Annotated in this window: 57 protein-coding genes and 1 pseudogene (2 of these 58 running past the window's edge); 30 read left to right on the top strand and 28 right to left on the bottom strand. The window is 73.0% G+C overall.

The genetic code is table 11. The annotated features are described in order from the left end of the window. Nucleotides 1–394, top strand: the 3' portion of a protein-coding gene (locus CRP52_RS17750; RefSeq protein WP_097237314.1) for a PP2C family protein-serine/threonine phosphatase. The gene continues 1,127 nt to the left of window position 1, outside the view; only the last 394 of its 1,521 coding nucleotides appear in the window; its start codon lies beyond the left edge, outside the window; its stop codon occupies nucleotides 392–394. 102 nt (nucleotides 395–496) lie between these two features. On the opposite strand, the gene CRP52_RS17745 is transcribed toward CRP52_RS17750, so the two are convergent. The 8 genes from CRP52_RS17745 to CRP52_RS17710 form a co-directional block, all read right to left on the bottom strand. Next, nucleotides 497–847 (bottom strand): DUF2516 family protein, encoded by a 351-nt coding sequence (locus CRP52_RS17745; RefSeq protein WP_097237313.1) that lies wholly within the window; start codon nucleotides 845–847, stop codon nucleotides 497–499. A gap of 119 nt (nucleotides 848–966) precedes the next feature. After that, complete coding sequence (locus CRP52_RS17740) at nucleotides 967–1,467, bottom strand: hypothetical protein (protein WP_097237312.1); 501 nt, start codon at nucleotides 1,465–1,467, stop codon at nucleotides 967–969. A gap of 2 nt (nucleotides 1,468–1,469) precedes the next feature. Further along, on the bottom strand, nucleotides 1,470–1,877 hold the full coding sequence (locus CRP52_RS17735) for a helix-turn-helix domain-containing protein (protein WP_097237311.1): 408 nt from the start codon (nucleotides 1,875–1,877) through the stop codon (nucleotides 1,470–1,472). A 105-nt stretch (nucleotides 1,878–1,982) separates the two neighbouring features. After that, entirely contained in the window at nucleotides 1,983–2,786 is an 804-nt protein-coding gene (locus tag CRP52_RS17730) for an alpha/beta fold hydrolase (RefSeq protein ID WP_097237310.1), read from the bottom strand. 57 nt (nucleotides 2,787–2,843) lie between these two features. Then, a complete protein-coding gene (locus CRP52_RS17725; protein WP_097237309.1) occupies nucleotides 2,844–4,007 on the bottom strand; it encodes a MerR family transcriptional regulator in 1,164 nt (387 codons plus the stop codon). Between the two features lie 34 nt (nucleotides 4,008–4,041). Then, the gene (locus CRP52_RS17720; protein ID WP_373560502.1) at nucleotides 4,042–5,106 is read right to left on the bottom strand and encodes an RNA polymerase sigma-70 factor; all 1,065 of its coding nucleotides are present in this window, start codon (nucleotides 5,104–5,106) and stop codon (nucleotides 4,042–4,044) included. Nucleotides 5,107–5,139: 33 nt separating this feature from the next. Beyond that, on the bottom strand, nucleotides 5,140–5,340 hold the full coding sequence (locus tag CRP52_RS17715; protein ID WP_097237308.1) for a hypothetical protein: 201 nt from the start codon (nucleotides 5,338–5,340) through the stop codon (nucleotides 5,140–5,142). Then, the gene (locus CRP52_RS17710) at nucleotides 5,337–8,582 is read right to left on the bottom strand and encodes a DEAD/DEAH box helicase (RefSeq protein WP_097237307.1); all 3,246 of its coding nucleotides are present in this window, start codon (nucleotides 8,580–8,582) and stop codon (nucleotides 5,337–5,339) included. The genes CRP52_RS17715 and CRP52_RS17710 overlap by 4 nt, the downstream gene beginning before the upstream one ends. Nucleotides 8,583–8,875: 293 nt before the next feature. Between CRP52_RS17710 and CRP52_RS17705 the strand changes: the two genes are divergently transcribed. Further along, complete coding sequence (locus CRP52_RS17705) at nucleotides 8,876–9,493, top strand: YceI family protein (protein ID WP_097237306.1); 618 nt, start codon at nucleotides 8,876–8,878, stop codon at nucleotides 9,491–9,493. A gap of 95 nt (nucleotides 9,494–9,588) precedes the next feature. Here CRP52_RS17705 and CRP52_RS17700 read toward each other — a convergent pair whose 3' ends face one another. Beyond that, nucleotides 9,589–10,593 (bottom strand): LysR family transcriptional regulator, encoded by a 1,005-nt coding sequence (locus CRP52_RS17700; protein ID WP_097237305.1) that lies wholly within the window; start codon nucleotides 10,591–10,593, stop codon nucleotides 9,589–9,591. A 139-nt stretch (nucleotides 10,594–10,732) separates the two neighbouring features. Between CRP52_RS17700 and CRP52_RS17695 the strand changes: the two genes are divergently transcribed. Both CRP52_RS17695 and CRP52_RS17690 read left to right on the top strand, forming a co-directional pair. Then, nucleotides 10,733–12,052: an MFS transporter gene (locus tag CRP52_RS17695; protein ID WP_097237304.1), complete on the top strand. Its 1,320-nt coding sequence runs from the start codon at nucleotides 10,733–10,735 to the stop codon at nucleotides 12,050–12,052. A 9-nt stretch (nucleotides 12,053–12,061) separates the two neighbouring features. Then, a complete protein-coding gene (locus tag CRP52_RS17690; protein ID WP_097237303.1) occupies nucleotides 12,062–12,541 on the top strand; it encodes a macro domain-containing protein in 480 nt (159 codons plus the stop codon). Between the two features lie 94 nt (nucleotides 12,542–12,635). On the opposite strand, the gene CRP52_RS17685 is transcribed toward CRP52_RS17690, so the two are convergent. Further along, complete coding sequence (locus tag CRP52_RS17685) at nucleotides 12,636–13,175, bottom strand: GNAT family N-acetyltransferase (protein ID WP_097237302.1); 540 nt, start codon at nucleotides 13,173–13,175, stop codon at nucleotides 12,636–12,638. Between the two features lie 32 nt (nucleotides 13,176–13,207). On the opposite strand from CRP52_RS17685, the gene CRP52_RS38320 reads away from it, so the two are divergent. Both CRP52_RS38320 and CRP52_RS17680 read left to right on the top strand, forming a co-directional pair. Further along, entirely contained in the window at nucleotides 13,208–13,357 is a 150-nt protein-coding gene (locus tag CRP52_RS38320; protein ID WP_179852834.1) for a hypothetical protein, read from the top strand. Nucleotides 13,358–13,367: 10 nt separating this feature from the next. Beyond that, nucleotides 13,368–14,222, top strand: coding sequence for a TetR/AcrR family transcriptional regulator (locus CRP52_RS17680; protein ID WP_257032543.1), 855 nt, complete (start codon nucleotides 13,368–13,370; stop codon nucleotides 14,220–14,222). A 130-nt stretch (nucleotides 14,223–14,352) separates the two neighbouring features. Here the strand turns inward: CRP52_RS17680 and CRP52_RS17675 are convergent, their stop codons facing one another. From CRP52_RS17675 to CRP52_RS17640, 8 genes and pseudogenes are all read right to left on the bottom strand, one after another. Further along, a complete protein-coding gene (locus CRP52_RS17675; RefSeq protein WP_097237301.1) occupies nucleotides 14,353–15,639 on the bottom strand; it encodes a GNAT family N-acetyltransferase in 1,287 nt (428 codons plus the stop codon). A gap of 56 nt (nucleotides 15,640–15,695) precedes the next feature. Continuing rightward, on the bottom strand, nucleotides 15,696–16,217 hold the full coding sequence (locus CRP52_RS17670) for a GNAT family N-acetyltransferase (RefSeq protein WP_097237300.1): 522 nt from the start codon (nucleotides 16,215–16,217) through the stop codon (nucleotides 15,696–15,698). 90 nt (nucleotides 16,218–16,307) lie between these two features. Beyond that, nucleotides 16,308–17,621 carry a C40 family peptidase gene (locus CRP52_RS40515; RefSeq protein WP_097237299.1) on the bottom strand — a complete coding sequence of 438 codons (1,314 nt, stop codon included), beginning with the start codon at nucleotides 17,619–17,621 and terminating at the stop codon, nucleotides 16,308–16,310. Nucleotides 17,622–17,863: 242 nt separating this feature from the next. Then, the gene (locus CRP52_RS17660) at nucleotides 17,864–18,946 is read right to left on the bottom strand and encodes a hypothetical protein (protein ID WP_218893101.1); all 1,083 of its coding nucleotides are present in this window, start codon (nucleotides 18,944–18,946) and stop codon (nucleotides 17,864–17,866) included. A gap of 97 nt (nucleotides 18,947–19,043) precedes the next feature. Continuing rightward, the gene (locus tag CRP52_RS17655; RefSeq protein WP_257032542.1) at nucleotides 19,044–20,909 is read right to left on the bottom strand and encodes a threonine/serine ThrE exporter family protein; all 1,866 of its coding nucleotides are present in this window, start codon (nucleotides 20,907–20,909) and stop codon (nucleotides 19,044–19,046) included. Between the two features lie 122 nt (nucleotides 20,910–21,031). Then, nucleotides 21,032–21,731 (bottom strand): annotated as a pseudogene (locus CRP52_RS17650) (DedA family protein); the annotation flags it as partial. Between the two features lie 196 nt (nucleotides 21,732–21,927). Continuing rightward, nucleotides 21,928–24,378, bottom strand: coding sequence for a tetratricopeptide repeat protein (locus CRP52_RS17645; RefSeq protein ID WP_097237296.1), 2,451 nt, complete (start codon nucleotides 24,376–24,378; stop codon nucleotides 21,928–21,930). A gap of 64 nt (nucleotides 24,379–24,442) precedes the next feature. Further along, on the bottom strand, nucleotides 24,443–26,356 hold the full coding sequence (locus tag CRP52_RS17640) for an ATP-binding protein (RefSeq protein WP_097237295.1): 1,914 nt from the start codon (nucleotides 26,354–26,356) through the stop codon (nucleotides 24,443–24,445). Between the two features lie 255 nt (nucleotides 26,357–26,611). On the opposite strand from CRP52_RS17640, the gene CRP52_RS17635 reads away from it, so the two are divergent. Continuing rightward, nucleotides 26,612–26,935 carry a hypothetical protein gene (locus tag CRP52_RS17635; RefSeq protein WP_097237294.1) on the top strand — a complete coding sequence of 108 codons (324 nt, stop codon included), beginning with the start codon at nucleotides 26,612–26,614 and terminating at the stop codon, nucleotides 26,933–26,935. A gap of 125 nt (nucleotides 26,936–27,060) precedes the next feature. Here the strand turns inward: CRP52_RS17635 and CRP52_RS17630 are convergent, their stop codons facing one another. Then, entirely contained in the window at nucleotides 27,061–28,236 is a 1,176-nt protein-coding gene (locus tag CRP52_RS17630) for a TetR/AcrR family transcriptional regulator (RefSeq protein ID WP_097237293.1), read from the bottom strand. A 260-nt stretch (nucleotides 28,237–28,496) separates the two neighbouring features. Between CRP52_RS17630 and CRP52_RS17625 the strand changes: the two genes are divergently transcribed. Beyond that, nucleotides 28,497–29,654 (top strand): acyl-CoA dehydrogenase family protein, encoded by a 1,158-nt coding sequence (locus CRP52_RS17625; protein WP_097240146.1) that lies wholly within the window; start codon nucleotides 28,497–28,499, stop codon nucleotides 29,652–29,654. Between the two features lie 105 nt (nucleotides 29,655–29,759). On the opposite strand, the gene CRP52_RS17620 is transcribed toward CRP52_RS17625, so the two are convergent. Then, nucleotides 29,760–30,023, bottom strand: coding sequence for a hypothetical protein (locus CRP52_RS17620; protein WP_097237292.1), 264 nt, complete (start codon nucleotides 30,021–30,023; stop codon nucleotides 29,760–29,762). 190 nt (nucleotides 30,024–30,213) lie between these two features. On the opposite strand from CRP52_RS17620, the gene CRP52_RS17615 reads away from it, so the two are divergent. Beyond that, a complete protein-coding gene (locus CRP52_RS17615) occupies nucleotides 30,214–30,531 on the top strand; it encodes a cupin (RefSeq protein WP_097237291.1) in 318 nt (105 codons plus the stop codon). Nucleotides 30,532–30,550: 19 nt separating this feature from the next. Here CRP52_RS17615 and CRP52_RS17610 read toward each other — a convergent pair whose 3' ends face one another. After that, nucleotides 30,551–31,135 (bottom strand): TetR/AcrR family transcriptional regulator, encoded by a 585-nt coding sequence (locus CRP52_RS17610; protein ID WP_097237290.1) that lies wholly within the window; start codon nucleotides 31,133–31,135, stop codon nucleotides 30,551–30,553. A gap of 135 nt (nucleotides 31,136–31,270) precedes the next feature. Between CRP52_RS17610 and CRP52_RS17605 the strand changes: the two genes are divergently transcribed. The 5 genes from CRP52_RS17605 to CRP52_RS17585 all read left to right on the top strand — a co-directional run bounded on the left by CRP52_RS17605 (nucleotide 31,271) and on the right by CRP52_RS17585 (nucleotide 35,823). Further along, nucleotides 31,271–32,842, top strand: a complete 1,572-nt coding sequence (locus CRP52_RS17605; protein ID WP_097237289.1) for an MFS transporter — start codon at nucleotides 31,271–31,273, stop codon at nucleotides 32,840–32,842. A 201-nt stretch (nucleotides 32,843–33,043) separates the two neighbouring features. Then, nucleotides 33,044–33,679, top strand: a complete 636-nt coding sequence (locus tag CRP52_RS17600) for a class I SAM-dependent methyltransferase (RefSeq protein WP_097237288.1) — start codon at nucleotides 33,044–33,046, stop codon at nucleotides 33,677–33,679. Between the two features lie 135 nt (nucleotides 33,680–33,814). Continuing rightward, on the top strand, nucleotides 33,815–34,384 hold the full coding sequence (locus CRP52_RS17595) for a methyltransferase family protein (protein WP_097237287.1): 570 nt from the start codon (nucleotides 33,815–33,817) through the stop codon (nucleotides 34,382–34,384). A gap of 228 nt (nucleotides 34,385–34,612) precedes the next feature. Continuing rightward, nucleotides 34,613–34,879, top strand: a complete 267-nt coding sequence (tatA, locus tag CRP52_RS17590; protein ID WP_097237286.1) for a Sec-independent protein translocase subunit TatA — start codon at nucleotides 34,613–34,615, stop codon at nucleotides 34,877–34,879. Between the two features lie 416 nt (nucleotides 34,880–35,295). Next, the gene (locus CRP52_RS17585) at nucleotides 35,296–35,823 is read left to right on the top strand and encodes a potassium channel family protein (protein WP_097237285.1); all 528 of its coding nucleotides are present in this window, start codon (nucleotides 35,296–35,298) and stop codon (nucleotides 35,821–35,823) included. Nucleotides 35,824–35,984: 161 nt separating this feature from the next. Here CRP52_RS17585 and CRP52_RS17580 read toward each other — a convergent pair whose 3' ends face one another. Both CRP52_RS17580 and CRP52_RS17575 read right to left on the bottom strand, forming a co-directional pair. Beyond that, complete coding sequence (locus tag CRP52_RS17580) at nucleotides 35,985–36,230, bottom strand: hypothetical protein (protein WP_097237284.1); 246 nt, start codon at nucleotides 36,228–36,230, stop codon at nucleotides 35,985–35,987. Beyond that, nucleotides 36,230–36,595 carry an ATP-binding protein gene (locus CRP52_RS17575; RefSeq protein ID WP_097237283.1) on the bottom strand — a complete coding sequence of 122 codons (366 nt, stop codon included), beginning with the start codon at nucleotides 36,593–36,595 and terminating at the stop codon, nucleotides 36,230–36,232. The genes CRP52_RS17580 and CRP52_RS17575 overlap by 1 nt, the downstream gene beginning before the upstream one ends. Before the next feature lie 242 nt (nucleotides 36,596–36,837). Between CRP52_RS17575 and CRP52_RS17570 the strand changes: the two genes are divergently transcribed. From CRP52_RS17570 to CRP52_RS17530, 9 genes are all read left to right on the top strand, one after another. Next, nucleotides 36,838–37,701, top strand: a complete 864-nt coding sequence (locus CRP52_RS17570; RefSeq protein WP_097237282.1) for a helix-turn-helix domain-containing protein — start codon at nucleotides 36,838–36,840, stop codon at nucleotides 37,699–37,701. Continuing rightward, nucleotides 37,694–37,885 (top strand): DUF397 domain-containing protein, encoded by a 192-nt coding sequence (locus CRP52_RS17565; protein WP_097237281.1) that lies wholly within the window; start codon nucleotides 37,694–37,696, stop codon nucleotides 37,883–37,885. The genes CRP52_RS17570 and CRP52_RS17565 overlap by 8 nt, the downstream gene beginning before the upstream one ends. Nucleotides 37,886–37,948: 63 nt before the next feature. Beyond that, on the top strand, nucleotides 37,949–38,140 hold the full coding sequence (locus tag CRP52_RS17560) for a DUF397 domain-containing protein (RefSeq protein ID WP_097237280.1): 192 nt from the start codon (nucleotides 37,949–37,951) through the stop codon (nucleotides 38,138–38,140). A gap of 91 nt (nucleotides 38,141–38,231) precedes the next feature. Further along, complete coding sequence (locus tag CRP52_RS17555; RefSeq protein ID WP_179852833.1) at nucleotides 38,232–38,915, top strand: hypothetical protein; 684 nt, start codon at nucleotides 38,232–38,234, stop codon at nucleotides 38,913–38,915. Between the two features lie 198 nt (nucleotides 38,916–39,113). Then, nucleotides 39,114–39,335: a hypothetical protein gene (locus CRP52_RS39625; RefSeq protein ID WP_097237279.1), complete on the top strand. Its 222-nt coding sequence runs from the start codon at nucleotides 39,114–39,116 to the stop codon at nucleotides 39,333–39,335. Beyond that, entirely contained in the window at nucleotides 39,319–39,840 is a 522-nt protein-coding gene (locus tag CRP52_RS17545; RefSeq protein ID WP_097237278.1) for a DUF6879 family protein, read from the top strand. Before CRP52_RS39625 ends, CRP52_RS17545 begins: the two co-directional genes overlap by 17 nt. After that, nucleotides 39,830–40,678 (top strand): helix-turn-helix domain-containing protein, encoded by an 849-nt coding sequence (locus CRP52_RS17540; protein WP_097237277.1) that lies wholly within the window; start codon nucleotides 39,830–39,832, stop codon nucleotides 40,676–40,678. Before CRP52_RS17545 ends, CRP52_RS17540 begins: the two co-directional genes overlap by 11 nt. 70 nt (nucleotides 40,679–40,748) lie before the next feature. Continuing rightward, nucleotides 40,749–41,201, top strand: a complete 453-nt coding sequence (locus tag CRP52_RS17535; RefSeq protein ID WP_097237276.1) for an NUDIX domain-containing protein — start codon at nucleotides 40,749–40,751, stop codon at nucleotides 41,199–41,201. Next, nucleotides 41,126–42,208 (top strand): hypothetical protein, encoded by a 1,083-nt coding sequence (locus CRP52_RS17530; RefSeq protein WP_179852832.1) that lies wholly within the window; start codon nucleotides 41,126–41,128, stop codon nucleotides 42,206–42,208. The genes CRP52_RS17535 and CRP52_RS17530 overlap by 76 nt, the downstream gene beginning before the upstream one ends. Nucleotides 42,209–42,355: 147 nt before the next feature. On the opposite strand, the gene CRP52_RS17525 is transcribed toward CRP52_RS17530, so the two are convergent. The 5 genes from CRP52_RS17525 to CRP52_RS17505 form a co-directional block, all read right to left on the bottom strand. Next, nucleotides 42,356–42,967 (bottom strand): class I SAM-dependent methyltransferase, encoded by a 612-nt coding sequence (locus CRP52_RS17525; RefSeq protein ID WP_097237274.1) that lies wholly within the window; start codon nucleotides 42,965–42,967, stop codon nucleotides 42,356–42,358. A 175-nt stretch (nucleotides 42,968–43,142) separates the two neighbouring features. Further along, entirely contained in the window at nucleotides 43,143–43,637 is a 495-nt protein-coding gene (locus tag CRP52_RS17520) for a hypothetical protein (RefSeq protein ID WP_257032541.1), read from the bottom strand. Nucleotides 43,638–43,773: 136 nt separating this feature from the next. After that, nucleotides 43,774–44,424 (bottom strand): response regulator, encoded by a 651-nt coding sequence (locus tag CRP52_RS17515; protein ID WP_097237273.1) that lies wholly within the window; start codon nucleotides 44,422–44,424, stop codon nucleotides 43,774–43,776. Beyond that, nucleotides 44,412–45,656: a sensor histidine kinase gene (locus CRP52_RS17510; RefSeq protein ID WP_097237272.1), complete on the bottom strand. Its 1,245-nt coding sequence runs from the start codon at nucleotides 45,654–45,656 to the stop codon at nucleotides 44,412–44,414. The genes CRP52_RS17515 and CRP52_RS17510 overlap by 13 nt, the downstream gene beginning before the upstream one ends. Before the next feature lie 132 nt (nucleotides 45,657–45,788). Next, nucleotides 45,789–46,166 carry a VOC family protein gene (locus tag CRP52_RS17505; RefSeq protein WP_097237271.1) on the bottom strand — a complete coding sequence of 126 codons (378 nt, stop codon included), beginning with the start codon at nucleotides 46,164–46,166 and terminating at the stop codon, nucleotides 45,789–45,791. 477 nt (nucleotides 46,167–46,643) lie between these two features. On the opposite strand from CRP52_RS17505, the gene CRP52_RS17500 reads away from it, so the two are divergent. From CRP52_RS17500 to CRP52_RS17470, 7 genes are all read left to right on the top strand, one after another. Then, nucleotides 46,644–46,871 (top strand): hypothetical protein, encoded by a 228-nt coding sequence (locus CRP52_RS17500; RefSeq protein ID WP_179852831.1) that lies wholly within the window; start codon nucleotides 46,644–46,646, stop codon nucleotides 46,869–46,871. Between the two features lie 96 nt (nucleotides 46,872–46,967). After that, the gene (locus CRP52_RS17495; RefSeq protein WP_097237269.1) at nucleotides 46,968–48,698 is read left to right on the top strand and encodes a Rieske 2Fe-2S domain-containing protein; all 1,731 of its coding nucleotides are present in this window, start codon (nucleotides 46,968–46,970) and stop codon (nucleotides 48,696–48,698) included. Between the two features lie 18 nt (nucleotides 48,699–48,716). Next, nucleotides 48,717–49,805: a glycosyltransferase family A protein gene (locus CRP52_RS17490; protein ID WP_097237268.1), complete on the top strand. Its 1,089-nt coding sequence runs from the start codon at nucleotides 48,717–48,719 to the stop codon at nucleotides 49,803–49,805. Next, on the top strand, nucleotides 49,802–50,881 hold the full coding sequence (locus CRP52_RS17485; protein WP_218893100.1) for an NAD-dependent epimerase/dehydratase family protein: 1,080 nt from the start codon (nucleotides 49,802–49,804) through the stop codon (nucleotides 50,879–50,881). Before CRP52_RS17490 ends, CRP52_RS17485 begins: the two co-directional genes overlap by 4 nt. Before the next feature lie 92 nt (nucleotides 50,882–50,973). Then, the gene (locus CRP52_RS17480; protein WP_179852830.1) at nucleotides 50,974–51,996 is read left to right on the top strand and encodes a UbiA prenyltransferase family protein; all 1,023 of its coding nucleotides are present in this window, start codon (nucleotides 50,974–50,976) and stop codon (nucleotides 51,994–51,996) included. Continuing rightward, entirely contained in the window at nucleotides 51,990–53,138 is a 1,149-nt protein-coding gene (locus tag CRP52_RS17475) for an endonuclease/exonuclease/phosphatase family protein (RefSeq protein ID WP_097237266.1), read from the top strand. Before CRP52_RS17480 ends, CRP52_RS17475 begins: the two co-directional genes overlap by 7 nt. Beyond that, a protein-coding gene (locus CRP52_RS17470; RefSeq protein WP_097237265.1) for a glycosyltransferase family 2 protein crosses the window boundary here: on the top strand, nucleotides 53,131–53,946 show its 5' portion. The gene runs 201 nt beyond the window's last position; the window shows 816 of its 1,017 coding nt (coding positions 1–816); it begins with the start codon at nucleotides 53,131–53,133; the stop codon falls past the right edge of the window. Before CRP52_RS17475 ends, CRP52_RS17470 begins: the two co-directional genes overlap by 8 nt.

Below are 53,946 nucleotides of genomic sequence, written 5' to 3'. Positions count from 1 at the left end.
CTACCTCGCCGGACACCCGGCGCCGCTGCTGCTCGGCCGCGACCACCAGCCGGTCTCGCTGCCCTCCGACCTCGCCGGACCCGCACTCGGCCTGCTGCCGTGCCACGACGGCCAGGCCGCCTGGCCCGCCCACGAGGTCGAACTCCGGCCCGGCTGGCGGCTGTTGCTCTACACCGACGGGCTGATCGAGGGTCGGGTCGGGGCCGGCTCCCGGCGCCTGGGCCAGGACGGGCTCGCCGACCTGATCGGCGACCACCAGTCCGCCGGGCTGACCCGGGGGCGGCTGGTCGACAGCGCCATCGCCGAGGTCGAGGAGCTCAACGGCGGGGCGCTGACCGACGACGTCGCGGTGCTGCTGCTGGAGCGCAACCCGGTGCAGCTGATCCTGGGCTGACCGGCGGGCGGGGTGTGTTCGGACCCCGGAGAGCTTGCGGACATGCGGCGGCCCGGGCGGGTGAACTCCCCGCCCGGGCCGCCGCGTTGTCCGCCGCTCCGGCTACCAGGGCCCGTACGGACCGGTGTTGCTCCGGCCGCCGCGGCCGCCGCCCCCGGCCAGCGCCCGGATCGCGGGGCGCACGTCCACCACGTAGACGATCGAGGCGACCAGGCCGGCCAGGGTGCCGATGCCGGTGAAGAAGTTCACCCCGAACAGGAAGTCCCAGCCGAAGGAGATCGCGAGGATCGCGACCCAGAACCCCTTGGTCTTCTTGTCCGCCGCCCGGTAGGCGTCCTCGCGGCGGGTCGCCGCGTCGACCAGGGCGAAGAACTTGTAGGCGAGGATGGCGATCGTCGCCCACCAGACCGGATTCAGGTACTGGAAGGCCAGAATCTGGAGCGTTCCGCCCATCGCGATCTCCTCTGTCTCTCAAACTCCGGCGCTTCGATCCCCGCCCATCCTGGCACGAGGACCGTGCGCGCCGGGGTCAACGTCCCGCGGTCACCGAATGTGCCCCCGCAGGGGCCCGCTCACTCCGAGTCGGCGGAAGCGGCCTTCGGCTTCCGGGCCCGGGCGGGCTTCTTCGGCGCCGGCTCCGCCGCGGTGGGCTCCTCGGGGAGCTCGGCCGGTCCGGCGGCCTCGGCGGGCGCGCCCGGGCGGGCCTTGTCCACCACGACCTTGCCGCGCTCGGCCAGCTCGTCGTAGGTCTCCTTGGCCTTCACCGCCAGCTCGACCGCCCGGCCGACCTGCTGCAGGGCGAAGCCCTGGGCCCGCTCCTGCAGGGCCTTGAGGTCGGTGGGCAGGGCGGTGACCGCCTCGCTGACCTTGGCCGGCGCTTCGGCCAGCAGCGACTGCGCCTCCTGGAGCTTCGCGGTGGCCTTCTCCTGCGCGCCCTTGCGGTCCGCGGCCAGCGCCTCGACCTTGCCCGGCACCTCGCGCAGCTTCTCGTACGCGAGGTCCCCGGCGCCGGCGAGGGCGTACAGCGGGGTGGGGTCGCTGAGGGTCTTCTTGATGTCGTCCGTGATCGGCATGGTTACCGGTCCTCCCGGTGGGGGTTCTGAGTGGCTGAGGCGTCGGTCGTCGCACCCGGGGCCGGGGCGGCGTTCTCCTTGAGGAAGGCGTCGTAGACCGCGAGCAGCGCCTGCTTCTGCCGCTCGTTGATCAGCGGATCGGCCAGGATCGCGGCCCGCAGTTCCAGGCCCTCGCCCCGCCGCTCCTCCAGGATCCCGGCCTGGACGTACAGCGTCTCCGCCGAGATCCGCAGCGCCTTGGCGATCTGCTGCAGGATCTCCGCGCTCGGCTTGCGCAGCCCGCGCTCGATCTGGCTGAGGTACGGGTTGGACACGCCGGCGGCCTCCGCCAGCTGCCGCAGCGAGTACTGGGCGTTGCGACGCTGCTCCCGGATGTACTCGCCCAGCGAGCCGACATTGAGTGAGGCCATGCGGACAGCCTGCAACACCGCGCTTGCAAATGCAAGCAGGGCGCTAGCGGGAGCAAATGCGGCGCGGCTGGGCGAGGGTGGGGCGGGGCGGTGGGGCGGGGGCGGTCAGCGGAGGTGGGCGAGGAGCAGGTCGGTGAGCCGTTCGGGGGTGCGCAGCGGGAGGTAGTGGTCGGCGTCCGGGACGAGGTGGCCGTGGGCGCCGGGGATGTCGGCGGCGAGCCGGTGGGCGATCGCGGCGATCTCCGGATGGTCCCGGTCGCCGTGGACGACCAGGGTGGGGGCGGTGACCTCGCCGAGGCGGGGTTCGGCGGGCCTGGCGGGGGCGCCCGCGAGGAAGTGCTCGCTGACCAGGCGGCGGGCCGCGTTCTCCGCGACCATCGTCGCGATCAGCTCGCCGCCCGGCGCGGTACGGCCCATGGCCGCCCAGACGGACAGCTCCAGCTCGGCCAGGGCCGCCGCGTCGCCCTGCCGGCGGGCCTGCGCGTAGGCGGCGGTCTCCGGGGACGGCGGCCAGTCGTGGCCGCTGACCGAGGCGCCGACCAGCCCGAGGGAGTCGACCCGGCCCGGGTGGGCGAGGGCGAAGTCCAGGGCGGTCTCCCCGCCCATGCTCAGGCCGACCAGCGCGGCGCTCGGCAGGCCGAAGTGGTCCAGCACCGCGCGCAGGTCCTCGACGTCGTCGAACGGCTGCTCCGGGTCGGTGGACCGGCCCAGGCCCCGGGCGTCGTAGCGGATCACGTCGTGGTGGCGGGAGAGCGCCGGGACGACGGCGTCCCACAGCCGGGAGTCCATGCCGGAGCCGTGCAGCAGCACCACCGGACGGCCGGCGCCGGAGCGCTCCGCCCACAGCCGGCCCCCACCGGGGGCGGGGACCTGGACCTGGGACGCGGGGTGACCGGTGTCGGGGCTCATCCGGCGATCCTCTCAGGGCGCCGGCGGGGGGATCCAGGGCAGGCCCGAAGGCGGGCTCTACGGAAGGCGGATGGGCATCAGGACGGAGAAGGTGCCGGCGCGGCCGGGGGTGCGGATGGCCAATGGGGCGATGGGACCGCCGAGTTCGAGCAGGAGCTGGCCGGGCTGGTCGGACCGGTCGGGGCGGCCGGCGTCGAGGGCGTCGAGCAGGAAGTCCCGGTTGACGGCCAGTCGGAAGTCCTCGGGGGCCGGGTCGGCGGCGACGGTCAGTCGGCCGTCCTCGGGGGCCGGGTCGGCGGCGACGGTCAGTCGGCCGTCCTCGGTGAGGGTGAGGACGGTGACCTCGCAGTCGGTGCCGTGCGGGCCGGAGGGCAGGGTGCGGGTGGCGCCGGTCTCGACGGCGGCGCGGAGGTCGGCGGCGGCGAGGGTGATCCGGTGCTGTGGTTCGAGCCTGGTGAGGGCCCGGTGGTCGGGGTAGTCGAAGTCCAGTGCGGCACCTTCGATCCGGTGGTCGCCGATCTCGCAGCGGAACAGGCCGCCGCCGAGGGTGAGCCTGGCCTCGGCCGGACCCGCGCCGAGCAGGGCGCGGACGGCGTCCACCAGGGGGGTGGGGACGATGACGCCGCAGGCCGGCGCGGCGGGGGTCGCCGGCTCGGAGGCGGGCGCCTCGGAGGCGGGGACCTCGGCGAGGGCCATCCGGTAGCGGTCGGTGGCGACCAGGCGCAGCACCGCGCCGTCCGGCTCGAACAGCACTCCGGCGAGGGAGGGCAGCTCCGGGTCGCCGCAGACCGCGAAGCGGACCGCGTCCAGGGCGGCGGCCAGCTCCTCGGTGGGGACGGTGCGGCGCACGTCGGCGGGGGTGGTGGACATCGGTTGCTCCCTCTGGTCGATCAGCGCGTGGATCAGGGAGAGCTCACGACGGGCGTCGGCGAGGCCGTCCTCCAGCCGGTGCAGGTGCGCGTCGAGCACCCGGCGGGCTTCGCCGCTGCCGGGCGCGGCGCCGAGCACGGCGCGGATGCCGGCCAGCGGCAGGCCGACCCGGCGCAGCCGGGCCAGCAGTCGGGCGTCGGCGAGCTGGTCGGGGCGGTACCAGCGGTAGCCGGTCTGCGGGTCGACCCAGGCGGGGGCGAGCACCTCGGCGCCGTCGTAGTAGCGCAGGGTGCCGACGCCGAGGCCGCTGGCGCGGGCCAGCTCGCCGATGCTGTGCAGCTCGCTCTCCATGCCGGTGACTCTGCGGGCTCGACCTGGTCGAGGGTCAAGCCCGGTCGGCACCGCCGCCGGGGCCGGCGGGGTCGGCGGGGGTGCTGGGGTCGGCGGGGGCGGTGAGGTGGGTGAGCTTCTGCGGGTTGCGGATGGCGCGGATCGCGGAGATCAGGAGCGTGCCGTTCGGGCCCTCCACGAAGTCGAGCACCGAGACGGAGTCGACCGCGCCGTCCACGGTGACCAGCACGCCGGGCTCGCCGTTGACCAGGACCGGGTGGGCGGCGGCGCCCTCGCCCCGCCGGCGGAGCACGCCGAGGATGAAGCGGGCCACGTTCACGGCGCCGGTGACCGGGCGCCGTGCGGCGCTGATCACTCCGCCGCCGTCGCTCCAGGTGGTGACGGACGGGGCGAGCAGTTCGAGCATCCGGTTGAGGTCGCCGCCGACGCAGGCCGCCAGGAACTCGTCGGTGGCCCGGCGGCGCAGCTCGGGCGGGGCGTCGTAGCGGGGGCGGCGGGCGCGCACGTGCGCCCTGGCCCGGCTGCCGACCTGGCGGCAGGCGGCCTCGGTGCGGCCCAGGGCCTCGGCGATCTCCTGGTAGGAGAAGCCGAAGGCCTCCTTGAGGACGAACACCGCCCGCTCCAGCGGGGACAGGCTCTCCAGCACCACCAGCAGCGCGAGCGAGACGGTCTCGGCGCGCTCGACGCCCTCGGCCGCGTCCGGCTCGGCGACCAGCGGCTCGGGCAGCCACGGGCCGACGTAGGACTCGCGGCGGACGGCGGCCGAGTCAAGCCGGTTGAGGGCGAGGTTGGTGACCGTACGGGCCAGGAAGCCGCCGGGGCTGGCGACCGGGCCGGCGACCCCGCTCCAGCGCAGCCAGGTGTCCTGGACCAGGTCCTCGGCGTCGGCGACGCTGCCGAGCATCCGGTAGGCGATGCCGAAGACCATCCGCCGGTGCTGCTCGAAGTCGGCCAGCCGGGTCGCGGTCGGCTCGGTGTCGGCCGCCCGGTCGGCGATCGGACGGTCGGCGGCCGGCCGGGTCGCGGTCGGCCGGTCGTCGGCCGGCCGGTCAGTGATCGGCCGGTCGCCGGTGGCCCGGGTGTCGTGGGTGTCGGTCACCCTCGGACGCTACCCCACGGCCGTGGCGCCCCCTCAGCTGCGGAAGGCCTCGTACGCGGGGGCGAGGAGGGTGGCCAGATCGCGGCCGTGGACGGTGATGCCGGAGCGGCCGAGGCGGCGCAGCGAGGGTTCGTCCGGCTCGGGCGGCTCGCCTGCCGGCGGGGCGGGGCGCAGGCTGAAGTCGCCGCGCCAGTAGGCGGCGACGTTGACCATGGGGGTCGGCTGCTCGGTCACGCGTCCTCCTCCGCAACGGCGTCCTCCCGGGTGAGGGCGACCAGTTCGCGCAGCGCCCCCAGCGGGAGGTCGGTGAGCCAGTGCTCGCCCTCCCCCACCACCGTCTCGGCCAAGGAGCGCTTGGCGGCGAGGAGTTCGTCGATGCGCTCCTCGACAGTGCCGACGCAGACCAGTCGGCGGACCTGGACGTCCCTGCGCTGGCCGATCCGGAAGGCGCGGTCGGTGGCCTGCTCCTCGACCGCGGGGTTCCACCAGCGGTCCAGGTGGATCACCTGGTTGGCGGCGGTCAGGTTGAGGCCGGTGCCGCCGGCCCGCAGCGAGAGCAGGAACACTCTTGGGCCGTCCGGGCTTTGGAAGCGTTCGACCAGCTCCTCGCGGCGCGCCCGGGACAGGCCGCCGTGCAGGTAGAGCACGTCCTCGCCGAGCCGGCGCTCCAGGTACGGGCGGAGCATCGTGCCGAACTCGGCGTACTGGGTGAAGACCAGCGTGCGATCCCCCTCGGCCAGCGCCTCCTCCAGCAGCTCGGCCAGCCGGGCGACCTTGCCCGAGCGCTCCCCCAACGCCGAGCCGTCGTGCAGCAGTTGGGCCGGGTGGTTGCAGACCTGCTTGAGCTTGCCGATCGCGGCCAGCACCGTGCCGCGCCGCTCCACCCCCTTGATCCCCTCGACCCGCCGCAGCAGGTCGGCGACCACCGCCTGGTAGAGGCCGGCCTGTTCGGCGGTGAGGTTGCACCAGACGGTCATCTCCTGCTTGGCGGGCAGCTCGGCGGCCACCACCGGGTCGGACTTGAGCCGGCGCAGCACGAACGGCGCGGTGCGGCGCCGGAGTTCGGCGGTGCGCTCGGGGCTGCGGTGCAGTTCGACCGGGATGGCGTAGCGCTCCTTGAAGCGTTCGGCCGGGCCGAGCAGGCCGGGGTTGGCGAAGTCCAGGACGGCGTGCAGTTCGGAGAGCCGGTTCTCCACCGGGGTGCCGGTCAGCGCGATCCGGTGGCGGGTGACGGGCAGGGCGCGGATCGCCCGGGACTGCGCGGTGCCGGTGTTCTTGATGTGCTGGGCCTCGTCGGCGACCACCCGGCGCCAGCGGATCGTGCGCAGGGCGGTGAGGTCGCGCTGGACCAGCCCGTAGGTGGTGATGACCAGGTCCGCTCCCCGTACGGCTTCGGCGAGTCGATCGGCGCCGAGGCGGCCGGAGCCGTGGTGGACGTAGCGCCGCAGGGCGGGGGCGAAGCGCTCGGCCTCGCGCTGCCAGTTGCCGACCAGGGACATCGGGCAGACCAGGAGGGTCGGGCCGGGGGCGCCCTCGGCGGTATCGGCCTGCGCGGTCCTCCCGGCGGCCTCGGCCTGTTCGGCGGCCAGTAGGGCGAGGGTCTGGACGGTCTTGCCGAGGCCCATGTCGTCGGCCAGGACGGCGCCGAGGCCGAGCCCGGACATCGTCCGCAGCCAGGCCAGCCCGCGCTCCTGGTACGGGCGCAGCACGGCCCGGAAGTCCGGGGGCAGCACCGGGGCGGGGGCGGCGTCGGCGCGCCCGGCGAGCAGGTCGCCGAGGGGGCCGTCCGCGCGGACCGAGGTGACGGGCAGCCCGGCGACCGTGGCCTGCGGGTCGAGGGCGAGCCGCAGCAGGTCGGCGGCGGCCAGGACGCCGTCGCGCCGGTCGGCGAGGAAGGCGAGCGCGGCGGCGATCTGCGCCGGGTCGGCCTCCAGCCAGGCACCCCGGACCCGGACCAACCCCTGCTTGGCGGCGGCCAGTTCGGCCAGCTCCTGTTCGGTGAGCGGTGCGCCGTCCGGGCCGAGCGCGGCCTGCCAGCGGAAGGCGACCACGGCGTCCCGGTCCACCTGGCTGGTGGTCGCGAGCGAGCCGGGCGCGGGCGGGGTGGTGGCGCGCAGGGCGAGCCCGAGCCGGGGGCGGCGGCGCCACCAGGCGGGCAGCAGCACGCCGAAGCCGTCCTCGGCGAGGGCGGGTGCGGCGGTGCGCAGGAAGTCCAGCGCGCCCGCCCGGTCGAGCGGCAGGGCGGACGGGCGGGAGCGGTGGCGCAGCCCGTCCAGGTCGGGCCAGCGGTGGGCGGCCCGGGCGAGTTGGGCGACCAGGACGGCGACGGGGTCGGCGGCCGGGCCGACGGCGGGGTCGCCCGTCTTGCGGGCGAGGGCGGCGTACCCGGCGCCGCCCTCGTGCAGCTCGGCGGCGCGGATCAGCAGGGACGGCTCGTCCACGGCCTGGAGCAGGAACTCCAGCTGCCAGGCGTCGTCGGAGGGGCGGCCCTCGGGGTCGTCGGGATCGGGGCCGAGCGGCTCGACCAGGCGGAAGCAGAGCCGCAGCGCGGGGTCGGCGGGCTCGGCGGCGGCGTACCAGGCGGCGACCCGGCGGCGCAGCTCGGCGAACTCGGCGAACTCTGCGGAGCCGTCGGAGCCGTCGGAGCCGTCGGAGCCGGAGTCGGCGGGCGGGAGGCCGTCGAGCGCGCCGTCGGGGGTGGCCAGGGCGTACAGCCACCGCTCGGTGACGGTCTCGCCCGGCTCCGGGAAGGGGGAGCGCCGGTGGGCGAGGGCGGCGCGGGCCTCGGCGTCCACCAGCGCCTCCAGCGCGCTGTCCAGCAGTGCCTCCCCGGTGCCGGCGCCGTGCGGCCACTCCCCGAGCAGGACGGGCGGGCAGCCTGCGGCCAGGGCGGCGGCCTCGCGGCGGCCGGCCGGCGTCGGATCGGGCCGCCAGCGGGCCTGCGGGCGGGCGTCGGCCAGGACCGGCACCGGCAGCACCCGGCCGCGCCCGACGGTCCGCCAGGCGAGGTCGTGCACCCCGGTGAGCCAGCGCAGCGAGGGGCCGTGGACGACCTCGACCCGCCCGGTGCCGGGCAGGTCGGTGCCGGTGACGGCCCACTGCGGGTCGAAGACCTCGCCGAGCAGTTGGGCGGCGGCCCCGGCGTCGAAGAGCAGCGCCGGCACCCGCCAGGGGGCGAGCACGGCGCCGCCGCGCGGCGGGGTGACCGGCAGGTCGGGCGAGGGCGCGGGGGCGGCGCCGACGGTGGGCAGCAGCAGGGTGGCCCAGCGCTCAGGGGCCTGCCCGGCGAGCCAGCCGAGGCCGGGGCCGATGCCGCCGAGCACCGCGGCCAGCTCTGCGGCCGGGCAGGCGTAGGGGTGGGCGCGCGGGGCGGGGCGGTCGGGCTGCGGCCCGGCTGCGCCGGGGTGGGCGCGGGCGTCCTCGGCCCAGAGCGCCAGCTGCCCGTCCGCCCGCCAGAGCGCGTGCAGGACGAACATCGGGGGCCTTCCGGGCGGGTGACGACGGTCCTTCGCAGCCTAGCCGGGAGGTCTGACAGCGGCCGTCGGGCCGAGCGGGCCGGGCTGCGGGGCCCAGCCTGCCCCGGCCGTCGGACCAAGCTGCCCCAGCCGTCGGACCAAGCTGCCCCAGCCGTCGGGCCCGGCCGGCGAGGCAATCGGGCGAATGCGGAAGAAACGCCCGAAGTTCGTGGTTGAAATTTGAACGACAGCGTCGTACGCTGGAGCCCAGAAGTTGAAGCCTAAACAAATGGCTTTGGACCCGAGGAGGAGCCATGGGCCTGTTCAACCGCACCAAGACCACCACCGAGACCGCCACCGCCGTCGCCGTCCAGACCCCGGCCGGCCCGGACCTGTCGCACCTGACCGGCGACTGGACGATCGACGCCATGCACAGCGAGATCGGCTTCTCGGTCCGCCACGCGATGGTGACGAACGTCAAGGGCCGCTTCACCGAGTACGACGGCAAGCTGCACCTGGACGGCACCACGCCGCACAACTCCTCGGCCGAGCTGGTGATCAAGGTCGCGAGCATCGACACCAACCAGGCCCAGCGCGACGAGCACCTGCGCACCGGCGACTTCTTCGCCGCGGACAGCTACCCGGAGATCCGCTTCCGCAGCACTTCCACCGAGCAGCTCGGCGACGACACCTACCGGATGACCGGCGAGCTCACCATCAAGGACACCACCCGCCCGGTCGTCCTGGACCTGGAGTACACCGGCAGCGCCACCGACGCCTACGGCGCCGAGCGGGTCGGCTTCGAGGGCAGCACGGTCGTCGACCGCACCGCCTTCGGCCTGACCTACAACGCGTCGCTGGAGACCGGCGGCGTGCTGATCGGCGAGAAGGTCAAGCTCAGCTTCGACATCTCCGCCGTCAAGGCCGCCTGACCCGGCAGCCCGCCGGGCGGGCCCGGCCCGCCCCCACGAGCACCGCTCCTGCCCATCCCCCCGGGGCAGGGGCGGTTTCGTTCAACCCGCTCCCGCTACGCCGCCGTGCCCGCCGGGCGCACCCCCGTCGGGAGCAGCGCCGCATCGGCCTCCGGCAGCCAACTGCCCGGCGGGCGGCGCAGCCAGCCCTCGGCCGCGCCCAGCACACCCGCCGCGTCGGCCAGCGCGCGCAGCCCCGGGTGCCGTTCGCCGGGCCGGTGCACCAGGCTGACCAGGCTCAGCGGCACCGGCTCCACCAGCGGCAGGTTCACCGTGCCCGGAATCCTCGGCCCGCCGACCGTGGTCAGCATCGGGTCGCCGTGCCGGGCGAGGTAGCGGGCCGTCTCGTCCACGCCCACCGGCGGGACGTACGGGTCCGCCGCCGTCAGGCCGTGCTCGCGCAGCAGCCGGGCACCGAGGTCGGCCCACTCGGTGGTGGCCGGGTTGCCCGCGCAGATGTCGACGGGGTGCCCGACGAGTTCGGCCAGGCGCAGCGCCGGGCGGCCGGCCAGCGGGTGGGTGTCCGCCATCATCACCGACATCTGCTCCAACCGCACCGGCAGCTGGACGAGTTGGCCACGCACAGGCGCGGGCAGCCCGGCGAAGCGGCCGAAGGAGGCGTCCAGCCGGTGGGCCAGCAGTTCGACGGCGGCCGCGGCCAGACCGCCGTGGAAGCGGGCCAGCAGCTCGCCCTCCGGCCAGGCCGCGCGGGCCCGTTCGAGCACCCGGTCGGCGGTGAGGTCCGGGCCGGTGACGTCGCTGTTGAGGTCGAGCAGCAGCGGCCGGGAGGCCGCGCCGGCCGCGGCCTCGGCAAGGATCTCGTCGTGCAGGGCGAGGAGTCGGCGGACCCGGGGCAGCAGCCGCTGCCCGGCCGGGGTGAGGCCGACACTGCGGGTGGTGCGGGTGAACAGCGCCTCGCCGAGCAGCCTCTCCAGGGCCCGGACGTCCCGGCTGAGCGCCTGCTGGGCGATGTGCAGCCGTTCGGCGGCCCGGCCGAAGTGCAGGGTCTCGGCGGTCGCGACGAAGCCGCGGAGCAGGCGGGGGTGCAGGTCACGGGGCATGGGCGGCAGATTAACAACGCGGATCGACAACGCAATTGACAACAGCGTGTTGTGAATGCGGCGGAACAGGTGTTGGACGGTGCCCGGCGGGGCGGCGAGGCTGTGGGACATCCCCCTTCTTCCTGCGTTCAGGAGCCCGATGCCCGCGCCTGCCCTCCTCGCCTCCTACCGTCGGCTGTTCGCGGCCCCCGGCGCCGCCGCCTTCACCCTGGCCGGGCTGCTCGGCCGGCTCGCGATGCCGATGACGGGCGTCTCGCTGGTGGTGCTGCTCTCCGAGCGGCGCGGCTCGTACGGGCTCGCCGGGACGGTCTCGGCGGCCGGGCTGGTCACCGGCGCGATCGGGATGCCGCTGATCGGCCGGCTGGTGGACCGCTACGGGCAGGCCCGGGTGACGGTGCCGGCCGCGCTGTACAACGCCGTCCCGCTCGCCGCACTGCTGCTCTGCGTCCGCTTCGGCGCCCCGGACTGGACGCTGTACCTCTGCAACGCGGCCTGCGCCGCCGCGCCCAACCTCGGCGGCATGGCCCGCTCCCGTTGGGCGCACCTGTACCGGGACGACCCGGCCGCCCGGCACCTGGCCAACTCCTTCGAGCAGGCGCTGGACGAACTCTGCTTCATGACCGGGCCGGTGCTCGCCATGCTGCTCTGCACCACGCTCGCCCCGGAGGCCGGGCTGGTCACCGCCGGCACGCTCGGCACCACCGGCGCCCTGCTGTTCGCCGCGCAGCGGCGCACCGAACCGCCGTTGCCGCCCGTTCCTTCCGCCTCCCCGTCCCCGGCACCGGGGCGGACCTCCGGGCGTCCGCACGGTTCCCCGCTGCGGGTGCCCGGGCTGCGGGTGCTGGTGCTGACCTTCCTCGCGACCGGCATGGTCTTCGGCGCGACCGAGATCACCACCGTGGCGTACGCCGACGCGCTCGGGCACAAGGCGGCGGCAGGTGTGCTGCTGGGCCTGGTCGCGGCCGGATCCTGCGTGGCGGGGCTGCTGTTCGGGCTGCTGACGCCGCGTCGGACACCGGGCGCGCGCTTCCTCGCCGGGGTCTCGGCGATGGCCGCGGTGCTGCTGCTGCCGCTCGCCGCCGGGCTGGGCGGGGCCGGGCTCGTCCTGCTCGGGATGGCCCTGTTCGCGGCCGGCACGGCCACCGCGCCGACCATGGTGATCGGGATGACGCTGGTCCAGGAGCTGCTGCCGCAGCGGCAGTTCAACGAGGGCATGGCGATGGCGGTGTCCGGCATCGTGGTCGGCATCTCGACCGGCGCGGCGCTCGCCGGGACGGTCGCCGAGCACGCCGCCCCCGGCACCGGGTACGCCCTGCCGGCCTCGGCCGCCGCGCTCGCGCTGCTGATCGCGCTGGCCGGACGGCGGCACCTGCGGACGCGGAGGCGATCCACAGCCGGGGAATCCGCGCCGGAGACGGCGGGCGAAAATCCCGAGCGCGTTGTCAGTGCCTCCGTCTAACTTCGAGTCATGGCGGAAATCACCTACGTCCGAGGCGATGCCACCACGCCCCAGGGCAAGGGCGTGAAGGTGATCGCGCACGTCTGCAACGACCTCGGCGGCTGGGGCAAGGGCTTCGTGCTCGCGCTCTCCAGACGCTGGCCCGAGCCCGAAGCCGCATACAAACGCTGGCACCGGGAGCGGGCGAAGAACGACTTCGGCCTCGGCGGCCTGCAGTTGGTGCAGGTCGAGCCGTACGTCTGGGTGGCCAATCTGGTCGGCCAGCGCGGCATCCGGACAGGGCGCTCCACGGGGGTGCCGGTGCGGTACGAGGCGATCGACACCGGGCTGGCCGCGCTGGGCAGCCGCGCGCTGGAACTCGGCGCCTCCGTCCACATGCCGCGGATCGGCTGCGGACTGGCGGGCGGGCGCTGGGAGAAGGTCGAGCCGCTGGTCACCGCCCGGCTGGCGGCGCGCGGTGTGCCGGTGACCGTCTACGACTTCGACTGACCTCCTTCGACCCCACTCCGGCCTGTGACTCCGGTCCGGCCGACGACCCCGGTCCGGCCGGCGACCCCGATCCGGTCCACGACCCCGATCCGGCCTACTGCTCCGTGCGCCCCGGCCAGGCGTACACGTACTCGGGCAGCACGAACCCGCCCGGGAAGACACCCTCCTGCGCGCGGACCCGTACCGCGCCCTCGCGCTCGTAGAAGGCGATCGCGCGGGTGTTGTCGCGCAGTACCTCCAGGAACAGCTCGGCTCCGGGATGCCGCTCTGCGACGTGGGCCCGGGCCGCGGCCAGCAGGTCCCGGCCGATGCCGCCGCCGGTCAGGCCGGGACGTACGTGCAGGTTGTCGACCAGGACCCGGCCGTCCGGCTGCGGGACGAGGTAGACGAACCCGACCGTTTCTCCGGCCCGTTCGGCGATCAGCAGCCGGGGCGTGTTCTCCGGCTCGCCGTAGTCGGCGTCCAGCCGCAGTTTCCACAGCTCGCGCCGCTGGGCGACCATCCCGTCGCCCAGCGCCTCCTCCGGGACGATCCCGCGGTAGGTGGTGCGCCAGCTGTGGGCGTGCAGTTCGGCGATGGACTCGGCGTCCTGCACCTCGCCGGGCCGAATGACGGTCTGCCCTGAACTGATCATGTGACAAGCCTCCCACAGAAATGGAGTTGAACATGTTCAACCGAAGCGCCTACAGTTTCACCAAGTTTTTGAACGTGTTCGAATCACGGGGGACGGCGTTCGTGGCACCGGATGCGGAGGGGGCATCCGGTGCCATGAACACCGACAACACCGACACCGGCTGGAACCTGGTCTCCGGCTAGGCTCGTCCCCGTGGACGACCTGGCAGCGACGAACCGAACGGACGACGAGAACGGTACGGCCGAGGATTCGGCCGCACCCGGCGCCGGGGCCGTACCCGGCACGGAAGGCGGGCCCGGCACCGAGGCCGTGGCCGGCGCCGAAGGCGGGCCCCTGCCCGGCGGCCGGGCTCGGCCGAAGACCGACAAGAGCGAGGCGACCCGGGCGCTGATCCTGGAGACGGCCATGCGGCTGTTCCAGGAGCGGGGCTACGAGAAGACCACCATGCGCGCGATCGCCACCGAGGCTGGCGTCTCGGTGGGCAACGCCTACTACTACTTCTCGGCCAAGGAATTCCTGATCCAGGGGTTCTACGACCGGATGACCTACGACCACGCGGCCGACGCCAGGCGGCGCATGGCGCACACCCGGGACTTCTCCGAGCGGTTGAGGATCGCGCTGGACTCCTGGCTGGACACGGCCGCGCCGTACCACGAGTTCTCCGCGCAGTTCTTCCGCACCGCGGCCGACCCGACCAGCTCGCTCAGCCCGTTCTCCAACGAGTCCCACCCGGCCCGGGCGACGGCCGTCGAGCTGTTCCGCGAGGTCCTGCAGGGCTCGGAGCTGGCGCCGAAGCTGGACGCCGAACTGGTCGAGCTGCTGCCCGACGTGCTCTGGCTGTACCTGATGATCGTGGTGCTCTACTGGGTCTTCGACCGCACCCCGGACACCGAGCGGACCAGGGAGTTCGTCCGGCGCTCGACGCCGCTGACGGCCCGGGTGATCAACCTGTCGCGCTACCGGGTGTTCCGCCCGATCGTGCGCGACGCCAAGGGCCTGATCCAGGACTTCATCCTGCCCACCATAGGCAAGACGGCCGTCAAGTAGCGCCCACCGCAAGCGAATCGAAGACGAGTCGACGGCGAACCGGAAACGAATCGGAGACTCGGAGACGAGGAAGGGCCGGTCCTCCGCCACGGAGGGCCGGCCCTTCCCACATCCTGCCGATCCGGCCGGCTCAGAACATGTCCGGGTTCCAGGGCCGCAGCGGGGTGCGCAGCAGCAGGTCCGCGGCGGCGGCCGCGCCCGGGCGCAGTTCGGTGAGCAGCCCGGCGGCGGCCAGCCGAGGGGCGCTCTCCCCGCCGAGGTAGAGCGAGCCCAACTCCGGGGCCCCGAGGACGAGGTCGGCCTCGTCGGTGGTGCGGGTGCAGGTCCCGGTGCCGTCCGGGGCGACCTCGATCGCCCAACGGCCGGACGCGAAGCCGAGCTTGTCCTCGACCTCCAGCACCACCCGGCCGGGGGCGCCGTACGTCCGGGCGCCGAACGCCGCCTCGACGTCCAGCACGCGCAGCCACATGAAGTCGGCGTTCTCGTCCTGCGGGGTGGCCGCGCGAGGGTTCTGGAGCAGCAGCGGCAGCGGGTCGTCCGAGGAGGCGTTGGCCACGACGATCCTGGCCACCCAGTCGACGGACATCAGGAAGCGCCACAGCTCGACCTTGGTGGGCAGGTCGAGGGCGATGAACTCCTCGACGGTGAGCGTGCAGTCGGGGTAGGCGCCGTCCCACTTGTCGTCGACCCGGTAGGCCACCAGACCGGTGACCGCGCCGTCGGCGTCCCGGTGGACGGCCGCGAACGGCTCCGTGAAGTCGAAGCCGGGCACCCGCACCTCGCCGGTGTTGCGCTGCCACCACAACTCGTCGCGGTCGATCGCGCCCGGCTGGGTACGTCGCCAGCGCTCGTGCAGGGCGGGCCCCAGCTCGCGCGCCTCGGCCATGGTCACGAAGTCGATCCGGCCGCCGGGGACGCCCGGCAGTCCCTCGCGCAGGCCCCGGGTCCGGCGCAGGTCGACGCGCCAGCCGGCGCCCCGGGTGGCCGGGCCGAAGCCGAACCGGCCGTAGATGTTGTACTCGGCGGCGATCAGGATGGCGACCGCCGTACCGCGCCCGGCGGCGGCCATGAGGTCCCGGCGCATCATCGTGCTGAGCAGGCCCCGGCGGCGGTGGGTGGAGCTGACCGTGACGTGGGTGACGGCGTCGGCGGTGATGACGGCCCCGCCGGGGACGGTCAGTTCGGCGTCGTAGCTGCGGAAGGTGGCGATCGGGCGGTCGTCGTCGCGGTCGAAGCCGGCCAGCATCCGGCCCGGCTCCCACTGCCGGCGGCGCACCTCCGCCGCGCTGTCCACGTGCGGGCGCAGGAAGCCGACGGTCAGCGCGCGGTCCCAGGCCGGCACCTCGTCCTCGGAAACCGCCCGCACCCGGAGCCCGTTCACGGTGTCGACGGCCGCGTGGTCTGTGCTGTTGCCCATGGGGCCACCGTACGGCGGGGTCCCCGGAGCAGCACCCGAGCAATTCCGTGCCCGACTCATTCCGCACCCGATCCGGTGTGCTTCCCCGGCAGCACGACCCAGTGGTTGGTGCGCAGGGTGCGGCCGGCGAAGTCCAGGTCCCGCTCGCCGAGCAGCCGGAAGCCGAGCGCCCGACAGATGCCGTTGGAAGGGCCGTTGGTGGCGCCCGGGTTGGCGTGCACCTCGCCCCAGCGGCCGTCCGCGGCGGCGGCGTCCAGCACCCGGCGGACGGCCGTCTTGGCCAGGCCGCGCCCCTGGTACTCGGGCAGCACCATCCAGCCGATCTCGGAGTACGCCGCGCCGTCCTCCTCCTGCGGCCAGAGCATGACCGCGCCAGCGACCTCGCCGTCCTCGGCGCCGTCCGGGACGATCATCTTGGCCCAGCAGCGGTCCGCCGCCACCTCGACCACGTCCTTGCGCAGCCGGGCCTCCACCTGCTCCCGGGACAGCGGGCCGCCCAACTCGGCCATCATCACCGGGTCGCAGCGCATCCGGACGTACGCCTCGACGTCCTCCGACCGAACATCCCTCAGCATCATGGCGCCTCCTCGTGACGACCCGGACAAGAACGACCCTGACAAGCCCGAACGGCCCGAACAGCCACGCTAACGCCGACCACCGACAGTGGCTCAGGGCCGGGCGTAGAAGTCCGGGGTGCCCATGATCCAGAGGCTGGCCTGCTTGATCGGCATGCCCACGCGGGGGGCCTCGATCATCTGGTCGTCGCCGATGTAGAGGCCGACGTGGTGGATGTCCGCGGCGCGGCCGGTGTCCGTCCAGAAGACCAGGTCGCCCGGGCGCAGTTGGCGGTAGCCGATCGGGGTGCTCTGGGCGTACTGGTCGGCGGCGAAGTGGTTGAGCTGCCGGCCGGCCTGGCGCCAGGCCATCATGGTCAGCCCCGAGCAGTCGTAGCCGCCCGGGCCCTCGCCGCCCCAGACGTACGGCAGGCCGATCTTGGACTTGGCGAAGGCCACGGCGGCGGCCGCGTCCTCGGCGGACCACGGACGGGCGGGGGGCGCGGCAGCGGCGGCCTTGGCGGCTTCGGCGGCCTCGGCCTCCCGGGCGGCCTGTTCGGCGGCGGCGCGGGCGGCGGCCTCGGCCTCGCGGGCGGCGATCGCCTCCAGTGCGTCGCGGCGCCGGCGTTCCAGTTCGACGGTGGTGTGCCGGGCGGCGGCCAGTTCGGCGAGCAGGTGTTCGCGGCGCCGGGCGGCGGTGGCCACCTCGCTCTGCTGGGCGGCCAGCCGCTGTTCGGCCCTCGCCCGGGCCGCGCCGACCTCGGCGGCGGCCTTCTCGGCTGCCTCGGTGGCGGTGCGGGCGGCGGCGGAGGCGGTGCGAGCGGTGGCGGCCGTGGAGGTGGCGGCGTCCAGGATCTGCCGGGTGCGTTCGCTGACCTGGCCGACGGCGGTGGCGCGGTCGCGGGCTTCGCGCGGGCCGTGGGCGCCGAGCAGGGCGTTGAGCGCGGACAGTTCGGCGCCCACGCCCTGGCGGTAGGTCTCGGCGGCGAGCCGGGCCGCGTCCTCGGCGGCGGCCGAGCGCTCGCCCTCGGCGGTGGCGGCGCGGCGCGCGGCGGCGTCCTCGTCGGCGCGGGCCCGGGTGAGAGTGAGCTGGGCGCCGTTGTAGGCCTCGACGGCCTGTTCGGCGCCGCGCCCGGCGCGGTCCAGTTCGGTGCGGGCGGCGGTGAGCGCGGTCTCCAGGGCGGCGACCGAGGAGGCCTTGCCCTCGGCCTCGGCGCGGGCGCGGGCGATCTCCTCGGTGCTCGGGTACGGCTCCTCCCCCGCGGCGGGGCCGGTCGTCGGTCCGCCGGCCGCCGACCCGCCGGCGGCAGGTTCGCCCGTGGCAGGTTCACCGGGAGCCGGGGCGGACGGCGCGGCCTGGGCCGCGGGAAGCAGCCCGAACAGGGCGGTGAACGACAACAGGAGGGTCGGCAGGAACCTGCGCGCCACGGGACATCCCATCTGACGGGTCCGGAGGGGACGGCGGCGGACGGCGCGCGGCGCACGGGCGGGCAGCGGCCGGGCGGCTCGGGAATCCGACGATTCGTCCCATCACATGACAGAACGGTCACATGACGCCCATGTTCTCAATTCCGCCGGCCCTCACACCTCGAAAAGCGCTCCGCCGGTCGAGTGACCATCAGATGATCCGACCCTGGCTCAACTCCCGCCGGGCGCACAGGGTGGACGAACTACCGGTGGATCCGGGGGGTGTGCGTCCGCAGCCGGGGGTGCCGCGCGGGGCGGCGCTCCAGCCCGGTCGGGGTCACGGCGTAGGTGCGGCTGCGCCCGGCCCGGACCGTACGGCGGCGCTGCTGCGCCCGGTGGAAGCGGCCCGGACCGGCTGCCACGGCCCCGTACGACGGCCCCTCCCCGGCCGGGGCGTGCGGCGTCGCCCCGGCGGCGGCCACCGAGCGGCGGTCGGCCAGCCGGGCCCGGCGGCGGGCCAGCGCCCGGGCGGCGTGCGCGTCGAGGTGGGCGCTGGCCCGGGCGGCCATCCGCTCGGCCACCCGGTGGGCGGCGGGGTGGTTGGCGGGCACCTTGTCGGGGGCGCCGGCGATCAGGTCGAACAGCCAGGTGCGGGCCCGGTCCGCACGCCGGTGCAGCAGGCGCTCGCGCCGCAGCGCACGCGCCCGGCGGCGGGGGCGCGTGGTGTACCGCCAGCGCGCCCAGGGGCTGCTCGGACGGGCCAACCGGATCGCGCCGATCCAGGACAGGCCGGGGACCATGATCCCGAGCAGGCCGGTCCACACCTTGCCCTTGAGCAGGGTGATCACCGAGGCCAGCGCGTTCACCGAGATCACCGTGATCACGCCCCAGCGGGTCTCCTCCCCGGGCACCACGCCCAGCGGCACGTACCCGATCAGCAGCAGGGCGGTGGACAGGATCCCGAAGATCACCGCGTCCACCGACTTGCGGCCCTGCTCGCTCCAGTACACGTCGTCCAGGTGCAGGATCAGCGCGAACTCGTCCAGCACCAGGCCGCAGCCGATGCCGAAGGCCAGCCCGAACCAGTCCATCCACGGCTGACCGCCGTAGGTGGCGAACACCCCGATGCCGCCGAGCAGCAGGAAGCCCAGGCCGAACACCATGTGGTGGATGTGCAGCCCGCCGGGCGTCACGTTGCCGGGCCACCAGCGCACCTGGGCGCGGATCATCCGGACGCTGAAGCGGATGAAGACGAAGGAGGTGATGAAGCCGACCAGCAGCAGGAACAGCGGTTGCTTGTGCGCGTTGACGATGTGCTCGCGGTAGCTGTCCAGCAGTGTGGTCATGGGTCTTACCTTCGTTCCTGGTCCTGCGTCGGGCCTGCCGCGACATGGCCGGGAGCCCTGGGGTTTCCAGGGGCCTCCCGCACCGCTCAACGCGCGGTCAGAACCCTCGGGTGCGCTTGGCCGCCCGGCGCGGCACCGCCGGGTAGAGCGAGGGGAGCTCGGCGCCGACCGGCAGCTTCAGAAACAGCCGGGCGATCTCCCCACCGAGGTTCACCCCGACCGCCAACGCCATGGCGATCGCCGCCGCCCGGAAGACCGACACCAGGCCGGCGCTGGAGTGCCCCTGGGCGAAGGCGAGCATCCCGAGGTAGAGCGCCGAACCCGGCATCAGCGGGCCGATCGCGGCGGTCACGTACGGCAGCGCCGAGTCGTTGCGGTAGCGGGCCATCAGCTGGCCGAAGAGGCCGACCAGGCCGGCCGCCACGCCGGTGGCCGCGATCGGGTTGACGCCCGCGTTGTGGACCAGCGCGCCGTAGCTGGCCCAGCCGATGCCGCTGTTGACCGTGACCAGGGCGAGCGTGCGGCGGTCGGTCTGCAGCAGCGTCGCGAAGGCCAGGGTCAGCAGCATCGCGGCGACCATCTGGACCGGCGGGTAGCTGATCCCCACCAGGCTCTCGTCCGGCTTCAGCTTCGCCTCGAAGCCGACGCCCAGGTAGAGGATCACCATCACGCCTATCACGATGCCCGCGACCAGGTAGATCACTTCCAGCAGCCGGGCCGCGGCGGTGATGTAGAAGCCGGTCAGGCCGTCCTGCACGGCCGCGACCAGGGCGCGCCCGGGCAACAGGGCGAACAGACCGCCGGTGATCACGACCGAGCCGCGCAGGCCCCAGTCGTTGAAGGAGAGGATGATCCCGGAGGCCGCGGCCGGCATCGCGGCCGCCACGAACTGGTAGAACTCCGGCAGCCGGCGCTTGGCCAGCGCGGAGGCCAGCCGGTCGCCCAGCACGGCCGCCACGAAGGCGCTGCCGAAGACCAGCCAGGCCTTGTCGTCGGCCCGCCCGCCGACCAGGAAGGTCGCCGCGCCGGCCAGCAGACCGGTGGTCAGGGCGAGGAACCAGGCCGGGTACGGGTGCCGGTTGCGGCGGATCAGGGCGAGCCGGCGGTAGGCGTCGTTGACCGACACCCGCTCCGCGGTGATGTCCGCGACCAGCACGTACACCGCGTTCAGCCGGGTGTAGTCGGAGGTGCGCCGGCGCACCACGCGGTCGGCGGTGACCGGCGGCTCGACCAGCGAGGGCTGGTGCGAGATGCCGATCAGGGTGAAGGTGACCTGCGGCTCGCAGCGGTCCAGCCGGTAGGCGTGCGCGATGCCGAGCATCGCCGCCTCGACGTCCTCGGCGGCCTCGCCGCTGGCCAGCAGCAGCTCGCCGATGCGCAGGGTCAGGTCGAGGATGCGGGGCACGTTGCGGGTGGCGCCCGCGGAGGGGTGCAGTTCGCGGGCGGTCCGCTCGAAGGAGGGGCGCTCGGACATCGGGGTGCGCAGCAGCGTGCGCATCCGGTCCGGCCAGGGCGCCTCGCCGGGAGCGCCGGCGGTCAGCTCCGGGATCGGGATGCCGGTCGGCGGGGTGTAGCCGGCTGCCCGCCACTCCTCGGGGGTGAGGGTGTCCTCGGCGACCGAGCGGCGCCGGGCCGGGCGGGCGTCCTCGGGAGCCGCCGCAGCCGCACCCGGCAGGCGCGTCTCGACGGTCAGCTCGGGGTGCGGCTCGACGGGGTGCGGCTCGACGGCCGGCTCGGGGTGCGGCTCGTGCTCGGGTGCCAGCAGGCCCCTGGTCTCCGGGACGGGCGGGGCGAGCGGGACCACGATGGTGGGCTCGACGGGCGGGGCCGGGTGGCCGAGCAGGCCCTCGGTGGGCGGGGCGTCGGCGGGGTGCACCGGCTTCGGGGGTGTCCGCCGCGGCTGCCCCGCCGCCCGGCCTCCCCTCGCCCGCTTGCCCGCACCCGGTCGGCCCCGCTTAGGCACTTCCGCTCCTTGCCGCCCCTGGTGGCCGCCGGCCACCGCTCGATCTCGGGTACACCTTGCCTGATCGAACAGCCGGACGCACATGTACGGGACGTCCAGGTACGCGACGGCGCGCAGCCTGGGTGGCGGGGGCGGTGGCGGGCGGCTACCCGGCGCGGTGGCGGGCGGCTACCCGGCGCGGTGGCCGGCGGCCCGGGCCGAGCCGGACCGGCGGGCCCGCAGCAGCTCCACCGCCACCGGGACCACCGAGACCAGCACGATGCCGACCAGGATGGCCTCGATGTTGTCCCGGACGAACGGGATCTGCCCCAGGAAGTAGCCGAGCACGGTGACCCCGCCGCCCCACAGCACGCCGCCGACCACGTTGAAGACCACGAAGCTGCGGTAGTTCATCCTGCTCACCCCGGCGACGATCGGGGTGAAGGTGCGCACGATCGGCACGAAGCGGGCCAGCACGATCGCCTTGGGCCCGTGCCGTTCGAAGAAGGCCGCGGCCTTCTCGACGTTCTCCTGCTTGAAGACCCGGGAGTCGGGACGGCGGAAGAGACCCGGCCCGACCTTGCGGCCGAAGAGGTAGCCGACCTGGTCCCCCGCCACCGCGGCGGCCACGATCAGCGCGCAGACCAGCCAGAGCGGCTGGTGCAGGTAGGTGCCGCCGGCCACCAGCAGGCCGGTGGTGAACAGCAGCGAGTCGCCGGGCAGGAAGAAGCCGATCAGCAGGCCGGATTCGGCGAAGACGACGGCCAGGATGCCGAACAGGCCGAAGGTGGAGATCAGGGTGGTCGGATCGAGCCAGGACGGCCCGAGGGCGAGGCTGGTCACGGTGCGGGCACTCCCGGGGGTCGAGTCTTGGCAATGAAAGGGTAAAGCATTGCCAAAGACTCGGTCGGGGGCCGGATGGTTCCCGGACGCGCACGGCCCCGGCGGGCCCCGGGAGGGGCGGCCCGCCGGGGCCGGTGGTCGTGCGGAGCCGGTCATGAGCCGGTCAGGAGTTGGCCGCGAGCCGGTCAGCAGCCGGTCAGAGCCCGTAGCGCTCGACGATCTCCTCGTGCCGGGCGAGGTCCGCACCGGCCGCCTCGGCCAGGGCCGGCCAGGCGAGCGGGTGCTGCCAAGCGCCGGTCAGCCGGTGCAGCAGGGCGTCGGCCTCGGCCGCCGAGGCGGTCGGCGGCACCCCGAGGGCCGCGTAGATCCCGGGCAGCGTCTCGTCCTCGTCGGCCGGGTCGGTGACCCGGTACTGCTCCCCGCTGTAGGCCCAGACCGCGAACCCGGCCTTCTGCAGCTCCTCGCGCAGAGTGCCCCAGGCCTCGTCGCCGGGCCAGCAGCCGTCGATCCAGTAGGTGGTGTACCCGGCCGGGTCGAGCAGGGTGAGCATCTCGAACACCGGGCGCCAGCGCACCCGCTCGGCCTCGGGGGCCTCGTCCCCCGGCGGCTGCTCCAGCAGCGCCGGGGCGAAGACCACCACGTCGCCGTGGTTGAGCGTCAGGTCGTCGCCGAGCACCGGCAGGATGCGGGCGGTGGCCGGGCCGGTCCGCAGGGCGGGCAGGTCGGCCGTGGCGCCGTTGGTACGGGCGGCGCGGACGGTGATCAGCTGCCACTCCTCGTCCACCGGGCCCTCGGGCTCGTCGAACTCGATGCCGAGCAGCGCGCCGGCCGAACGGACCGCGGCCCAGTCCCGGTTGGCGCTGGCAGCGGTGATCAGGTGCCAGAGATCGGGCTCCTGGACCCTGCGGTGGTCGTCCTCCGAGAAGTCCGACGAGTCCGAGGAGTCCGACGAGTCCGAGGAGTCCGAGGAGTCCGAGGGATCCGAGGAGTCCACCGACGTGCCATCCGCATCCTCCGCGGAGTCCGCGGCGGGCAGCGCGCGTTCCAGCAGCTCCTGGTAGAGCCGCTGGGCGGTGGCGTGGTCGCCCAGCTCGGTGGCGGCACGGGCGGCGAGGCGGCGGGTGTTGAGCACCTCGTCGTCCAGCGCCAGGATCGCCTGGCACTGCTCCAGCACCTCGGCCCAGCGGCCCTCGGCGGCGGCCCAGCGGGCGCGTATCCAGTGCGCCTCGGCCGGCGCGCCGACGGCCGTCCGGTCGGCGAGGCGGCGCACGCCCTCGGCGTCCCGGGCCTGGATCAGCATCTCGCCGAGCGTGCCGGTCAGCTCGCCGTTCTCCGGGTCGGCGTCCAGCCGCTGCCAGAGCAGGTCGGCGGCGGCCCGGGCGTGGCCGAGGCCGCCCAGCACGGTGGCCAGCAGCACGGCGAGCTCGGTGGCGCCGGCCTGCTCACCCCGGTACCGGTCCAGGGCGACGGAGAGCAGGTCGGCGCCGGTCTCGAAGGGCACCCCGGCCTCGGCCAGGTGTGCCGTCAGCTCGCCCGGCGGGACGGGCAGCTCGGGCTGCGGCAGTGCCTCGGCGGCCGCGCGCAGGGCCGCGACCTCCTGTGACACGCCGTCGGTGCGACGCAGTCGGGTGAGCTTACGCTCCCCCGTCGCGGCGAGCGTGAGCGCCACCGTGCGGGCGCCGCGGGCGAGCGCGAGCCGACCCGCCGCCAGCAGCAGGTCCACGCAGGGGCGGTGTGCGCCGACGCCGTCCAGGTAGCCGACCCAGCCGGCCAGGACGGCGCCCAGCTCGGCGTCGTTCTCCCAGGCACCGGCCGCGACCAGCAGCTCGACCGTCTGCGTCCAGGTGGGCCGCAGGTCGGCGTGGTGCTCGGCCTCGGAGCGGGACGGGAGCAGGGCCAGCGCCTCCTCCGTCCGCCCGAGCGCGGCGAGCGCGCGGGCCCGCAGCAGGGCGCCCCAGCGCTGGTCGCGCTCGTCCAGCTGGTGGCCCTGGGCCTGTTCGGCCCGCTCGGCCGTCTCCAGCAGCTCCAGCACCTCCTCGTGCCGGCCCAGCAGGTGCAGGGTGCCGGCCCGGGCCTGCTGGAAGCGGAGCGAGACCCGCTGGCCCGCCGTCCGCATCCGGTTGGCAGCCGTGTCCAGGTGGTCGAGCGCCTCGGCCGGGCGGCCGTCGTCCTCCAGGGCGTCGGAGTACTCGCGGGAGAGACAGTCGTAGCAGGCGCGGCCCGGGTCGATCCGGTCGAGCGTCTCGCCGACCACCTCCAGCCGCTCGGTCACGTACCCGGGCCCGTCGACCCGGGCGTGACAGATCGCGAAGTCCTGCACCACGCAGACGGACTGCGGGCAGCCGGCCGTCTCCTCGCGGTGCGCGAAGTCCAGCAGGTCGACCACCTCGGACATCACCGACTCGCCCTGCTGGCGCTTGTTCAGCAGGTTCTGCATCCGCCAGTGCCGCAGGTAGACCTCGACCCAGGGCAGGCCGAGCGAGCGCGCGGCGGCGACCGCCTCCGGGTAGAGCGCGTCCAGCTGCTCGTTGTGCCCCTCGGTGGCGTGCTCGGGCAGCTCGATGATGGCGTCGGCCAGCCGGTGGTGGCCGGACTCGACCAGCTGCCGGTGCGCGTCGCGCACCCAGGCCCAGATGTCGGTGGTCATGCTCGGTACTCCCCGTGCGTCGTGCTGATGAGTTGTCTATCGCGGACCACTGACAATCCGTCCGTCACGCCTCGTCCGCGAGGGCGCCGGGGCTGTCCGGGACGTCCGGCAGGCCGGCCGGCACGGCGGCGGTCAGCGCGGAGACCGCGGTGCCGACACCGGACAGCGCGGCGGTGAGGTCGCCCTCGACGGGGCCGGAGGAGGCCGCCGCCATGATCACCTTGAGCGAGCGGAGCAGCCCGGCCGCGGTGGCGCTGCCGGTGTGCCCGGTGCGGTAGGCGGTGAGCAGGTCCTGGACGGCCGGGCAGGCCAGGTTGAGGTAGAGCCGGGCCTTGACCTCGCCGTCGGTGCGGGCGGTGAAGGCGCGGGCCAGCCGCAGTGCGGCGGAGGGGATCCGGGCGTCCGCCTGGTCGTCCTCGATCCGGGCCTTCAGCTCGGCCTCGCGGTCCGGGACCAGCACCAGCGGCAGGCCGGGCGGGTCGAAGCGGGCCGGGACGAGCTGTTCGCCCGGGTCGGCCAGGGCTCCGGCCAGCCAGGCCGACTCCTGCTCCGGCAGCGGGCGCTCCGGGTCGCGGAACAGCTCGCGGTTGCCCTGCTCGCTGCCCAGCTCGACCAGCCGGCAGCCGCGCAGCTGGGCGTAGCGGCGCAGGAAGGGCAGGACGGCGTAGCGGTCGCCGCGGGCGATCGGCACCCGCATCGCCCGGTACAGCATCTCCTCGAAGCCGCCGCCGCTGCCGAGCGCGACGTGCACCGCTCCTCCTCCGGCGGCGCGCAGGGCCCCGGCGGTGAGGTCGCCCTGCGAGGTGGGCACCGGGACGTCGTCGGCGAGCAGGGTGAACAGCCGCTCGTCGCAGAGCGCGGCGCCGAGCAGGTCCTGGCCGTGCCGGGTGAGGATGCGGCGCCAGGCGGCGGGCCGCAGCCGGGCCGTCTCGTACAGGCCGTCCACGATGGCGTCGGTGAGGGCCTTCTGCAGGGCGCGGTAGTGCTCGTCGCGCTGCAGGTCCTCGCGGCTGGCGGTGGGGGTGAGCCGGCTGGACTCGACCACGCCGCCGATGAAGCCGGCCCAGCCGGGCAGCAGGTCGCGGGCGTCCTCGGCGAGCAGCATGCCGCGCAGGTAGACGGCGAGGTCGCGGTTGTCGCTGCTGCCGTAGGTGCCGCCGTCCTGGACCCAGAGCAGGCCGATCGCGTCGGTGACGCCGTCGACCGGCCGGACGGGGAAGGCGGTGAGCGGTTCGAAGCGGCGGCCGAAGGCGGCGGCGAAGCGCATCCGGGCGGCGTGCTGGTCGCCCTCCACGTGCCGGCGCCAGGGCACTTCGACGGAGTTGACCGGCTGCTCGTCCTCGCCGACGTAGACCGGGATGGGCAGCAGGACGCAGTACCGGGCGAGGACGTCGCGCAGGACGGACTCGTCGGCGAGGTGGGCGTGTTCGGCCTTGAGCGCCAGCTCGACCACGGTGCCGGGGCGGGGCCGGGCGGGCACCGGGTCGACCCGGTACTGCTCGCCGCCGCGGCTGCGGTAGCGGTGGCCGAGCTGCGGCTCGCGGTGCGAGGTGGTGGTGACGGTGACCTCGTCGGAGATCGAGAAGGCGGAGAGGAAGCCCAGCCCGAAGGCGCCGATCAGCTCCTGGTTGCCGGTGAGTTCGCGCAGCATGCGGGTGTAGCCGGTGCCGACGGTGGCGAGGTAGGAGTGGATCTCGGGCTCGGTGAGGCCGGCTCCGGTGTCCTCGATGGCGACGGTCCGGCGGGCGGCGTCGGCGCGCACCCGGATCTGCGGGCGGTGGTCGCCGTCCGGGTCCTCCAGGAGCCGGCGGGTGTGCGAGTCGTGCGCGTTCTGGACCAGTTCGCGCAGCGCGACCAGCGGGGTGGAGTAGAGGTGGGTGGCGAGGACGTTCACCAGGCCGCCGAGATCGACCTCGGTCGTCCGAAGGTCCTCGGCGGGGGTGGGATCGGGCTGGACGGGCTGGACACCTTCAGACATGGGTCCTCAGTGTGCCAGTGCGACAATCCGTCGACCATTTCTTTCTTCCCGTGCCCTCAGGGCGGAATGACGATATGACGGAATACGGTCAATTCGGAATTGACCGGACCTCCACCATCGAAGGAACTGCCACCCATTCGGTGGAGTTCGTCCACACCGCTGGTGAATGCTGGACGGGCGACGTCAGGCAACGGCGCTGCGGAGCGGCCACTCCGGATCGCGCCACCATTCGCACTTCCAGTCAGGGAGACCAGCGTGTCCCGTATTCGCGCAGCCGCCGCCGTCACCGCCCTCGGGGCGTTCCTCCTCGTCGGTGTCGGTGCCGCCACCGCGCACGCCGACAACGGCGCCGGCGCGATCGACCACTCCAACGGCAGCGTCGTGAGCAACGTCGGCTCGGGCAACGTCATCGGCAACGTCCACGGCAACGTGGTCAACACCCAGCAGACGGCCACCGGTTCGGGTGCGAGCAACCAGAACAACGGCCTCGCCGTGACCGGCAACGGCGGGAACGTCGGCGCCCTGCAGGGCAACGGCAACTCCGACACCCAGGTGTACTACCCGCACGTCCTGTCCTAGGCCGTTACGTCTGCCAGGCCGTACGGCCGCGCCTGGTGGGGCCGGGCGCCCGCCCCGACGTCCTGTCGTCGGAGGCGGGCACCCGGCCCCACCGTTTCTCCGGCCGGGTTCCTCGGCCCGGTTCCTCAGGAGAGCCCCAGGACGGCCCGGCCGAGGCGCAGTAGGCACTCCCCCAGGTCCGGCCGGGCGCTGTGCGGACGGTTCCGCACCCCGTCGTTGACCAGCGCGAACAGCGCGTGCACCCGGATCCGGGCGGCCGCCGCGTCGCACTCCGGACGCACCTGCCGCAGCAGGCCGACCCAGGTGCGCAGGAAGTCCCGCCGGAAGTCCAGGGCGGCCCGGCGGTCGGGCGGGGCCAGCCGCTCCGTCTCACTGAGCATCGCGCCCAGGTAGTCGCCGTTGCGCAGCGCGAAGCCGACGTACGCACCCAGGCCTGCCGCCAGCGCCGCCCCCGGGCCGTCGGCGGCCGCGATGGCACCGTCCACCTCGTGCCACAGGCGCTCGCGGCTGCGCACCAGCGAGGCGGCGAGCAGCTGCGCCTTGCTGTCGAAGTGCCGGTACACGCTCGGACCGGATATCCCGACGGCGGCGCCGAGTCGGTCGGTGCTGACGTTGTCGAAGCCGCGCTGGTGGAACAGCCGGACGGCCGCCGCCAGCAGTTCCTCCCGGCGTGCCTGCGGCCTGGCCTCCGGCGCGGTGGCGGGCGCGGTGACGGACGCGGGGGCAAGGGCCGGGTGGCCGGCGGCCGGACCGGAGAGCGGGACGGCGAGGACGGCCGCGACCAGCTCGCGCAGCAGCGCCTCGGCCCGGCGGGGCTGCGGCGCGGCCGACTGGTAGGACAGCCCGGCGCAGGCCGAGAGCGCCGACCAGCAGAGCAACTCGGCGTCTGCGGCGGTGAGTTCGTGGCGTTCGGCGCGCAGCGCGGTGGCCATCAGGGTGACGTCCGCACGCAGTTCGCGGCGCAGGGCCGCCCGTCGGGCCGGCGGCAGCAGCCGGGCGTCGCGCTGCACCAGGGTGCCGAGCGGGCGGTGCCCGACCGCGACGGCGGCCAGCGCGGCGCCGATCTCCCCGGTGGTGCGGGCCGTACGCAGTCCTTCGGCGAGCGCGTCCAGCCCCAACCGGACGACGCGGTCGAGCAGTTCGGGCTTGCCGCGGAAGTGCCGGTAGAGCGCCGGAGCGGTGATGCCGACCCCGGCGGCCACCTCGGACATCGACACCTGGTGGTAGCCGCTGCGGTGGAAGAGCTCGGCGGCGACGGCGAGGATCTGGGCACGCCGCCCGGGCGGCCGTCGGACCACCATCGCGCGCCTCCCCGCCGTCTTCCCGGGCCCGGCTCCCGGACACTCGCCGAACGCTCCCGGAAATCCCCGGGCACCCCCGGACGCCTCCGGGCACTCCCGGAAGGCTAGCAAGGATTCACTTACCGCCCCTTCCGACCTTGCTCCGCAAGCCTGCCGACGCTGGACAGCCGAAGCTACCCGGGATTAACTTGTCGGGCCACCACCTGGCCCGTTCCGCCCCGCCGACCGCTCCGGCCGGCACCGTCGAAGGGAGCGCCGCCGTGCGCCGCACCGTGTTCAACGAGGACCACGAGGCCTTCCGGGAGACCATCCGGGACTTCATCGCCAACGAGGTCGTCCCGGTCTACGAGAGCTGGGAGGCCGAAGGCCACCCGCCCCGCGACTTCTACCGGCAGCTCGGCGAACTCGGCATCTACGGCATCGAGGTGCCGGAGGAGTACGGCGGCGCGGGCGAGAGCGGTTTCAAGTACCAGGCGGTGGTCGCCGAGGAGACCGCCCGGGCCGGCGTGAGCTTCGGCTCCTCCGGCGTGCACACCGGGCTGGTGCTGCCGTACCTGCTGGAGTACGCGAACGAGGAGCAGAAGCAGCGCTGGCTGCCCGGCTTCGTCTCCGGCGACATCATGACCGCGATCGCGATGACCGAGCCGGGCGCCGGCTCCGACCTCGCCGGCATCACCACCACCGCGCGGCTCTCCGAGGACGGCACCCACTACGTCCTGAACGGCGCCAAGACCTTCATCACCGGCGGCGTCCTGGCCGACCTCGTCCTGGTGGTCTGCCGCACCGCGCCGTACGACCCGGAGAACCGCCGGGCCGGCCTGTCCATCCTCTGCGTGGACACCACCTCCGAGGGCTACACCGTCGGCCGCAAGCTGCAGAAGATCGGCCTGCGCACCTCGGACACGGCCGAGTTGGCGTTCAGCGACGTCAAGGTGCCGGTGGAGAACCTGCTCGGTGAGGAGGGGCGGGCGTTCGCCTACCTGACCCACAACCTGGTGCAGGAGCGGCTGGCCATCGCCGTCGGCGCCTACGCGGCGGCCGCGGCCGCGGTGCGGTTCGCGGTGCAGTACGTCAAGGAGCGCAAGGTGTTCGGCAAGGCGGTGGCCGAGTTCCAGAACACCAAGTTCACCCTGGCCGACTGCGAGTCCCAGGTGATGGCGCAGCAGTCGATGGTGGACCGCGCGCTGGAGCTGTACCAGAGCGGCGAGCTGACCGTCGCCGACGCGGCCGCGGCGAAGCTGTTCTGCACCGAGTCGGCGTCCGTCGTGATCGACAAGTGCCTCCAGCTGCACGGCGGTTACGGGTACATCCTGGAGTACCCGATCGCCCGGCTCTACACCGACAACCGGGTGTTCCGGATCTACGGCGGCACCAGCGAGGTCATGCGCAGCATCGTTGCCAAGTCGCTCGGGCTGTAGGGCGGCAGGGCTGCCGGGCTGCCGGGCTGCGGTCGAACCGGACTGCAGCCCCCCGGGCTCCCGGGCTCCCGAGCTTGGGCTCCTGGGCTCCCGCGCTCCCGGGGCTCAGTTGGGCGAGCTGTGCTGGGCGCGCCAGGCGTCCCAGCCGGCCGAGGAGGCCACCTTCGCGTCGTGCAGGGCCCGCTGGGCGAGCGCGGTCGGCGGGGTCTCCAGGTTGCGCACCCAGCTGCGGCCGGCCGTGAACAGCGCGGTGCACACCATCGCCGCGCCGGCCGCGCCGAGCAGCGAACCGACGCCGGTGAGCAGCACGCCGCCGGCCAGCAGCGAGCGGTTGACCTGAAGTCCGTTGAACATCTGGTTGGTCGCCATGCCTCCACGATGCGGGCAGTCGGCGGAGCCTGCACCTCGGGCCGCTCGATCGGCCCGGGCCGGGCCGCTCCGGGTGCGGGAGGCCGGGGCGTCCGCGACCCTGGGCACACGACCGCACACGACCCTGCGCGACGCGCACGACACGTACGACGCACACGACCCTGGGCCCCCGGAGCGAGGAGGCGGCGCGATGCCCGATCTCGAACAGCTCGCCGTGGACCAGGCCGCCCTCGCGGCCGAGAGCCCGCACGGGCGCAGCGCCCATCTGGTGCTGCACGACGGCGTCCTGCGGCAGACCGTGATCGCGCTGACCGCCGGGACCGCCCTGGACGAGCACAACCCGCCCGCCGCCGGGAGCGTCCAGGTGCTGCGCGGCCGGGTCTCGCTGACCATCGCCGGCCGGCAGCTGGAGCTGCCCGTCGGCCGCCTTGAGCCCGTCCCGCAGGAGCGGCACGGGCTGCTGGCGCACGTGGACTCGGTGGTGCTGCTGACCGCCGTCACGACCTGACGGCACCCGCCCGGAGAGCTCAGCCGCGATTGAGCACGCTGTCGCTGACCAGCCGCAGCCCGCGCAGGAAGTCCATCCCGCTGGGCGCGAGTTCGGGTGCGGCCAGCCACTGGGCGGCGTAACCGGCCAGCAGGGTCTGGTAGAAGGCGCCGCGGACGAGTTCCTCCTCGGTGTCGGGCACCTCGGTCAGCCCCTGGAACAGCGCGGCGAGGCCGAGCCGGCCCTCCTTCTGCGCCCCCGCGAAGGCCTCCGCCAGTTCGGGAGCGTGCGCGGCCTGGGCGAGCGCCTCGAACTGGGCGGCCCAGAGCCCGCGGTGCTCGACGAAGACGTCCCGCAGGCCGTTCCAGACGGCCGCGAAGCGCACCTCCGGATCCTCCGACACCTGGGTGGCGCCGTACACGACCGCGCCCAGCGCCTCCCCCATCTCGCCGATCGCCTCGATCATCGCCGCGTTGAGCAGCGCGTCCTTCGAGCCGAAGTGGTAGCCGATCGCGGCCAGGCTGACACCGGAGGCGGTGGCGATGTCGCGGGCGGTGGTGCGCCCGTAGCCCTTCTCGTACAGGCAGCGCTTGGCGCCGGCCATCAGGTCTTCGCGGTTTCCCATGCCCCGATCCTACGGAAGTGCTGCACAGATGTCTTGCACGAATGTCTCGCACGGGCGTCTTGCTCAGTCGTCTTGCACGTTCGATTTACACATACGTACTAGACAGACGTCTGACACGCCCGTACCGTCTTCCCCATGACCGCAACCACCGGCCGCGCAGGCCGTCGCGAATGGATCGGCCTGGCCGTCCTCCTGCTCCCGACCCTCGTCCTCGCCATGGACATGGGCGTGCTCTTCTTCGCCGTCCCGTACATCTCCACCACGCTGGCGCCCAGCGGCACCCAGCAGCTGTGGATCATGGACATGTACTCGTTCCTGCTGGCCGGGCTGCTCATCACGATGGGCGCGCTGGGCGACCGGATCGGCCGCCGCCGGTTGCTGATGATCGGCGCCGGCGGCTTCATCGGCGCCTCGCTGCTGGCCGCCTGGTCGCACGACGCGAACCAGCTGATCGCGGCCCGGGCCCTGCTCGGCACCGCCGGGGCCACCGTGATGCCCTCGACCCTCGCGCTGATCCGCACCATGTTCCACGACCCCAAGCAGCGGCAGGCCGCCCTCGGCGCCTGGGGCGGTGTCCTCACCGCCGGGGCCACCCTCGGCCCGGTCGCCGGCGGCCTCCTGCTCGACCACTTCTGGTGGGGCTCGGCCTTCCTGCCCGCCGTCCCGGTGATGGCCCTGGTGCTGCTGACCGCGCCCGCCCTGCTCCCCGAGTACCGCTCCACCGCCCGCACCGGCCGCTTCGACCTGCTCGGCGCCGCGCTCTCACTGGCCGCGATCCTGCCGCTCGTCTACGGGGTCAAGACCCTGGCCGTCGACGGCTGGAGCCCGCAGCCCGCCCTCGCCCTCCTCGCCGGCCTGCTGCTCGCCGCCGCCTTCGTGTGGCGTCAGCGCACCGCCGCCGCCCCGCTGCTCGACCTGAGCCTGTTCCGGATCCGCACCTTCAGCGGCGCGATCAGCGTCAACACCATCGCGATGTTCGCGATGATGGGCTTCTCCCTCTTCACCTCGCAGTACCTGCAGCTGGTCAAGGGCATGAGCCCGCTGACCGCCTCGCTCTGGTCGCTGGTGCCCAGCGTGGGCGTCGGCGCGGCCGTCGGGACCAGCTCGGCGCTGGCCGGCAAGGTCCGCCCGGCGGTGCTGATGGGCGGCGGGTTCCTGATCGGCGCGGCCGGCTTCGCGATGATGACCCAGGTCGGCCCGCACTCCCCGCTGGCGCTCATCCTCACCGCAGCGGGCGTGCTGGCCGCCGGGACCGTCGGCACCATGACGATGACCGCCGAGATGGTCGTCTCCGCCGCCCCCGTCGAGCAGGCCGGCGCCGCCTCCGCCACCTCGGAGACCGCCGTCGAGCTCGGCAGCTCGCTCGGCATCGCCCTGCTCGGCGCGGCCGGCGCCGCGGTCTACCGCCACCAGCTGGACGGTGCCCTCCCGGCCGGCCTCCAGGGCGAGGCCGCCCGGACGGCCCAGGACACGCTCGGCGGTGCGGTCACCGTCGCCGCCCACCTGCCCGGCCGGCTCGGCACCGACCTGCTGGAGACCGCCCGCACCGCCTTCACCGACGGCCTGCACGTCGCCGCCGTGGTCGGCATGGTCTTCGCCCTCGGCGCCGCGCTCCTGGCCTACCGCCTGATGCGCCACCTCCCGGCCGCCGCACCGGCCGAGACCCGGGCCGAGAACGAGGCCGCGCCCGAGGCCGTCACCGTCTGACCCGCCCGGCCGCAACGGACCGGTCCACGCGAGTCATCGAGAGCCCCCGCCCACCCCGGGTGGGGGCTCTGTGCCGTGTTCAGGCCCGATCAGTGGTGACGCGTGCGGATCATGGCAAGCACCTCCGCCGTGCCGACGGAGGCGCGATCGCCGGGGCCGTTCCGCCCTCGCTCCTCGGCCCGCCGTGCCAGGGTGGGCGGCATGACTGCCGATCATGCGCGGGTGCGGGGGAGTTACGACGCGGTGGCTGAGGAGTACCTGGGGCGGATCGGGGGTGAGCTGGCCTTCAAGGTGGTGGACCGGGCGCTGCTGGGCGTCGTCCTGGAGGAGGCGGCCGGCGGGGTGGTGGCGGACCTCGGGTGCGGGCCCGGGCACGTGGCGGGGTGGCTGGCCGGGCGCGGGGCCGAGGTGGTGGGGATCGACCTGTCCCCGCGGATGATCGAGCTGGCCCGGCGGGAGCAGCCGCGGGCCGCGTTCCGCACCGGCGACCTGCTGGCGCTGCCCGCCGCCGACGGGGAGTTCGCGGCCGCCGTCGCCCTGTACTCGGTGATCCACCTGGAGCCGGCCGAGCTGGCGCCCGCGTTCGCCGAGGTGCTGCGGGTGCTGCGGCCCGGTGGGGTGCTGCTGGTCTCCTTCCACCTGGGCACCGAGGTGCGACGGATGGAGGAGTGGTGGGGGCACACCGTCGACGTGGACTTCCACTTCCTGCAGACCGAGGCCGTCGCCGCCCTGCTGGCCGGGGCCGGGTTCACCGTCGAGGTGCGGCTGGAACGGGAGGGCCTGCCCGAGGAGGCCCCCACCCGGCGCGGCTACCTGCTGGCGCGGCGCCCGGCGTGAGCGTCCGCTTGGGCTGAGCGGCCGCGCCGCCGTCCACCCGGGGGTGGACGGCGGCGCATCCACCCCCGGGCGCATGCACCGGCGGGCCGCCCGGAGGACCGTGGAAACGTCCCTCCGACCGCCGGGAGCCGCCGCATGTCCCTGCCCACCCTCCTCTCCCTCCTCGGCGTCCTGTGCTGGGCCGCCTACGAGCTGCTGCTGCGCCGCCGCGAGGACGCCGCCGCCGGCAGCTGGCGCGCGGACCGCCGCGACCGCGGCTCGACCCGGCTGCTGCTCGGCTGCTACCTGGCCTCGGTGCTGGTCGTGGTGCTGGCCGACCGCGCCTCGATCGGCGAACTGCCCGACCGGGCACGCTGGTTCGGGGTCGCACTGGTGGCCGCCGGGCTGGCGCTGCGGGCCTGGGGCATGCGCACCCTGGGCGCGTACTACACCCGGACCCTGCGCACCGTGGACGCCCAGCGCGTCGTCCGCAGCGGCCCGTACCGGCTGATCCGCCACCCCGGCTACGCCGGCAGCCTGCTGGTCTGGATCGGCTACGCGCTCGGCACCGGCAGCTGGGCGGCCGCCCTGGTGGTCGCGGCGCTGCTGCTCGCCGCGTACGGCTGGCGGATCGCCGCCGAGGAGCGGCTGCTGCTGGACTCGCTGGGGAGCGAGTACGCGCAGTACCGCCTGGTGTCGAAGCGGCTGGTGCCGTTCGTCTACTGATCGGACCGGGGCGGGCCGCCGGTGGACCGCGCGGCTCGCCCGCCGACCGCCTGCCGCCCGACCTGGCCCGCCACCGCCTTCGGGCGTGCGCTCCACTCCGTGGCGGCACCTGGTTTTTGGCCAGCGTTTCCCGGCCGGTGTATCCGTTCGCCGTGAGGGCCAGGCATACTGGCCAGCACGGGCGCTAGCCCGCCATGACTCTAGACAAGAAGGGACCGGTGGCCAGGGATGCTGCGGAACGGTCTTGAGCCCTGGCACATCTTCGTGGTGCTGGCGGTCGTCATCCTGCTGTTCGGTTCGAAGAAGCTGCCCGAGATGGCGCGCGGCCTCGGCAAGTCGATGCGCATCCTGAAGGCCGAGACCAAGGCCATGCGCGAGGACGAGACCCCGGCGGACGCCGGCACCGCGCAGAGCACCGAGCGCCCGGCCGTCACGCCGACCAACGTGACCAAGGCCACCGAGACCACCGAGACCAAGCGGCCCGAGACCACCTGAGTTCTCCCCGTTCTTCGGAAAGCCCCTGGTGATCCCACCGGGGGCTTTCCGCTGTCCGCGCGCGGCGACGGCATCCCTCGGGAGGCGTAGATCTCTGCGCGCGGGGGTCACCTTCAGCCCCAGGCACGTGGCGAAGGCCCCGGCGGCTCCGCTGCCACCGTCGGACTGCCCGCGCCATTCCCGCCCACCCCGCCCGCGCCGGACGACATGAGGCCTGGTGGCTCCACCGAGCTGCCGCCCCCGCCACCACCACCGCCGCTACCGGGCTGGGCGCCGTACGGTGGGGGCCTGCGGGCCGGGGGGCGGATCGGCGCGGTGCTCGGCGGGCGGCTCGGCGGGTGGCTCGGCGAGCCGGACTCGCCTGATCGGTCTACGCGGGCGCGCGTCTCGGGCGGTGTCGATGGAGGCTGGGCGGGATGTCCGAGAGCTCTCCCCCGCCGCCGCCCGCCGACCTGCGGGCCTGGGCCTGGCTGCTGGTCGCGTTCACGCTGCTGATGGTCGGGTACTTCACGCTGCCGCTGGAGTGGTTCGGGGACCGGCGTCCGCTGGTGAGCTGGTTGGGCTTCGCGGGGGCCCTGGCGGCGCTGAGCTGGCTGATGGTCGTCAAGATCGTCGGGGTGCTGCGGGGGACGGCCAAGCGGCCGGTGGCCTGGCTGGTGTTCCTGATCGCCCTGGCGATGAACATCTTCTCGGCATCGTACTTCGTGCTGGGTTCGCACAAGGCGGAGTTCGCGGGGCTGGAGACCCGGCTGGACGCGCTGTACTTCACGGTCGTGACGATGGCGACGGTCGGGTACGGGGACATCACGCCGTCGGGGCAGGCGGCACGGCTCGTGGTGATGCTGCAGATCGGGTACAACTTCGTGTTCCTGGCGGCGGCCGCCGGGACGGCTTCGCGGGCGGTCCGCAGCAATGTGGAGCAGAGGTTCCGGGGAAGGGACTGACCGGCACGGCGGGCCTGTGCACGCGACCCGCCGCGCGTACCGGGTCAGTCAGGCTTCCTCGTCGGGCGGCGGGGCCGCGCGGAGGGCGGTGACGACGCCCAGGGCGACGGTCGCCAGGGCGAGGGAGAGGAGGACCGCGAAGGCCGTCGCGATCAGGAACCTCACCAGGTCTCGCGCTCGGCGTCGAGGAGGAGGGTGAGGAGATTGAGGAGGGTGGACGCCGGGGCCGTGTTGAAGCGGACGAGGACGCGGCCGTCGAGGGTCCGGTCGGTGCCGGCGGAGGGCCAGATCAGACCGAACTTGCGGCCCCGCTCGTCGACTTCGGCGAGGAGGGTGCGGATGTGGGCGTCGGTGTAGTGCCTGATCCGGGGGTCGGTCGGCAGCATCGGGTGGCGGGGGACGGACATCAGGCGGCGCCCTTCTCGCACTCGAACCAGACGGACTTGCCGCGCTCCTGGGGGTCGACGCCCCACCGTCGGGTGAGGCCGGCGACGAGCTGCAGGCCACGGCCGGACTCGGCGAGGAGGGAGAGGGGCCCCTGGTCGGGGAGGAGGGGGCTCTCGTCGGAGACGGAGACGCGGAGGACGGCGTTGAGGAAGAGAATCTGGACGATCGGCGCGGGGGTGCGGCCGTGCCGCCAGGCGTTCACCAGGAGCTCGCAGAGGGCGAGTTCGGCGTCGAAGGTGGCGGAGGGCGGCCACCCGGCGCGGATCATCGCGTCGCGGAGGGACTGGCGGGTGAGGGTGAGGGAGGGCGTGTTGAGGTGACGCATGGGAGATCTCCCGGGCGTGTGTGGTGGTGGTGAACCGGCGGATACGTCGCCGTGAACCAGGCCAGGCACGAGGGCATGGCTGCTCTGCGGTGCGACGGATAGGCGTTACTGACGATCCGTCGGATCGATGTGACATCGACCATAGCGCAGCGTGACTTCATATGTAGGCACTCTCGCTGCAGATTCCCCCTTCCGTGCGAAGCGCGGCAGACTGGTCCCACGCGCCCCACCGAGAGGACACCATGCCGCTACGCCGCGAACCGACCTTGCGCCAGCGCCGGTTGGGAGCCGAGATGCGCCGGATGCGCGAGCAGGCCGGCCTCGGAGGCAGCCAGCTGGCTCGCGAGCTCGGCCTTGCGCCAACTCAGGTGACACAGATGGAGACCGGCAAGATCGGCGTGAGCGCCGAACGTCTGCGCACGGTCGCCGCAGCCTGCAGTTGCTCCAACGCTCCCCTCATCGAAGCCCTTGCCGAGATGGCCACCGAGCGAAGGAAGGGCTGGTGGGAGGAGTACCGGGGGACAGTCTCCACGGATCTGCTCGACCTCGCCGAGCTCGAAGACGCCTCAAGGCAGCTCACCACCTACACGATCACTTTCGTCCATGGGCTTCTGCAGACCAGGGCCTATGCCGCCTCGGTGTTCGCGCGAGCGATTCCACCTTTGCCTGACCACGAGGTCGACGTTCGCCTGAACTTCCGCATGCAACGCCAGCACATTGTCCACCCGAATACAACGCCCATCCGCGCCTTCATTCACGAAGCAGCACTCAGGATGCAGTTCAGCGGCCCGAAGGTTCTCGCAGACCAGCTTGATGTCCTCATCAAGCACTCGGAACAACCGGGGATCTCGATCCGCGCAGTGCCTTTCGATGTCGAGTCCCTGCCCGGCCCAAGCGAGAACTTCACCTACGCAGAGGGTCCGGTGGCCGAGCTGGATACGCTTCAGATCGACACCAGTCACAACAGTCTGATTTTCGACTCCCCCGCACAGCTCGCCAGCTACCGCGAGATCCTCAGGCGGATGGCATCCGTTGCCCTCTCGGAGGAGGAGTCACGGGACTTCATCCGGCGCATTAAGAAGGAGATCGAGAGCAAGCATGGATGACTCCACATGGCAGAAGTCCAGTTACTCGGGCTCAAGCAATGCATGCATGGAGGTCCGCACCGCTGACGGGCTGGTCGAACTCCGCGAGTCCGACGAGGGCGAAACCATCCTCCGCACCACCGCCGCCACCTTCACTGCCCTCCTCCACTCCCTCAAGGCCGGTGAGTTCGACCACCACGCCTGATCGTTCCGGCCCCTCGCGCGATCGAGCGCGAGGGGCCGAAGCACCCATCCCCCGGAGGCCAGAATGCCCAGCACCGCCTGGCAGAAGTCCAGCTACTCCGGCGCAAGCGACAACTGCGTCGAGGTTCGCGCCGCGAATGGGACGGTCGAACTCCGCGAGTCCGACGAGGGCCACCTCATCCTCCGCACCGCCCCCGGCACCTTCACCGCCCTCCTCCACGCCCTCAAGGCCGGCGAATTCGACCACCACGCCTGACCACCCACCACCGCACAGGAAGTCGGCCCGTCCGACTTCCTGTGCGGTGGGCCGCGCGCAACGAACCTCGCCAAGGCTCGTTGACCAGGCCATGAAGAACGTCATCGTGCGACGACGGCTACGCGTCCCCGTCCTCGTCACCATCTCCGCCCTGACGCTGGGGGTTGTGGGCGGAACGGGCACCGCGCAGGCGAGCCCGGCGAATCGCTCCTGCCCGGCAGGCGAGATCTTCGCCACCAACAACACCGCGATCATCACCGACCCGGCCGACCCCCGGCTCAACACCCGCCTCACCCGCTTCGACCACGAGGTGCGCGGGATCATCCGCGCCAACGGCGCGCGGCCCGGCGCCTCGAAGCTGCTCGACGGCGTCTTCTGGTCCAGCGATCTCAAGCGCGCGACCTACGAACGCTCGCGCGAGTTCGATGTCAACAGGGTCAGCCGGGACGGCCTGCACCACATCGCCGGCGTGATTGCCAAGCAGTACCACCAGGAGGCGGTCCTGACCTTCCGCTGCCTCCCCCGCACCTCGCCGGAAACCGACGCGGTCGAGATCCAGGCCCCGGGCGTGTCCGCGACCAAGCTCCACGACGCACTGCTCGCCGACCCCGAAGCCCGGGACGAACTCGGCGGCGGCTCGGTCTCCCTCGACGGAAAGCTCACCCTGATCGCCCCGCTCGCCGACCTGCCCCTGGCCCAGAAGTTCACCCAGTCCCTCGGCGTCGACTGGAACACCGCCGATGTCCGCTACGGCGACGAAGAGTTCGTGAGCTGAACCAACCCCGCACCGCCCTTCGCCCCGCCGAGCCCTCGCTCGGCGGGGCGAACTGGCAAGACCCGCCGAAGCAGACCACTCGACCTTGATCTTTAGTCCGATACAGGAATTCCTCCCACCTCTCGTGGACAGCCGACGATCAGCTCCCTAGCGTCATCTCCAAGTAGCCCGACAGGGCTGCACTCCTAGGGGGTTGAGATGGACACCAGGTCGGGTCTCACACGTTTGACCAACACGGGCAACGGCAGCGGCTCGGGGGAGTGCAATCAGAACGACTGTCCCAACGTCTACCGCACCGAGCGGGGGACGTTCGTGATCCAGGGGGCCACATCCGGCGCCTTCACGCCGCCCCGCGGCGAAGGGCTGGTGGAGATCCCCGAGAGTGTGCTTCGGGAGGCTGTCCGTGCGCTTGGATGGTGAGGTCTGGCAGGCCAGGTTCCGTGACTTCGAGACGGAAGCGTGGCGGTTGGAGACGCTGCCGGTCTACAACGTCTCGCAGGAGGAAGAGGAGCTGCGAGCGTTTCGCGCCGGCGAGCGGATCGACCCGCGCACGCACACCAACTCCTACACGGAAGACCTCCGACGAGTGCGGCGGGAGGGGAAGTCCAAGGGGCGCGTGCACATCGTCACGCGGCCGCTCTCCGAGTACCTTCGCTATGAGTTCATGTACTACCTGCCCCACGTGTGGGCCGGCGAGGACGTGAGAATCATGGACGTCACGGATCGGCCCAATCCCCTGGCTGGCGTGACCGACTACTGGATGTTCGACAAGAAGGAGGTAGTGCTGATGAACTACCTCCCTGATGGCACGCAGATCGACCGCACCGTGTTCGAGGGCGATATCAGCCACTTCATCGAATACCAGCGGATCGCCATCGCCGAATCGGTGCCTTTCGAGGAGTACGTGAAGGGCATTGACATTTGATCCGCAGTCGCTGGGTCAATCCAATTCAGACCTGGCGGCAGTCCTTCAAGAGCTTCGCAAGCGAGCTGGACTCTCCGGAGTCCAGCTCGCTCGGCGTGTCAACATGTCACAGTCCAAGATCTCCAAGATCGAGACCGGCAAGGTCACCCCGTCGCTCGTCGACGTCGAACTGATCCTCCGAGTACTGCGGACACCCTCGGAGCTTGTGGCGCACGTGACCGCTCTCGCTCGCATCGCGAACACGGAGTGGCAGGACGCCAGGGCCCTGCGCCGGAAGGGGCTGGACAAGAAGCAGATCGAGCTGGCGAGTCTTGAACGCAACTCAACGACGTTCAGGTACTTCCTGCCGACCATGATCACCGGCCTGCTTGCGACACCTGACTACATCAGGGCCAGCCTCGCCCCGTTCCCCGGCGACCACACGAAGGCCATCGCCAAGAAGCTGGAGCGGCAGGCCGTTCTCTACGACTCCGCCAAGCGCTTCACCTTCATCCTGACTGAGCAGGCGTGCCTCTGGCCGCTTGTGCGGGAGCAGGCCATGGCCATGCAGTTAGACCGGCTGGCCTCCGTCTCACGCTTACCGAACGTTCGGCTTGGAGTCATCCCGATGGCCGGCCATATGCCATGGGCGCCATTGAACGTCTTCACGGTCTACGATGCCGCTCTGGCCACCGTGGAAGTCTCCACAGGAGCGCTGGTTTTTCGCGACCCACGCGATATCCAGGAATACCTGGACGAGTTTCGAACCTTTGAAGGGTATTCACTCTGGGGCGATGAAGCCCGCGCAAAGCTGGGCGCGTGGGCAAACCGCTTTCGGAGCATATCGCGCGATCTCTAGTCGATATCAGGAATACCATTGAGCGGCCGCTCGGAAATCCCCTAATCTTCCCCTGAACGAAGGCAGGTCCATGAAGAAGATCGTCGCGAAGCTCTGGCGGATCATCCGTGGTCCGATGCAGTGGCGCGTTCTGTGGCTGTGGCACTCGAAGTTCATGGTCGGCGTGACGGGCATCGTCCGCGACCAGGACGGGCGGGTGCTGCTGCTGAAGCACCGCATGTGGCCCGAGGGCCGCCAGTGGGGTCTGCCCACCGGCTATGCGAACGCGGGCGAGAGCTTCGAAGACACGATCGTGCGTGAGGTCAGGGAGGAGACCGGACTCACGGTCAAGGTGTGCGAGTTGGCGCACCTGAAGAGCGGCTACAAGCTTCGCGTCGAGGTCGCCTACGAGGCCCTGTACGTCAGCGGGCGGATCGAGGCGGCCTCGTTCGAAATCCTGGAGGCTCGATGGTTCTCACCGGACGATCTCCCCGAGGGAGTACAGGACTCGCACCGGCAGCTGATCGCTCGTCGGCGGCCCTGACCCTCGGTCACTCGCTCACCCCCTCCTGCCTGGGCCCGAACGAGCACCTGGCCGGCGACGTCAGCGAGCAGGCCGAGCTGGCCCATCTGCTGGCCGCACGGCGGGCAACGGCGGCGCTCGACCGGGCTCACCCGCACATCACGTTCTCCCTCCTGCACTGGGTGCTCGACACGTGGTCCGACGAGTCGGCCCGGGAGGTCTTCCGGCAGGGTGCTGGCCTCCTGGCGGACCGCTACCGGGAGTTGGGGCTGAGCCGGCTGCTGCCGATCGACCGGGTGTGGGTCGGGGTGCGGTCGACCCGGCCCGACTCCTTCGGCGGCTTCCACCACCCGAACCAGGGCTACCGGCACGTGCAACTGGCGTCGGTGATCACCCGCTACGGGCGGTTGGACGACCCCCGCTTGGCATCACCGGAACTGGTGGCGCTCGATCTGCTGCGGTCCTACGCCCACGACTGCCTGCACTGGGGCTCGTTCCGGGAGTACCGGCTGATGACAGGCGAGCCGATCCGCAGCCGCTACGGGATCAACTGGCGTGACCCGCACGGCCGGTCGTACTCGGCACCGGACAGGGCCGATGCCGTTTCGACCCGGAACCTCGGCATCGTGATGGAGGGAGCCACCGATCGGGAGGCCCGGATGATCGCCACTGCGGTAGCCGACCGTCTCGGGCTTGCCGAGCACATCGCACCGCCCGATCGTCTGGCCTTTCGCGACACCACGGGCCGCCTGGAGCCGAGCGACTTCGACCACGCGGAGCCTGGCATCGCCTCCCGTTTCCACCTGGCGATGGCCGGATACGAGCACGGCGTCGGAGCGCGGTACGCGCGCTTCCTCACCGAGTTCGGCGGGGCCGACTCGCATGCGCTGCACGAGCTCATCCTCGCCGCGATGATCTGCGGCGACCTGCGCCCCCTGACGACCTGGCTCGACCAGCGCCACGGACCCGAAACCTTCCGCCGCACCTTCCGCTCACCCGCCTACGCTGGGCCCGATCCGTTCGCGTAGGGCCACCTTCGCGCGGTTCCCTGCATAGGAAGTCGGCCGGGCCGACTTCCTGCTCCCGCATCGATGCGGGAGCGCTCGGGGGAACGACGGCAAACCGGGCGCGCCGTGCCCCTGCGGTTCGGCCGGGCGGGCGCCGGCCGAGTGGGGTCAGGCGTCGATCGGGCGCAGCAGCGCGTAGTACGCGAACGGCGGACCGTACAGCCGGGCGACCCGCAGCCCGGCTCCCTCCGCCAGGCCGATCAGCGCGGACGGCCGGATCTGGTGCCGGTCGAAGAACTCGCCGACCACCAGCCGCCCGAACGGCTTCAGCACCCGGCGCAGCTCGGCCAGCGTACGTGCCGGATCCGGGATCTCGCCCAGCGCCGTCACCAGGTAGGCCGCGTCGAACGAGCCATCTTCAAAGGGAAGTTCATGTGCGTCAACGCAGTTCGGCACGATGTTGTCGACGCCCTGCTCCTTGGCCCGGCGGCCCACGTGGTCGAGCATCTCCTGCTGGATGTCCACGATGTCCAGCCGGCCGTTCGGACCCAGCTGCGGTGCGACGTGCAGCGACTGCAGGCCGGTTCCGGGGCCGATCTCCAGGATCCTCTGGCCCTCCCGGGCCTGCAGCACGTGGTCCAGACGCTTCAGGGTCAGGAACGGCAGCGGCAGGTCGAGCAGCCAGCGCTGAGAGTACGGGTACGGCGCGGAGTCGGTGAACCACCAGGTGGCGACGGCGGCAGCAGCGCCCGCGCCGATCAATGCCCGCGAATTCCTCATAATTCCTCCCCAAAAGTCCGATTGGGCCATCGATGCGTTTCTGATGGCCAATCAGTTGTGTTTGCATGCAATCTGCTGGCGGCAGGCCGGGACTTCCCGGAACGGACCGGACCAGACCGGACCAGACCAGACCAGACGGGACCACAAGCGCCGATCACGTCGCGAGCTCTTCCGCTCAGCGGGCCGGCCGAGGGATGGTCCGGGTCGCGAGAACCGCACAGGCCACCGCCAGCGGCAACTCGGCGAAGACCGCCATCAGCACCGCCAGCTTGAAGTCCGAACCCGGGGCAGCCGTCATGGTGTCGAACCAGGCGTCGACCAGCAGCAGGGCCGAAGTCGCGGCGGATGTCAGGCAGGCCCGGCTGTCGCCGCGCCTGAGGAACAGTCCGGTGGAGAGCAGGCCGAGCGCCTCGGAGCTGTCCAGACCCGTCCACGTCCAGGCCCAGTGCGAGGCCTGAGCGGTGGCCGGCAGCTCGGTGTGCAGGAGGACCAGCCAGGGAATCATCGCCAGCCCGAGCACGGTGAGGACCGTGGCCGCCCGACGACGCAGCAGGGGGAACGTCGAAGCGGCCGCGGCCTTCGGAAGGATCCGCGGGGCACCGGAGTCCGAACCGGCGTCCGCGCGGACCGGACGGTGCGAATGAACGCCGGTCAGCTGAGTGCTCGCCATGACACCTGACTCCCTCCCGTGCCCGCCCCGCGGGCACGACATCAGCATGTCGTTCGCGCGCACCCGAGGCAGTAGCGCTCCTATCCGACTTGATGGTGGTGCTACTTACACCTTCCGGGCCGGCGGGAGCAGCCGGTCAGGCCCGGGACGCTCCGAGGAACCGCAGTACGGCCAGGACGCGGCGGTGGTCCGCGTCGACCACGGGTAGGTCGAACTTGGCGAAGATGTTGTTGATGTGCTTGGCCACGGCGCTCTCGCTGACCACCAGCGCCTGCGCGATGCCGGCGTTGGATCGCCCCTCGGCCATCAGGCCGAGCACCTCCCGTTCGCGGGGGGTCAGCCGCGCGAGCGGGTCGCTGTCGCGGCGCAGCAGCAGCTGGGCGACGACCTGCGGGTCCAGGGCCGTGCCCCCGTCCGCCACCCGCCGCACCGCCGCCACGAAGTCGGCGACGTCCGCCACCCGCTGCTTGAGCAGGTAGCCCACACCGCTGGTGTTCGCGGCCAGCAGGTCAGCCGCGTAACGCTCCTCCACGTACTGCGACAGCAGCACCACCGCCGTCCCCGGCCAGCGCCGGCGGATCTCCATCGCCGCCCGCACCCCCTCGTCGGTGAAGCCGGGCGGCATCCGGACGTCGATCAGGGCGAGTTCGGGCCGGTGCTCCGCCACCGCCGCCAACAGCCCCTCCGCATCGTCGGCTTCCGCGGCGACCTGGAACCCGCCCATCTCCAGCACCTTGATCAGGCCGACCCGCAACAGCACCGAGTCCTCGGCGATCACCGCGCGCACGGCAGCTCCGCGGTAATGGTGGTGGGCCCCCCGACGGGGCTGTTGACGTGGAAGGCCCCGTCGAGGGAGCCGACCCGCTTGGCCAGCCCGGCCAGCCCCGTGCCGGCGGCGGCGTCGGCGCCGCCCAGCCCGTCGTCGGTGACGCGCACTCGCAGCACCTCGCCGACCCGACGGACGATGACCTCCGCACGCATCGCGTTGGCGTGTTTCGTCGCATTGGTCAGCGCCTCCGAGACCACGAAGTACGCGACCGACTCCACGCTGGGCGCCACCCGTTCCTCCAGATCGACCCGCAGCCGCACCGGCAGGGGCGTGCGGGCAGCCAGCCCGGACAACGCCGCGTCCAGACCTCGGTCTTCGAGCACCGCCGGGTGCAGCCCTCGCACCAGGTCATTGAGTTCGGTGATCGCCTCCTTCGCCTCCAGGTGCGCTCTCGCGATCACCTCGCGGGCGCCCGGCAGGTCCGGGCGGGTGGCAACGGCCAGACCCAGGTTGACCGCGAGGGACACCAACCGCTGCTGGGTGCCGTCGTGCAGGTCGCGCTCGATCCGGCGGCGCTCCGCGTCGACGGCCTCGATCAAGTCGGTCCGGCTCACGGCCAGCTGATCGACCCGCTCCTGGAGCCGCTGCGCCCGGCTGGGCCCGAGCAGGCCCAATGCCAGCCGTGCCTCGGCGCGGGCTCCTGCCTGCGCGGCCCAGGGCAGGGCGCACAGGAGGAGGAGTCCAGCTGCTGTGTAGGCCGGCAGCTGCGTCAGGTAGCCGAACCAGTCCTGGCGGATTCCGGTCGGCAGCGCCCATGCCCAGGCGCAGGCGATGACGCCCGCCAGACCCGCCGCTGCCACCGCGAGCACCAGCAGCTCCAGCAGCGCGAGCAGCGGGCCCAGCAGGAGGTGGTAGCCGATCTTGCGCCAAGGCCGCGTCGCCGCGAGCCACCGGGCGGTCGAGGCCCACGTCCGTCGTTCCGGCGCGGTGGGGGTGAGTCGCGGGACGTCCACACCGATGAGCACCCGGTAGCGAGCCCGCTGAACGGCCGTCAGCATCGGCGTGCCGAGCAGGACCAGGGCGGCCGAGACGGAAACCGCAAGGAGCCAGTCCCCCGTCCTGGCGGTGGTCGCCGCCGCCCAGGCCCACACGGGCACCAGCGCCAGGTGCGGCAGCACACCAGCGGCAAGAAAGCCGGTGTCCCGCTGTGCCCGGAGCGCCGTGCGTCTCAGTCCGGCTGGAATCGTCATGGCACGACGCTAGGGCACCTCAGGAGGACGGTGCCATGAAACCTGCACCCGATCGCATGGTGAACCTGGTACCAGCTGGAGATCTTCCCTGCGCAGGAAGTCGGCCGGGCCGACTTCCTGCGCTGTCGGCTGTCAGCCGTGGCTGGTGTCGATGACGCAGAAGCGGTTGCCGTCGGGGTCGGCGAGGACGACGAAGTCGGGGTCCTCGGGGTAGAGGTCCCAGTCCACCCGCTCGGCGCCGAGGGCGAGCAGGCGCTCGACCTCGGCGGCCTGGTCGGCGGCGTCGCCGGCGTAGAGGTCGAGGTGGACGCGGGGGTGCTCCTGGACGGGGGACTCGCTGAGGCCGAGGGCGATTTGGACGCCGCCGGCCGGGCCGTCGGCGGGGACGAGGACCGTCCAGTCGTCCTCGACCAGGCCGCCGCGCGGGACGTAGTCGAGGGCGGCCGTCCAGAAGGCGACGGCGCGGGACATGTCGGAGACACCGAGGACGAGGGAGCCGATCGTGAGCATGCCGCCATTGTGGCGGAGGCACGGTGTCCGGATGGTGGAACACGAGCGGGCCCCGGGGGCTGTCACCTTCCGACCTGACCGGAACAGGCCAAGCCGTACGTATGCGCAGGTCATCGGGGGTCGACCGGCTCCCCCGTCGGCTGGCCCGAAGGTGCCACGCGTTTCGTGCCACCCGGGAATCACTGCGTTCCTTCCGACGTGCGTGCGAATCTTGTCGCCGCTGAGGCCGCGGACGAGTGCGGCCCGAATCCCCCCGCGTCGATGCGAAGGACTTCCCCATGCCCACGTCCGTGCCCGTGAACCCCGCCTCCTCCGCCGCCCCGGTGGGCGACGGCTTCTCCTGGGGCTGACCGACCACCGGCCCCCCACGCCCCGGGACTTCCGGTTCACCTCGTCGGCGTCCTGCTGACCGCCACGGCACGCGTGTCGGCGGACGCCTGGCCGACCGTCGGGGCCGCCCTCTCGGCCCTCGACAGCGTGACGTCCGCCCGCGACGGCGTCGAGCACGCCCACGTCCACATCACCGACCGGGGCATCCGCCTGACGCTCTACCTGGCCGACTGCGACCGGGTCGACGCCGTCGGCCGTGCCGTCGCCATCGCCCACCGGGTCGTCGATGCCCCGCTGGCGCTCTGCGGCTTCGCCGTCGCGGACTTCAAGGTGCTCGACCGGCCCTCCGCCGGCCCGCGGCCCATCGCTCCCTGACAGTCACCGCCACGCCCAACGGCCCTTTTCCCCACCGCCGTTGCCTTCCTCCGGGGCCGCTTCCTCCTGCCGTCGCCCGCCTGACCTTGGAGACTCATGCGCATCACATCCGTCGGCCACGCCGGCCTGCTCGTGGAGACCGGTGCCGGGCGCATCCTGTGCGACCCGTGGTTCAACCCGGCCTTCTTCGCCTCGTGGTTCCCGTTCCCCGACAACGAGGCGATGGACACCGCCCAGCTGCACACCGCCGAGTACCTGTACGTCTCCCACCTGCACCACGACCACTTCGACGCCGAGTGGCTGGGCACCCGGATGTCCAAGGACACCGTCGTGCTGCTCCCCGACTACCCGGTCCGCGACCTGCGCACGGCCATGGAGGACCTGGGGTTCCGCCACTTCGTCCAGACCCGCGACCTCGAACCGACCGAACTCCACAGCGGCGTCCGGGTCATGGTCAACGCGCTCACCTCGCCGACCGACGGCCCGATCGGCGACTCCGCGCTGCTCGTCGACGACAACGGGACGCGCATCCTCAACCAGAACGACGCCCGCCCGGTGGACGAGCCCCGGATCCGCGAATTCGGCCCGCTCGCCGGGCACTTCCTCCAGTACTCGGGCGCGATCTGGTACCCGATGGTCTACGACTTCCCCGCCCGGATGAAGCAGACCGTCGGCCGCCGCAAGCGCCGCAACGGCATGACCCGCGCGCTCAACTACATCGAGCAGTACGGTGCCGAGCACGTCTTCCCGTTCGCCGGGCCGCCCTGCTTCCTGGACGAGGAGCTGTTCCACCTCAACGACCTGGACGGGGACGCCTCCAACATCTTCCCCGACCAGTGGGTCTTCCTGGACTTCCTGCGCGAGCACGGCGTGACCAACACCCACCTGCTGCTGCCCGGCACGGTGGCCGATCTCGGGCCGGACCGCAGCTGCCGGATCGAACAGGTCGAGGAGCGGGAGGTCGCCCGGATCCGGGACGACCGGACCGGCTACCTGCGCGCCTACCAGGCCCGCCGCGCCGACCGGATCCGCGCCGAGAAGGCGGCCTGGCCGACCACCCGCACCGACCTGCTGGCCGCCCTCCAGGAGTGGGTGGAGCCGCTGTTGCAGCACGCCGACCGCACCTGCGCAGGCATCAACGGGCGGGTCCTGGTCGAGGTGGTGGACGCCCCGGACAGGACGTCGGACGGTACGGACGCCCCCGCCCCCGCCTCCGCCCCCGCCCCCGCCCCCGCCCCCGCCCCCGCCGAGCAGATCCTCTTCGACTTCCTGGACCGCCGGGTACGCCGCTGGGCGGGCGAGGAGTGCCGCTACCGCTTCACCCTGCCCCGGCCGCTGGTGGAGCGGCTGGTCGCCGAGCGCTGCCCCGACTGGGCCAACGAGCTGTTCCTCTCCTGCCGCTTCAAGGCCGCCCGCAAGGGCCCCTTCAACGAGTTCGTGACCACCTTCTTCGCCTCTCTCTCGACCGAGCGGATGTCCTACGTCGAGGGCTACTACGCGGAGTCGGAGCAGACCGAGGAGCGGGCCGGGGCCGGCGACTACGTCGTCCAGCGGCTCTGCCCGCACCTCAAGGCGGACCTGGTCCGGTTCGGATCCCACCGGGACGGCGTCCTCACCTGCCGGCTGCACGACTGGGAGTTCGACCTGTCCACCGGGCGCTGCCTGACCAGTGACGACCGGAAGATCATCAGTGCGGCGCGGGTGGGCCCGCCCGGCAGTGACCCGGACCTGCCCGAGATCCCCGCCGCGGAGATCCCCGAAGCCGAGATCCCCGCAGCGGAGATCCCCGAAGCCGAGATCCCCGAAGCCGAGATCCCCGCAGCCTGAGCCCGAACAGGACCGTTCATGAGTGTTCCAACCAGCTCTCCCGCCGACCTTCCCGCCGCCCTTCCCCTGGTGTCCGTGGTCATCCCGCTCTACAACGACGCCCGCACCCTGCCCGCCTGCCTGGAGGCGGTGGCCGCCCAGACCTACCCCAACGTCGAGATCGTCGTGGTCGACGACGCCAGCACCGACGACTCCGCCCGGATCGCCGAACGGTACCCGTGCCGGCTGATCCGCCAGGAGACGAACTCCGGCCCGGCCGAGACCCGCAACCGCGGTGCCCGGGAGGCCCGCGGCGAGATCGTCTTCTTCCTGGACGCCGACGTCGGCCTGTCGCCGACCTCGGTCGCCTCCGCGGTCGAGCAGCTGGCCGCCGATCCGCAGGTCGGGTCGGTCTGCGGCATCACGGACAAGCACCCGCTGCTGCCCACCACCAAGGTCGGCGACTACCGGATCCTCCAGTCGTACTACTGGCGGATCAGCTCCGAGGGCACCGTCACCCCCTGGTTCTCCGCCCTGGCGGCGATCCGCCGGGCGCTGTTCCTGGAGTCCGGCGGGCTGAACCCGGCCCTGCGCCAGACCGAGGAGATCGACTTCGGCGTGCGGCTGTCCGCCACCCACCGGATCGAGCTCAGCTCGCAGGTCGTCGGCCGGCACAACGACGAGGAGCAACTGTCCGGCCTGGTCCGCAAGTTGTTCCGCCGGGCCCGGCTGCGCGTGCCGCTCTACGTGGACCACCGGGGCTTCATGCGCGGCTTCGAGACCCGCTCCCGCGCCGTCGCCGCGCTCGCCGCGGCCGGCGCGGTGGCCTCGCTGCCGCTGGCCCTGCTCTCCCCCCGCGCCCTCCCGGCCACCGCCGCCCTGGCGGCCGGCGCGGTGCTCGCCGACCGCGGCTTCCACGCCTTCCTGGTCCGCGAACGCGGCGTCGGGACGGCCGTCGCGTACACCGCCCTGCACTTCGCGGCCGGCGCAGCAGTGACCGCGGGCGCGGCGGTCGGGGCCGGGCAGTGGCTGCTCAGCCCGGAGTTCCGGTCGCTCTACCGGCGGCAGGCAGCAGCAGCCGCCTCCACCGACGCGGCAACCACCGACGCACCGGCGGGCCGGCCGTGACCACCAACCCCCAGGGCACCGGCACCCGCCCCCAGCAGCTCCTGCTCACCGGCGCCGCCGGCTTCCTCGGCAGCGCCCTGGTCCGCCGCCTCGGCAGCTCGCCCGACCACCGGATCATCGCCCTCGACCGCCGCCCGCTGCCCCCCGAACTCGCCGCCCTGCCCTCCGTGGAGACCGTGCTCGGGGACGTCCGGGACCGCACGCTGGTCGGCCGGCTGACCGCCGGGGCGGACGTGGTCGTGCACGGCGCCGCCGCGCTGCCGAGCCACCCGGCGGCGGAGATCCGCTCGGTGGACGTCGACGGCACCCGCACCGTCCTGGAGGCCGCCCGGAAGGCCGGCACCGACCGGGTCCTGCACATCTCCTCCACCGCGGTGTACGGGCTGCCGGAGCGGACCCCGACCCCGGAGTCCCACCCGCTCGTCCCGGTCGACCCGTACAACGCGGCGAAGATCGAGGCCGAACGGCTCTGCGCCGAGCACCGCCGCCGGGGGATGTGCGTCCCCGTGCTGCGGCCGAAGACCTTCATCGGCCCGGGCCGGCTGGGCGTGTTCGCGATGCTCTTCGACTGGGCGCTCGACGGCCGGGGCTTCCCCGTCCTCGGCGGCGGCCACACGCTCAACCAGATGCTGGACGTCGAGGACCTGTGCGACCTGGTGACGGCGATGCTGACCATGCCGGGCGAGCGGATCAACCGGGAGTTCAACGTCGGCGCGGCCGAGTACGGCTCGTTCCGCGAGGACTGCCAGGTCGTCCTGGACCTCGCCGGGCACGGCAAGCGGGTCGTGCCGCTGCCGCTCGGCCCCGCCAAGGCCGCTCTGCGCACCCTGGCGGCGCTGCGGCTCTCCCCGGTGTACGGACGGCTCGTCCAGAAGCTCACCCGGGACTCCTGCGTCGACATCACCGCGGCCCGCGAGGTGCTCGGGTTCCACCCGCGCCACTCCAACGCCACCGCCATCGAGCGCAGCTTCACCTGGTACCGCGCGAACCGGTCCGCCGTGGGCGGCACCACCGGCCGGACGCACTCCGACCGCTGGCGCGAGGGTGCCCTGCGCACGGTCAAGGTCCTCTTCTGACCGTGCACGCCCGGCTGCCGACGGCTTCTGACGGTCGTTCACGGCTGCCGACGGCTTCTGACCGCGAAGGTCCCACTGCGAAGGGAACGGAAGTGAGTACTGCGAGCGAGTACCGGGAGGGCGTCGCCGACCCGCCGGTCCATCCTCCCGACGGGTCCACCGGCCCGCCGCCGACCGAACTCCCGACCGGGCTCCCGCCCGAGCTCCCGGAGGAACCCGAGGCCGCGCGCGGCTCGCTGGTGCGCGGGCTGGTCCGGCTCGTCCGGCCGCACCAGTGGTCGAAGAACGCGGTCGTCCTGGTGCTGCCCCTGCTGGAGTCCGGGACGGCGCCGTGGCGGGCGATCGGCAGCGCGCTGCCCGTCCTCGTGCTCTTCGTGCTGGCCTCCTCGGCCACCTACGTCGTCAACGACCTCGCCGACCGGGAACGGGACCGCCGCCACCCGGTCAAACGCCACCGCCCGATCGCCTCCGGGGCCGTCCCCGTCCCGGCCGCGATCGTGCTCGGCGCCGCCCTCTACCTCGCCCTGCTGGCGGGCTCGGCGCTCGTCGGGGGCGCGGCGATCCCGGTGCTCGCCTACGCGGTGACCAACATCTGCTACAGCTTCGTCCTCAAGCACGTCTCGGTGGTCGACGTCTTCGTCATCGCCGCCGGCTTCGTGCTGCGGGTCTGCGCCGGCGCCATGGCGGCCTCGGTCACGACCTCCTCGTGGTTCCTGCTCTGCGTCTTCTCGGTCTGCATCCTGCTGGGATTCGGCAAGCGCCGGCACGAGCTGACCTCGGTCCAGAACGGGCCCTCGGAGCTGCACCGGCCGGCCCTGCGCGCCTACTCGGTGCCGTTCCTCAACAGCATGGTCACCTTCGCCGCATCGGTGACGGTGCTCGCCTACGTGTCCTTCCTGCAGAGCGACGCCGCGGCCGGCAGCATGCGCCAGCTGCGCATCCTGCTCTCCACCCCGCTGGCGGTCTTCGCCATCGCCCGCTACCTGCAGATCCTGCTGGTCAGCGAGGAGGGCGGCGAGCCGACCAGGACCCTCTTCACGGACCGGACGATGCTCGCGGTGGGCGGGCTCTGGCTGACCGGCTTCGCCGTCCTGCTGGCGGTGCAGTCGTGGTGACCCTCCGCCGGTTTCCGCAGCCGAAGCGCTCCTGGTTCCTCGCCGACCGGGCCGCCACCTGGCCGGTCCGGCTGCTGGCCGGGGCCGGCGCCCTCTGGCTGCTGTTCTGCCTGCTCCAGGAGGCGCTGGCCGGGCGGGTCTGGTTCTGGGTGGTGCCGGGAGCCGCGCCGCCGCCGGTGCTGCTCGGCGTCCCGGTGCTGCTGCTGGCGGCGGCCCTCGCCGTCCGGCTGCGCCGCAGCCGCAGCCGGGTCCGCTGGCCGGCGCTGATGGGCGTGCTCTCGCTCGCCGTCGGGCTGGACCAGTCCGGGCTGACCCTGGCCGCGGCGACGGCCGACCGCACGGTGCCGCCCGGCGCGATCCACGTCGTCGCGCAGAACACCGAGTACTGGGGTTCCGACGTGGACCCGGACCGCTTCTACGCCTACCTCAAGGCGCAGCACGCCGACGTCTACCTGCTCCAGGAGTACCTGCACTGGGACGAGTCGGCCGGCGCGGACGGCGCCCGGGAGGTGGCCGACACCGCCCGGCTGAAGCGGGAGTTCCCGGGCTACCAGGTCGTCACCCGGGGCGAGTTGGTGACGCTCTCCCGGTTCCCGGTGGTGGCGCAGCCGCCGGTCGGCCCGGACCGTGCGCTGCGGGCGGCCGGGGACGAGGACTGGGCGCACGTCTTCGCCGGGGCCAAGGTGCTGCGCACCGACCTCGCGGTGGGCGGCTCGGTGGTCTCCTTCTACAACGTCCACATGCTGGTGCCGGTCGCGTACGGGATGCCCCTGCAGGACTTCCCGGCGGACGTGCACCGCCGGCAGCGGGACCGCCGGGCGCAGTTCGACGGCCTGACCGAGGACGTCCGGGCCAACGCCAACCCGCTGTTCATCGCCGGGGACTTCAACACCAACGCCGGCATGGGCGACCTCAACGGGCTGCGCGGCCTCACCCAGGACGCGGCGGACGCGGGCGACACGGTCCTGCCGATGTCCTGGGACGCCGGCAGCCGGCACGACTGGTGGCGCTTCGACTGGGCGTTCACCGCGCACGGCGCCCGGACCCACCGCTACGCGCTGAGCAGCCCCGAGGGCACATCCGACCATCTCCGCCAGGACGCCTGGATCTCCGGGCCCGCTTCGGGAGGCACGCATGGCTGACACAGACGGGACCGACGCACGACCCACGGTGTCGGTGATCATCCCCAACTACAACTACGAGAAGACGATCGCCGCGGTCGTCGAGTCCGTCCTGGCCCAGACCCACCCCGTGCACGAGGTGGTCGTGGTCGACGACGGCAGCTCGGACCGCTCCCCGGAGATCGTCCGGGGGTACCCGGACGTCCGGCTCGTCACCCAGGCCAACGGCGGGGTGTCCGTGGCCCGCAACCGGGGCGCGAAGGAGACCACCGGGGAGATCCTGTTCTTCCTGGACTCCGACATCGCGCTGGAGCCGGACGCGATCGCCAACGCCGTGGCGCTGCTCCGGGAGCAGCCCGACCTCGGCTGCGTGCACGGGGTGGTCGGCAAGCGGGCGCTGTTCGACGACGGCCCGGTGGAGCGCTACCGCGTCCTGCACGAGCACTGGTGGCGCCGGCGCGCCACCGGCCGGGTCAGCACCGTCTTCTTCGCCATGTGCGCGATCCGGCGCGAGGTCTGGGAGGAGGTCGGGCCGCTGGACGAGACGCTGCGCGAGGCGGAGGACGTGGAGTACAGCGAGCGGCTGGCGGAGAGGTACCCGATCCTGCTGACCGAGACCGTCGCCGGCCGGCACGACGACGAGCACCGGCTGGGCGCGATGCTCACCGAGCAGTACCGGCGCTCGCAGCTGCTGGTGGCCTTCGCCGCCGCCCACCGTTTCCGTCCGGGAGCGCTCAAGGCGAACCGGATGCCGGGCGTCCTGGCCACCGCCGTCACCTGGGGCTCGCTGCCGCTGCTGCTGCTCTCGCGCAAGGCGGCCGTCGGCCCG

Origin of the sequence: Streptomyces sp. 1331.2, assembly GCF_900199205.1 — a bacterium.
GTDB lineage: Bacteria > Actinomycetota > Actinomycetes > Streptomycetales > Streptomycetaceae > Kitasatospora.
This window is presented reverse-complemented; position numbering and strand designations above follow the sequence as displayed.

What these genes read in the sequence shown, in the direction of transcription:
- CRP52_RS17745 (WP_097237313.1), bottom strand. Translation starts at nt 847, where the DNA reads ATGGGCGGAACGCTCCAGATTCTGGCCTTCCAGTACCTGAATCCGGTC.
- CRP52_RS17740 (WP_097237312.1), bottom strand. Translation starts at nt 1,467, where the DNA reads ATGCCGATCACGGACGACATCAAGAAGACCCTCAGCGACCCCACCCCG.
- CRP52_RS17735 (WP_097237311.1), bottom strand. Translation starts at nt 1,877, where the DNA reads ATGGCCTCACTCAATGTCGGCTCGCTGGGCGAGTACATCCGGGAGCAG.
- CRP52_RS17730 (WP_097237310.1), bottom strand. Translation starts at nt 2,786, where the DNA reads ATGAGCCCCGACACCGGTCACCCCGCGTCCCAGGTCCAGGTCCCCGCC.
- CRP52_RS17725 (WP_097237309.1), bottom strand. Translation starts at nt 4,007, where the DNA reads ATGGAGAGCGAGCTGCACAGCATCGGCGAGCTGGCCCGCGCCAGCGGC.
- CRP52_RS17710 (WP_097237307.1), bottom strand. Translation starts at nt 8,582, where the DNA reads ATGTTCGTCCTGCACGCGCTCTGGCGGGCGGACGGGCAGCTGGCGCTC.
- CRP52_RS17705 (WP_097237306.1), top strand. Translation starts at nt 8,876, where the DNA reads ATGGGCCTGTTCAACCGCACCAAGACCACCACCGAGACCGCCACCGCC.
- CRP52_RS17700 (WP_097237305.1), bottom strand. Translation starts at nt 10,593, where the DNA reads ATGCCCCGTGACCTGCACCCCCGCCTGCTCCGCGGCTTCGTCGCGACC.
- CRP52_RS17695 (WP_097237304.1), top strand. Translation starts at nt 10,733, where the DNA reads ATGCCCGCGCCTGCCCTCCTCGCCTCCTACCGTCGGCTGTTCGCGGCC.
- CRP52_RS17690 (WP_097237303.1), top strand. Translation starts at nt 12,062, where the DNA reads ATGGCGGAAATCACCTACGTCCGAGGCGATGCCACCACGCCCCAGGGC.
- CRP52_RS17685 (WP_097237302.1), bottom strand. Translation starts at nt 13,175, where the DNA reads ATGATCAGTTCAGGGCAGACCGTCATTCGGCCCGGCGAGGTGCAGGAC.
- CRP52_RS38320 (WP_179852834.1), top strand. Translation starts at nt 13,208, where the DNA reads ATGTTCAACCGAAGCGCCTACAGTTTCACCAAGTTTTTGAACGTGTTC.
- CRP52_RS17675 (WP_097237301.1), bottom strand. Translation starts at nt 15,639, where the DNA reads ATGGGCAACAGCACAGACCACGCGGCCGTCGACACCGTGAACGGGCTC.
- CRP52_RS17670 (WP_097237300.1), bottom strand. Translation starts at nt 16,217, where the DNA reads ATGATGCTGAGGGATGTTCGGTCGGAGGACGTCGAGGCGTACGTCCGG.
- CRP52_RS17660 (WP_218893101.1), bottom strand. Translation starts at nt 18,946, where the DNA reads ATGACCACACTGCTGGACAGCTACCGCGAGCACATCGTCAACGCGCAC.
- CRP52_RS17645 (WP_097237296.1), bottom strand. Translation starts at nt 24,378, where the DNA reads ATGACCACCGACATCTGGGCCTGGGTGCGCGACGCGCACCGGCAGCTG.
- CRP52_RS17640 (WP_097237295.1), bottom strand. Translation starts at nt 26,356, where the DNA reads ATGTCTGAAGGTGTCCAGCCCGTCCAGCCCGATCCCACCCCCGCCGAG.
- CRP52_RS17630 (WP_097237293.1), bottom strand. Translation starts at nt 28,236, where the DNA reads ATGGTGGTCCGACGGCCGCCCGGGCGGCGTGCCCAGATCCTCGCCGTC.
- CRP52_RS17620 (WP_097237292.1), bottom strand. Translation starts at nt 30,023, where the DNA reads ATGGCGACCAACCAGATGTTCAACGGACTTCAGGTCAACCGCTCGCTG.
- CRP52_RS17615 (WP_097237291.1), top strand. Translation starts at nt 30,214, where the DNA reads ATGCCCGATCTCGAACAGCTCGCCGTGGACCAGGCCGCCCTCGCGGCC.
- CRP52_RS17610 (WP_097237290.1), bottom strand. Translation starts at nt 31,135, where the DNA reads ATGGGAAACCGCGAAGACCTGATGGCCGGCGCCAAGCGCTGCCTGTAC.
- CRP52_RS17605 (WP_097237289.1), top strand. Translation starts at nt 31,271, where the DNA reads ATGACCGCAACCACCGGCCGCGCAGGCCGTCGCGAATGGATCGGCCTG.
- CRP52_RS17600 (WP_097237288.1), top strand. Translation starts at nt 33,044, where the DNA reads ATGACTGCCGATCATGCGCGGGTGCGGGGGAGTTACGACGCGGTGGCT.
- CRP52_RS17595 (WP_097237287.1), top strand. Translation starts at nt 33,815, where the DNA reads ATGTCCCTGCCCACCCTCCTCTCCCTCCTCGGCGTCCTGTGCTGGGCC.
- tatA (WP_097237286.1), top strand. Translation starts at nt 34,613, where the DNA reads ATGCTGCGGAACGGTCTTGAGCCCTGGCACATCTTCGTGGTGCTGGCG.
- CRP52_RS17585 (WP_097237285.1), top strand. Translation starts at nt 35,296, where the DNA reads ATGTCCGAGAGCTCTCCCCCGCCGCCGCCCGCCGACCTGCGGGCCTGG.
- CRP52_RS17580 (WP_097237284.1), bottom strand. Translation starts at nt 36,230, where the DNA reads ATGTCCGTCCCCCGCCACCCGATGCTGCCGACCGACCCCCGGATCAGG.
- CRP52_RS17575 (WP_097237283.1), bottom strand. Translation starts at nt 36,595, where the DNA reads ATGCGTCACCTCAACACGCCCTCCCTCACCCTCACCCGCCAGTCCCTC.
- CRP52_RS17570 (WP_097237282.1), top strand. Translation starts at nt 36,838, where the DNA reads ATGCCGCTACGCCGCGAACCGACCTTGCGCCAGCGCCGGTTGGGAGCC.
- CRP52_RS17565 (WP_097237281.1), top strand. Translation starts at nt 37,694, where the DNA reads ATGGATGACTCCACATGGCAGAAGTCCAGTTACTCGGGCTCAAGCAAT.
- CRP52_RS17560 (WP_097237280.1), top strand. Translation starts at nt 37,949, where the DNA reads ATGCCCAGCACCGCCTGGCAGAAGTCCAGCTACTCCGGCGCAAGCGAC.
- CRP52_RS17555 (WP_179852833.1), top strand. Translation starts at nt 38,232, where the DNA reads ATGAAGAACGTCATCGTGCGACGACGGCTACGCGTCCCCGTCCTCGTC.
- CRP52_RS39625 (WP_097237279.1), top strand. Translation starts at nt 39,114, where the DNA reads ATGGACACCAGGTCGGGTCTCACACGTTTGACCAACACGGGCAACGGC.
- CRP52_RS17535 (WP_097237276.1), top strand. Translation starts at nt 40,749, where the DNA reads ATGAAGAAGATCGTCGCGAAGCTCTGGCGGATCATCCGTGGTCCGATG.
- CRP52_RS17530 (WP_179852832.1), top strand. Translation starts at nt 41,126, where the DNA reads ATGGTTCTCACCGGACGATCTCCCCGAGGGAGTACAGGACTCGCACCG.
- CRP52_RS17525 (WP_097237274.1), bottom strand. Translation starts at nt 42,967, where the DNA reads ATGAGGAATTCGCGGGCATTGATCGGCGCGGGCGCTGCTGCCGCCGTC.
- CRP52_RS17520 (WP_257032541.1), bottom strand. Translation starts at nt 43,637, where the DNA reads ATGGCGAGCACTCAGCTGACCGGCGTTCATTCGCACCGTCCGGTCCGC.
- CRP52_RS17510 (WP_097237272.1), bottom strand. Translation starts at nt 45,656, where the DNA reads ATGACGATTCCAGCCGGACTGAGACGCACGGCGCTCCGGGCACAGCGG.
- CRP52_RS17505 (WP_097237271.1), bottom strand. Translation starts at nt 46,166, where the DNA reads ATGCTCACGATCGGCTCCCTCGTCCTCGGTGTCTCCGACATGTCCCGC.
- CRP52_RS17495 (WP_097237269.1), top strand. Translation starts at nt 46,968, where the DNA reads ATGCGCATCACATCCGTCGGCCACGCCGGCCTGCTCGTGGAGACCGGT.
- CRP52_RS17490 (WP_097237268.1), top strand. Translation starts at nt 48,717, where the DNA reads ATGAGTGTTCCAACCAGCTCTCCCGCCGACCTTCCCGCCGCCCTTCCC.